Annotated in this window: 46 protein-coding genes and 1 pseudogene; 19 read left to right on the top strand and 28 right to left on the bottom strand. The window is 67.7% G+C overall.

Annotated features, from left to right (window positions below):
* Positions 1 to 1,038 (top strand): CobW family GTP-binding protein, encoded by a 1,038-nt coding sequence (locus IU459_RS05105; protein ID WP_195128292.1) that lies wholly within the window; start codon positions 1 to 3, stop codon positions 1,036 to 1,038.
* Between the two features lie 133 nt (positions 1,039 to 1,171).
* Here the strand turns inward: IU459_RS05105 and IU459_RS05100 are convergent, their stop codons facing one another.
* The 3 genes from IU459_RS05100 to IU459_RS05090 form a co-directional block, all read right to left on the bottom strand.
* Entirely contained in the window at positions 1,172 to 1,606 is a 435-nt protein-coding gene (locus IU459_RS05100) for a molybdenum cofactor biosynthesis protein MoaE (RefSeq protein ID WP_195128291.1), read from the bottom strand.
* Positions 1,593 to 2,651: a bifunctional molybdenum cofactor biosynthesis protein MoaC/MoaB gene (gene moaCB / locus IU459_RS05095; protein WP_195128290.1), complete on the bottom strand. Its 1,059-nt coding sequence runs from the start codon at positions 2,649 to 2,651 to the stop codon at positions 1,593 to 1,595. Before moaCB ends, IU459_RS05100 begins: the two co-directional genes overlap by 14 nt.
* 67 nt (positions 2,652 to 2,718) lie before the next feature.
* Complete coding sequence (locus tag IU459_RS05090) at positions 2,719 to 3,966, bottom strand: molybdopterin molybdotransferase MoeA (protein WP_195128289.1); 1,248 nt, start codon at positions 3,964 to 3,966, stop codon at positions 2,719 to 2,721.
* 488 nt (positions 3,967 to 4,454) lie between these two features.
* Between IU459_RS05090 and moaA the strand changes: the two genes are divergently transcribed.
* The 5 genes from moaA (at position 4,455) to IU459_RS05065 (ending at position 8,302) form a co-directional block, all read left to right on the top strand.
* Complete coding sequence (moaA, locus tag IU459_RS05085; protein WP_195128288.1) at positions 4,455 to 5,513, top strand: GTP 3',8-cyclase MoaA; 1,059 nt, start codon at positions 4,455 to 4,457, stop codon at positions 5,511 to 5,513.
* Positions 5,506 to 5,748: a MoaD/ThiS family protein gene (locus IU459_RS05080; RefSeq protein WP_195128287.1), complete on the top strand. Its 243-nt coding sequence runs from the start codon at positions 5,506 to 5,508 to the stop codon at positions 5,746 to 5,748. Before moaA ends, IU459_RS05080 begins: the two co-directional genes overlap by 8 nt.
* A gap of 127 nt (positions 5,749 to 5,875) precedes the next feature.
* Positions 5,876 to 6,244, top strand: coding sequence for an iron chaperone (locus IU459_RS05075; protein ID WP_195128286.1), 369 nt, complete (start codon positions 5,876 to 5,878; stop codon positions 6,242 to 6,244).
* Positions 6,245 to 6,351: 107 nt separating this feature from the next.
* Entirely contained in the window at positions 6,352 to 7,065 is a 714-nt protein-coding gene (locus tag IU459_RS05070) for a YciI family protein (RefSeq protein WP_195128285.1), read from the top strand.
* A 7-nt stretch (positions 7,066 to 7,072) separates the two neighbouring features.
* Positions 7,073 to 8,302: an RNA polymerase sigma factor gene (locus IU459_RS05065; protein WP_195128548.1), complete on the top strand. Its 1,230-nt coding sequence runs from the start codon at positions 7,073 to 7,075 to the stop codon at positions 8,300 to 8,302.
* A gap of 4 nt (positions 8,303 to 8,306) precedes the next feature.
* Here the strand turns inward: IU459_RS05065 and nadE are convergent, their stop codons facing one another.
* Both nadE and IU459_RS05055 read right to left on the bottom strand, forming a co-directional pair.
* Positions 8,307 to 9,131, bottom strand: a complete 825-nt coding sequence (gene nadE / locus IU459_RS05060) for an ammonia-dependent NAD(+) synthetase (RefSeq protein ID WP_195128284.1) — start codon at positions 9,129 to 9,131, stop codon at positions 8,307 to 8,309.
* Positions 9,132 to 9,153: 22 nt separating this feature from the next.
* Positions 9,154 to 9,759, bottom strand: a complete 606-nt coding sequence (locus IU459_RS05055; protein ID WP_195128547.1) for a TetR/AcrR family transcriptional regulator — start codon at positions 9,757 to 9,759, stop codon at positions 9,154 to 9,156.
* Positions 9,760 to 9,900: 141 nt separating this feature from the next.
* On the opposite strand from IU459_RS05055, the gene IU459_RS05050 reads away from it, so the two are divergent.
* The 4 genes from IU459_RS05050 to nrdE all read left to right on the top strand — a co-directional run bounded on the left by IU459_RS05050 (position 9,901) and on the right by nrdE (position 13,793).
* Positions 9,901 to 10,470, top strand: coding sequence for an NAD(P)H-dependent oxidoreductase (locus IU459_RS05050; protein ID WP_195128283.1), 570 nt, complete (start codon positions 9,901 to 9,903; stop codon positions 10,468 to 10,470).
* A 414-nt stretch (positions 10,471 to 10,884) separates the two neighbouring features.
* Positions 10,885 to 11,118, top strand: a complete 234-nt coding sequence (locus tag IU459_RS05045) for a redoxin NrdH (RefSeq protein ID WP_181718826.1) — start codon at positions 10,885 to 10,887, stop codon at positions 11,116 to 11,118.
* Positions 11,119 to 11,187: 69 nt separating this feature from the next.
* On the top strand, positions 11,188 to 11,649 hold the full coding sequence (gene nrdI / locus IU459_RS05040; protein WP_195128282.1) for a class Ib ribonucleoside-diphosphate reductase assembly flavoprotein NrdI: 462 nt from the start codon (positions 11,188 to 11,190) through the stop codon (positions 11,647 to 11,649).
* A gap of 62 nt (positions 11,650 to 11,711) precedes the next feature.
* Complete coding sequence (nrdE, locus tag IU459_RS05035; protein ID WP_228837444.1) at positions 11,712 to 13,793, top strand: class 1b ribonucleoside-diphosphate reductase subunit alpha; 2,082 nt, start codon at positions 11,712 to 11,714, stop codon at positions 13,791 to 13,793.
* 229 nt (positions 13,794 to 14,022) lie between these two features.
* On the opposite strand, the gene IU459_RS05030 is transcribed toward nrdE, so the two are convergent.
* The gene (locus tag IU459_RS05030) at positions 14,023 to 14,913 is read right to left on the bottom strand and encodes a LysR family transcriptional regulator (RefSeq protein WP_195128280.1); all 891 of its coding nucleotides are present in this window, start codon (positions 14,911 to 14,913) and stop codon (positions 14,023 to 14,025) included.
* Positions 14,914 to 14,973: 60 nt separating this feature from the next.
* Between IU459_RS05030 and IU459_RS05025 the strand changes: the two genes are divergently transcribed.
* Entirely contained in the window at positions 14,974 to 15,876 is a 903-nt protein-coding gene (locus IU459_RS05025; RefSeq protein WP_195128279.1) for an alpha/beta hydrolase, read from the top strand.
* Between the two features lie 42 nt (positions 15,877 to 15,918).
* Entirely contained in the window at positions 15,919 to 16,551 is a 633-nt protein-coding gene (locus IU459_RS05020; protein ID WP_195128278.1) for a DUF1579 family protein, read from the top strand.
* 92 nt (positions 16,552 to 16,643) lie between these two features.
* On the opposite strand, the gene IU459_RS05015 is transcribed toward IU459_RS05020, so the two are convergent.
* Positions 16,644 to 16,847 carry a DUF397 domain-containing protein gene (locus tag IU459_RS05015; RefSeq protein WP_195128546.1) on the bottom strand — a complete coding sequence of 68 codons (204 nt, stop codon included), beginning with the start codon at positions 16,845 to 16,847 and terminating at the stop codon, positions 16,644 to 16,646.
* Complete coding sequence (locus IU459_RS05010) at positions 16,847 to 17,728, bottom strand: helix-turn-helix domain-containing protein (RefSeq protein ID WP_195128277.1); 882 nt, start codon at positions 17,726 to 17,728, stop codon at positions 16,847 to 16,849. The genes IU459_RS05015 and IU459_RS05010 overlap by 1 nt, the downstream gene beginning before the upstream one ends.
* Before the next feature lie 502 nt (positions 17,729 to 18,230).
* On the opposite strand from IU459_RS05010, the gene IU459_RS05005 reads away from it, so the two are divergent.
* On the top strand, positions 18,231 to 18,524 hold the full coding sequence (locus IU459_RS05005) for a hypothetical protein (protein ID WP_195128276.1): 294 nt from the start codon (positions 18,231 to 18,233) through the stop codon (positions 18,522 to 18,524).
* Between the two features lie 139 nt (positions 18,525 to 18,663).
* On the opposite strand, the gene IU459_RS05000 is transcribed toward IU459_RS05005, so the two are convergent.
* Positions 18,664 to 19,500: an SDR family NAD(P)-dependent oxidoreductase gene (locus IU459_RS05000; protein ID WP_195128275.1), complete on the bottom strand. Its 837-nt coding sequence runs from the start codon at positions 19,498 to 19,500 to the stop codon at positions 18,664 to 18,666.
* 158 nt (positions 19,501 to 19,658) lie between these two features.
* Here IU459_RS05000 and IU459_RS04995 point away from each other — a divergent pair, with 158 nt between their 5' ends.
* Complete coding sequence (locus IU459_RS04995) at positions 19,659 to 20,186, top strand: CGNR zinc finger domain-containing protein (protein ID WP_440446461.1); 528 nt, start codon at positions 19,659 to 19,661, stop codon at positions 20,184 to 20,186.
* Positions 20,187 to 20,375: 189 nt separating this feature from the next.
* Here the strand turns inward: IU459_RS04995 and IU459_RS04990 are convergent, their stop codons facing one another.
* The 3 genes from IU459_RS04990 to IU459_RS04980 form a co-directional block, all read right to left on the bottom strand.
* Entirely contained in the window at positions 20,376 to 20,843 is a 468-nt protein-coding gene (locus IU459_RS04990) for a type II toxin-antitoxin system VapC family toxin (protein ID WP_195128274.1), read from the bottom strand.
* On the bottom strand, positions 20,833 to 21,102 hold the full coding sequence (locus tag IU459_RS04985; RefSeq protein ID WP_195128273.1) for a type II toxin-antitoxin system Phd/YefM family antitoxin: 270 nt from the start codon (positions 21,100 to 21,102) through the stop codon (positions 20,833 to 20,835). Before IU459_RS04985 ends, IU459_RS04990 begins: the two co-directional genes overlap by 11 nt.
* A 191-nt stretch (positions 21,103 to 21,293) precedes the next feature.
* Entirely contained in the window at positions 21,294 to 22,292 is a 999-nt protein-coding gene (locus tag IU459_RS04980; protein ID WP_195128272.1) for an LLM class F420-dependent oxidoreductase, read from the bottom strand.
* A gap of 184 nt (positions 22,293 to 22,476) precedes the next feature.
* Here IU459_RS04980 and IU459_RS04975 point away from each other — a divergent pair, with 184 nt between their 5' ends.
* Complete coding sequence (locus IU459_RS04975) at positions 22,477 to 23,010, top strand: hypothetical protein (protein WP_195128271.1); 534 nt, start codon at positions 22,477 to 22,479, stop codon at positions 23,008 to 23,010.
* 400 nt (positions 23,011 to 23,410) lie between these two features.
* On the opposite strand, the gene IU459_RS04970 is transcribed toward IU459_RS04975, so the two are convergent.
* The 5 genes and pseudogenes from IU459_RS04970 to IU459_RS04950 all read right to left on the bottom strand — a co-directional run bounded on the left by IU459_RS04970 (position 23,411) and on the right by IU459_RS04950 (position 28,553).
* Complete coding sequence (locus IU459_RS04970; RefSeq protein ID WP_195128270.1) at positions 23,411 to 24,769, bottom strand: cytochrome P450; 1,359 nt, start codon at positions 24,767 to 24,769, stop codon at positions 23,411 to 23,413.
* A gap of 174 nt (positions 24,770 to 24,943) precedes the next feature.
* Positions 24,944 to 25,555, bottom strand: a pseudogene (locus IU459_RS04965) (TauD/TfdA dioxygenase family protein); the annotation flags it as partial.
* A 175-nt stretch (positions 25,556 to 25,730) separates the two neighbouring features.
* A complete protein-coding gene (locus tag IU459_RS04960) occupies positions 25,731 to 26,621 on the bottom strand; it encodes an ABC transporter permease (protein ID WP_195128269.1) in 891 nt (296 codons plus the stop codon).
* Positions 26,614 to 27,474: an ABC transporter ATP-binding protein gene (locus IU459_RS04955; RefSeq protein WP_195128268.1), complete on the bottom strand. Its 861-nt coding sequence runs from the start codon at positions 27,472 to 27,474 to the stop codon at positions 26,614 to 26,616. Before IU459_RS04955 ends, IU459_RS04960 begins: the two co-directional genes overlap by 8 nt.
* Positions 27,471 to 28,553 carry an ABC transporter substrate-binding protein gene (locus IU459_RS04950; protein WP_195128267.1) on the bottom strand — a complete coding sequence of 361 codons (1,083 nt, stop codon included), beginning with the start codon at positions 28,551 to 28,553 and terminating at the stop codon, positions 27,471 to 27,473. The genes IU459_RS04955 and IU459_RS04950 overlap by 4 nt, the downstream gene beginning before the upstream one ends.
* Before the next feature lie 668 nt (positions 28,554 to 29,221).
* Here IU459_RS04950 and mgtE point away from each other — a divergent pair.
* Positions 29,222 to 30,586, top strand: a complete 1,365-nt coding sequence (gene mgtE, locus IU459_RS04945; RefSeq protein WP_195128266.1) for a magnesium transporter — start codon at positions 29,222 to 29,224, stop codon at positions 30,584 to 30,586.
* Positions 30,587 to 30,793: 207 nt separating this feature from the next.
* Here mgtE and IU459_RS04940 read toward each other — a convergent pair whose 3' ends face one another.
* Positions 30,794 to 31,747, bottom strand: coding sequence for an alpha/beta hydrolase family protein (locus tag IU459_RS04940; protein WP_195128265.1), 954 nt, complete (start codon positions 31,745 to 31,747; stop codon positions 30,794 to 30,796).
* 807 nt (positions 31,748 to 32,554) lie between these two features.
* On the bottom strand, positions 32,555 to 33,517 hold the full coding sequence (gene nrdF / locus IU459_RS04935) for a class 1b ribonucleoside-diphosphate reductase subunit beta (RefSeq protein WP_195128264.1): 963 nt from the start codon (positions 33,515 to 33,517) through the stop codon (positions 32,555 to 32,557).
* Positions 33,518 to 33,854: 337 nt separating this feature from the next.
* On the opposite strand from nrdF, the gene IU459_RS04930 reads away from it, so the two are divergent.
* Positions 33,855 to 34,247: a DUF7144 family membrane protein gene (locus tag IU459_RS04930; RefSeq protein ID WP_195128263.1), complete on the top strand. Its 393-nt coding sequence runs from the start codon at positions 33,855 to 33,857 to the stop codon at positions 34,245 to 34,247.
* 34 nt (positions 34,248 to 34,281) lie between these two features.
* Here the strand turns inward: IU459_RS04930 and IU459_RS04925 are convergent, their stop codons facing one another.
* A complete protein-coding gene (locus tag IU459_RS04925) occupies positions 34,282 to 35,274 on the bottom strand; it encodes an aminoglycoside phosphotransferase family protein (protein WP_195128262.1) in 993 nt (330 codons plus the stop codon).
* A gap of 291 nt (positions 35,275 to 35,565) precedes the next feature.
* Positions 35,566 to 35,778 (bottom strand): hypothetical protein, encoded by a 213-nt coding sequence (locus IU459_RS38320; protein ID WP_228837407.1) that lies wholly within the window; start codon positions 35,776 to 35,778, stop codon positions 35,566 to 35,568.
* 162 nt (positions 35,779 to 35,940) lie between these two features.
* Between IU459_RS38320 and IU459_RS04915 the strand changes: the two genes are divergently transcribed.
* The gene (locus IU459_RS04915; protein WP_195128261.1) at positions 35,941 to 36,984 is read left to right on the top strand and encodes an alpha/beta hydrolase; all 1,044 of its coding nucleotides are present in this window, start codon (positions 35,941 to 35,943) and stop codon (positions 36,982 to 36,984) included.
* A gap of 6 nt (positions 36,985 to 36,990) precedes the next feature.
* Here IU459_RS04915 and IU459_RS04910 read toward each other — a convergent pair whose 3' ends face one another.
* The 7 genes from IU459_RS04910 to IU459_RS04880 all read right to left on the bottom strand — a co-directional run bounded on the left by IU459_RS04910 (position 36,991) and on the right by IU459_RS04880 (position 55,648).
* Positions 36,991 to 37,809, bottom strand: a complete 819-nt coding sequence (locus IU459_RS04910) for an ABC transporter permease (RefSeq protein ID WP_195128260.1) — start codon at positions 37,807 to 37,809, stop codon at positions 36,991 to 36,993.
* Entirely contained in the window at positions 37,809 to 38,627 is an 819-nt protein-coding gene (locus tag IU459_RS04905; RefSeq protein ID WP_195128259.1) for an antibiotic transporter, read from the bottom strand. Before IU459_RS04905 ends, IU459_RS04910 begins: the two co-directional genes overlap by 1 nt.
* Entirely contained in the window at positions 38,624 to 39,610 is a 987-nt protein-coding gene (locus IU459_RS04900) for an ATP-binding cassette domain-containing protein (protein ID WP_195128258.1), read from the bottom strand. Before IU459_RS04900 ends, IU459_RS04905 begins: the two co-directional genes overlap by 4 nt.
* Positions 39,607 to 52,905 carry a non-ribosomal peptide synthetase gene (locus IU459_RS04895; RefSeq protein WP_195128257.1) on the bottom strand — a complete coding sequence of 4,433 codons (13,299 nt, stop codon included), beginning with the start codon at positions 52,903 to 52,905 and terminating at the stop codon, positions 39,607 to 39,609. The genes IU459_RS04900 and IU459_RS04895 overlap by 4 nt, the downstream gene beginning before the upstream one ends.
* 199 nt (positions 52,906 to 53,104) lie before the next feature.
* The gene (locus IU459_RS04890) at positions 53,105 to 53,557 is read right to left on the bottom strand and encodes an AMP-binding protein (protein WP_195128256.1); all 453 of its coding nucleotides are present in this window, start codon (positions 53,555 to 53,557) and stop codon (positions 53,105 to 53,107) included.
* A gap of 141 nt (positions 53,558 to 53,698) precedes the next feature.
* On the bottom strand, positions 53,699 to 54,790 hold the full coding sequence (locus IU459_RS04885) for an ABC transporter substrate-binding protein (protein ID WP_195128255.1): 1,092 nt from the start codon (positions 54,788 to 54,790) through the stop codon (positions 53,699 to 53,701).
* Positions 54,791 to 54,841: 51 nt separating this feature from the next.
* Entirely contained in the window at positions 54,842 to 55,648 is an 807-nt protein-coding gene (locus tag IU459_RS04880; RefSeq protein ID WP_195128254.1) for a VOC family protein, read from the bottom strand.
* 239 nt (positions 55,649 to 55,887) lie between these two features.
* Between IU459_RS04880 and ctaD the strand changes: the two genes are divergently transcribed.
* Entirely contained in the window at positions 55,888 to 57,627 is a 1,740-nt protein-coding gene (gene ctaD / locus IU459_RS04875; RefSeq protein ID WP_083889539.1) for an aa3-type cytochrome oxidase subunit I, read from the top strand.
* Positions 57,628 to 57,671: the final 44 nt, after the last annotated feature.

Here is a 57,671-nt window from a genome sequence, read left to right as displayed (position 1 = left end):
ATGGCTGACCGGATTCCTGTTGTGCTCGTCGCGGGGTTTCTCGGTTCGGGAAAGACCACGCTGCTCAACCACCTGCTGCGGAACAATCGGGGCACCAGGATCGGCGTGGTGGTCAATGACTTCGGCGCGATCAACATCGACTCCATGCTGGTCGCGGGGCAGGTCGACGCCATGGTCTCGCTGGGCAACGGTTGCGTGTGCTGCGCGGTGGACGTCACCGAGTTGGACGCGTTGTTCACCCGCCTCGCGCAGCCGCGCGCCAAGATCGACGTGATCGTGGTGGAGGCCAGCGGACTGGCCGAGCCGCGCAATCTGATCCGGATGGTCGTCGGCAGCGACAACCCGCGCATCCATTACGGCGGCTTGGTCGAAGTGGTCGACGCCGAACAGTTCCCGGAGAGCAGCGCACGCCACCCCGAGCTGCTCACGCACCTACGGCTGGCCGATCTGGTGGTGGTGAACAAGGCCGACCGGGTATCCGCGCAGCAGTTGGCCCGGCTGCGTGCGGACGTCACCGCGCTGGTCGGCCCCGCGCCGGTGTACGCGACGACGCACGGCCGGGTCGATCCAGGGCTGCTGTTCGACGAACCGCTGCGGGAAACGCCTCGCGCGGCCGAACAACTGAGCTTCGACGAACTGCTCACCGAGCACGACCACGACCAGGACCACACCGAGCACCGCCATCTGCACGACGACTACACCAGCGTCTCGTTCACCAGCGGGCGCGAGCTCGACCCGCGCAAACTGATCGGTTTTCTGGAGGACCCGCCGCCGGGCCTCTTCCGGGCGAAGGGCTTCGCCACGTTCGGCGTCGCCGATGAACGCAGGAAGTTCGTCTTGCACATGGTCGGCCGCCACATCGCCTTCGAACCGGGCAGTTGGTCACGGGGCGAATCGCGTGGCGCGCAGCTGGTACTCATCGGCGCTGGATTGCACACCGACGCAGCCCTGGCCCGGCTACGGGAGACCGTGCACGACGCCGAGGTCCCCCTCGACCCACAGAGCATGCTCGGCGTCTGGCGCTACACACCGCACTGAGCGCAGCTCGTCACGTTTCGCCGGGAGGCAAACAGCGGTTCGCCACAGCACCGCGTACGTCATCGATGCGGCCGAGTGCACCGGCACGCGCGATGACGTCGACGCACTCGCAATCGTCGCCGAGATACCTCGGTCACCCGCAGGCATTCACCCATTCGGACAGGCCGTCGGCGAACAATTGCCGTTTCCAGATCGGGACTTCGTGTTTGATCCGATCGACCAGTTCCGCGCACACGGCGAACGCCTCGCCGCGATGCGCCGCCGCCACCGCGACGACGATCGCGCGATCGCCGACGGCGAGCGAGCCGATGCGATGCACGGCGGCGACCGGCAAGCCGTGCAAAGCCGCGACTTCCGCGCAGACGGTGTGCAGGAACCGCTCCGCCTGTGGGTGCGCGGAGTATTCCAGTGCCGAAACGGCCTGTCCGCCATCGTGATCGCGGACCTTCCCGGTGAACACCACGACCCCGCCGTAGTGCGGTCCGGTCACCGCTGACTCCACCTCGTCGGGGTCCAGCGGCTGGTCGCTGATCCGGGCGAGCCGGACCGTGGCCTCAGCCGTTGTCATGACTACCACCTCCGGCTACTTGTGCGAGCAGATGATCCAGCAGCGGTTCCAGCACCGCGATGCCGTCTTTGACGCCGCCGGGCGATCCGGGCAGGTTCACGATCACCGAGCGGCCCGCGAGCCCGGCCACCCCGCGGCTCAGCGCGGCGAGCGGGAATTTCGCGGTGCCGCGCTGCCGGATCGCCTCCGCCACGCCGGGGAGTTCGCGATCCAGCAGCGCGAGGGTGGCTTCGGGGGTCCCGTCGGTGGGGGACGCGCCGGTCCCGCCGGTGCTGATCACCAGCGCGGGCTCGAACCGCAGCGCATCGGCCAGGCCGTACTCGATATCGTCGTCGGCGTAGACCAGCGGACCACGCACGGAGAAGCCGAGATCGGCGAGCCATTCCACGAGGACCGGGCCGGTGGTGTCGACGCGGGTGCCCGCCGCGACGCCCGTGGAGGAGACCAACACCACGGCCGAGCGCTCGACCTCGTCGGGTTCAGGCTCGGTGTCCTCGGAGATTTCCTCCGCGGCGAACTCACCGGCCGAGGCGTTCTCGGGCTGCGGAGTCGTCGTTTCGGGCTGTCCCAAGATGTCCGGACGCTCCCAATGCCCGTGCTTGCCACCCTCTTTGGTGAGCAGCCGCACGTCGGTGAGCGTCGCCGCGGGATCCACCGCCTTCACCATGTCGTGCAGCGTGAGACCGGCGACCGCGACCGCGGTGAGCGCCTCCATCTCGACCCCGGTGGGTCCCTTGGTCTTCGCGGTGGCCTCGATCGTGATGGCGGTTTCGGCGAAGCCGAACTCGACCCGCACCGACGAGAGCGCCAGCTGGTGACACAGCGGGATCAGCTCCGAGGTCTTCTTGGCCCCCGCGATGCCCGCGATGCGTGCGGTGGACAGCACGTCCGCCTTCGGCAGATCATCGGCCCGCACCAGCGCGACCACCTCGGCCGTGGTGCGCAACTCGCCCGCGGCGACGGCGATCCGGGTGGTGTCGCTCTTCGCGCTCACATCGACCATGCGGGCGCGACCTTCGTTGTCGACATGGGACAGCTCACTCATGCCTCCACCTCGCTGACGCTCGGCTCCGGCACGAGCGAGCACTCGGCTGTGTCCATTGTCCGCTCACTCATAGTGACCACACTCGCACAAGCGCGCCTGCGGGCAGCGCGGTGATCTCGGCGGGCACATCGATCAGCACGTCGGCCCCGGCCATGCCCGCCACCAGATGCGAGCCGGCCCCCGACACCACCTCGACCGCCTTCGGGTGCCGGTGCAGCGGGCGCGATTCGTCCGACTGAGCGCGGACCAGCTTGCCGCGCAGGAATTGCCGCTTGCCCTCCGGAGACCGCGGCACGGCGGTGAGCAGCGGAAGCTCGTAACAGTCCACCTCGGGTAAGCCGGCGAGGTGGCGCAAGACCGGGCGGGCGAACACTTCGAACGACACCATCGTGCTGACCGGGTTGCCCGGGAAACTGAGCACCGGCACGCCCTCGACGACGCTGAGTCCTTGCGGCCCTCCCGGCTGCATCGCGACCGAGCCGAACTGGCCACCGAGCGGCTCGAGCACCTCCTTGACCACCTCGAAGTCGCCTTTGGAGACGCCACCGGAGGTGAACACCACATCGGCCGCCTTGGTCGCGGCGGACAGCAGCGCCCGGAATCGCGCCGGATCGTCGGGGCTGTGCGCCACCGAGACGACCTCGACCCCGTTGGCCGCGAGCGCGGCGGCCAACGCGACGCCGTTGGAGTTGTAGATCTGTCCGGGGCGTAGCGCGGCTCCCGCGGCGACCAACTCGTCACCGGTGGTGATCACCGCGCCGCGCACGGCGCCGAACACCGCCACCGTCGCCAGGCCGACCGCGGCCAGGGCAGCGATGTGCCGGGGCGCGAGGGTGGTTCCCGCGCGGACGAGCAGGTCGCCGGTCCGGACGTCGGTGCCCGGTTCGCGCACGAATTCGCCTGCGCTGCGTCCTCGTTCGATGGTCACCGCGTTGTCGGCGGCTTGCGCGTCCTCCACCGGGACCACGCAGTCCGCGCCGGGCGGGAGCGGTGCGCCGGTCATCACCTTCACGGCGGCGCCGTGCGGAAGTGGTGTGCGGCCCGCGGCGCCGGCGGCGACCACACCGGCCAGCGGCAGCGTGACCGGCGCGACCAGCACGGACTCCGCCCGCACCGCGTACCCGTCCATCGCGGAATTGCGGAACACCGGCAGGTCGATCGGCGACCGGACGTCCTCCGCGAGTTGCTTGCCCAGCGCGCGCGACACCGCGACGGATTCGACGGCGCGCGCGGCCAGCGGACGCAATACTCGCTCGATGTTGTCGCGGTAATCGTCGACGGACCTCGCCGAAACGCTCGCGGGCCGGTGTTTCATGCCGTCAGCCTAATCGGCACAGCCGCACGAAGTCCCTCCGCAGCCCGCGCCGGCCGAGCGATGGCAGAGGTAGCCGTGGGAACGGCGGTGTCGGACGGGGTCTGTCTGCAGTTCGCGTCGGGCCGAGCGATGGCAGAGGTAGCCGTGGGAACGGCGGTGTCGGACGGGGTCTGTCTGCAGTTCGCGTCGGGCCGAGCGATGGCAGAGGCAGCCGCGGAACGGTGCAGCCGAACGGGTCGTCTGCAGTTCGCGCCGGGCCGAGCAGAGGTAGACGTAGCCGTGGAAACGGCGGTGTCGGACGGAGTCCGTCTGCAGGTGCATTGGGCCGAGCGCAGGTAGAGGCAGCTGCGGAAACGGCGCAGCCGTCTGTGTCCGCGCCGGGCCGGGCTGAGGCAGAGGGGCCGCCTCACCGTCGGAGCCCCGGCACGGTGAGCATTGATGGACCTTCCGCCCGCTCCCGATTCGGGCTCGCCGGTCATAATGGACGTGTGACTCTGGTCGAGATCGGGATTCCCGCCGTACGTTCCGGGCGTCCCTCGCTCGACGGCCGTCCCGACACTCCATATCTGCTGGATCGTTTCGGACGCGTCGCCCGAGACCTGCGCGTCTCCATCACCGAGAAGTGCTCGCTGCGCTGCACCTACTGCATGCCGGAGGAGGGGCTGCCGGAGATTCCGCGGCACGAACTGCTCACCGTGGACGAGATCGTGCGGCTGGTGCGTCTGGCGGTGCGCGATCTGGGGGTGCGCGAGGTCCGCTTCACCGGCGGCGAGCCGCTGATGCGCCGCGAGCTGGAGCAGATCATCGCGGGCTGCCACGCCGAGGTCCCGCACATCCCGCTGGCCATGACGACCAACGCTGTCGGGCTCGAGCACCGTGCCCGCAGGCTCGCAGCCGCTGGGCTGCACCGGGTGAACGTGTCGCTGGATACGGTCGACCGGGCGGGATTCAAGCAGCTCACCCGGCGCGATCGCCTCGAATCCGTGTTCGCCGGTATCCGCGCCGCGCGGGACGCCGGACTCGCGCCCATCAAGGTCAACGCCGTGCTGATGCGCGAGACCCTCGCCGGCGCGCCGGATCTGCTGCGCTGGTGCCTGGACGAGCGCTGTGAGCTGCGGTTCATCGAGGAGATGCCGCTCGACGCCGACCACGAGTGGGCCCGGGCCAACATGGTCACCGCCGCCGAACTGCTCGACGTGCTCGGCACTCGGTTCCAGCTCACCGAGGCGGGGCGCGCGGATCCGTCGGCCCCGGCGGAGAAGTGGCTGGTCGACGGTGGGCCGGGCACCGTGGGCATCATCGCGACGGTCACCCGCAAGTTCTGCGACACCTGCGACCGCACCCGCCTGACCGCGGACGGCATGCTTCGGTCGTGCCTGTTCAGCGATCAGGAATTCGACCTGCGCCAGGCGATACGTTCCGGCGCCGACGACGAGGAGCTCGCGACGCTCTGGCGCGGCGCGATGTGGAACAAGTGGGCGGGACATGGCATCGACGCCGAGGGCTTCGTCCCGCCGGAGCGGACGATGGGAGCCATCGGTGGTTGAGATCCGCTACTTCGCCGCGATCGCCGACGCGGTCGGCAAGGACAGCGAGACCCTGGAGTTTCCGGCGGGCGCCACGGTAGCCGACCTGCGCGCCACCCTGGCGGCCGCCTACGGCCCCAGCCTGGACAAGATGCTGTCGGTGTGCGCCTACCTGATCGGCGACGAACTCACCCGCGACCCCACAACCGCACTCAGCCCACGCGTCGACGTGCTCCCGCCGTTCGCGGGGGGATAGGCGTACCTCCGCCTTCGCTCCGGCCGTGCGCATTGTGCGTACTCGGCCTTCGCTCCGGCCGTGCGCGTTGTGTGTACCTCGGCCTTCGCTCCCCGCGTACGCCGCGTGGTGCGGTTACAGTCGAGCGGTGGTGCAGAGCAAGGCGAGCGACGTCGATGCCTACCTGGCCGAGGTGCCGGAAGCGCGCCGGGCCGCGCTCTCTCGTCTGCGCGAGCTATGCCGCGCGGAACTGACCGGCTTCACCGAGGTCATGTCCTACGGCATGCCCTGCTACGAGCGCGCCGGGGTCGGGGAGATCGCCTTCGCGAACCAGAAGCAGTACATCTCTTTCTATCTGTTGCGCGCCGACGTGCGCGCGGCCTTCTCCGACCGTCTGGCTGGACATGACATGGGCAAGGGATGCCTGCGCTTCCGCACGCCGGAAAGGGTCGAATTCGAGCTCGTCCGCGATCTGCTCCGCGCCACCGCGGCGGGACAGGGCGGCCTGGTGTGCTGAAGACGCGTGAATATTCGGTCCACGAGGGTGTAGAAAACGGCATGCGCCGTTCGTCGTCCGTATAGAACGGGGTATCCGACCCCGTCTATTCGAGGAAGGATGACGCTATGCACTACCTGGCGACACTGGTGGGACGCGAAGACGTACCCGGCGCCCGGCCCGGCACGCCGGAGTTCGAAGCCGAGGTCGCGAAATACGCGGCGTTCGAAGAGCGCGAGGCGGCGGCGGTCGCGGGCGGCGCGGCGCTGTTCCCGTCCGCCGACGCGCTGCACATCCGGCGCAGCGGAGGGCAGACGCTGGTCACCGATGGCCCGTTCGCCGAGCAGGCCGAGGTCGTCGGCGGATTCTATGTGTTCGAAGCCGCGGATCTGGACGAGGCGATCCGGCTGGCCCGCCAGGTGCCCGCCGCCGAGGACGGGGCAGTGGAAGTACGCCCGATGGTGATGTGGTCGCCGCACGACACTCCGCGCGCGGATTGGTGGCTGGCGTTGCTGTGGGAGGCTCCCGACGCGGTGATCGTGCCGGAGACGCCGGAGTGGGACGCCGCCGTCGCCGAACACCAGCGCTTCGGCGCGAAGTATGAAGCAGAGATCCGCGGTGGTGGAGCGCTGCAACCGCCGTCCTCGGCGACCACGGTACGGGTGCGCGACGGGAAGACGTTGCTCACCGACGGACCGTACGCGGAATTCGCCGAGGTGGTGGACGGGCTGTACTTGTACACCGCGCGGGACCGAGCGCAGGCGGCCGAGATCGCCGCGGCCATCCCGCTGGGCGAGCGCGGGCGCACCGAGGTGCGTCAGATCGTGGACCTGGGCAACTGACGTGCGTATGGGTCCGGCCGCGACGATCGACGCCGTCTACCGCGCCGAGTTCGGCCGGGCCCTCGCGACGGTGGCCAGGATGGTCGGCGATATCGGCTTGGCCGAGGACGCGGTGCAGGAGGCATTCGCCGACGCACTGCGCACCTGGCCCGAGCGTGGACTGCCGTCCAATCCGGGCGGTTGGATCACCACGGCCGCGCGCAATAGAGCGCTGGACCGGTTGCGGCGCGAGTCGGCCAGGGCGGTCAAGGAGCATGACGCGGCTCTGACGCGGGCGCCGAACGAGGAGGCCGAGGTGTCGCCGGTGCCGGACGACCAACTGCGGATGATCTTCACCTGCTGCCACCCGGCGCTGTCGCGGCCCTCGCAGGTGGCCTTGACGCTGCGCCTCGTGTGCGGCCTGAGCACGGCAGAGATAGCGCGTGCCTTTCTGCAACCGGAACAAACAGTGGCGCAACGCCTCACGCGCGCGAAGGCGAAGATCCGTCAGGCGGGCATCCCGCTGCGCGTGCCGCCCCCGCGTCTGCTGCCCGAGCGGATCCCTGGCGTACTGGCGTGCGTGTATCTGGTGTTCACCGAGGGGTACTTCGCGACATCGGGAACTTCCGCGGTGCGAGACGAGCTGTGCGATGAAGCGATTCGGCTCGGCAGGCTGCTGTGCGGGTTGCTGCCGCGCGAACCCGAGGCGCGTGCGCTGCTGGCGCTGATGCTGTTACAGGACAGCCGCCGAAACCAACGGCGGCGCGGCGACGGGGAGTTGGTTCCTTTGGAGGACCAGGATCGGTCGCGGTGGGACCAAGCGGCGATCCGGGCCGGGCTGGAATGCCTGAGGTCGGCCGAGGCGGAAGGCGGCGGCCCGTACCTGGTGCAGGCGCGCATCGCAGCCGCGCACGCGACGGCGCCGTGTTGGGCGCAGACCGATTGGCACTCGATCGTCGCGCAGTACGACGAACTGCTCGTGCTCGCTCCGTCGCCGGCGGTGTCGGTGAGCCGCGCCGTGGCGGTGGGTTTCGCCCGCGGGTTCCACGCGGGGCTGGCCGCCCTCCACGAGGTCGCCGCCGACCCGCGGCTGGCCGGATCGCATCTGGTACCCGCGACCCGTGCTGATCTGCTGCGACGTGACGGACGCTGTACGGAGGCCGCGGAGAGCTATCGCGCGGCGCTGGAGCTGGCAGGCAACGACCAGGTGCGGCGGTTCCTGGCGCGCCGTCTCGCGGAGGTCGAGTCGGCGCGCTAGGTACTCAGCGCCACCAGGTGTCCAGCGGAGTCACCGGAACGGTCCGCTTGTGCCGGGTGTTCAGATAGATGGATTCGATCTTGGCGGCGACTTCCGCGCTGACCTCGTTGCCTTCCAGGTAATCGTCGATCTCGCTGTAGCGCAGGCCGAGCGCCTCTTCGTCGGGCAGGGCGGGCCGGTCGTCCTCCAGGTCGGCGGTGGGGACTTTGGACCAGATGCTGGGGGGCGCACCCAGTTCTTGCAGCAGCGCCGCGCCCTGGCGCTTGCTGAGGCCGGTGAGCGGGGTCAGGTCGACGCCGCCGTCGCCGTACTTGGTGAAGAAGCCGGTGACCGCCTCCGCCGCGTGGTCGGTGCCGACCACCAGCATGTTCTCCTGCCCGGCCAGGGCGTACTGGATCACCATGCGTTCGCGCGCCTTGATGTTGCCGCGCACGAAGTCCCGCAGCTTGTCCACCCCGAGCGCGGTGGCCGCCTCGGCAGCCGCCGCGTTCGCGCTGGGACGGACGTTCACCACGACTTGGCGGTCCGGCTGGACGAATTTCAGCGCGATCCTCGCGTCGGCCTCGTCGGCCTGCACCCCGTAGGGCAGCCGGACGGCGAGAAATGTCGCGTCCGCGCCGTCGGCGCGCAGTTCTTCGGCCGCGAGCTGGCAGAGCCGGCCGGTGAGGGCGCTGTCCTGCCCGCCGCTGATTCCGAGGACGAATCCCTTTGCGGGCGTGGCATTCAGATAATCCTTGAGGAAATCGATCCGCCGCCGCACTTCGGTCTTCGGCTCGATCGTGGGCTGGACGCCCAGTTCGCTGATGATCTGTTCGCGCACGTTCCGCATGGCGCCCGAGTCTACTGGCGATTCATCGGGTGACAACGCGCCGAACCAGGCTCTCCCAGTTGTCGCCGATCTGCTCGCGGGTGTACCCCTGGACGTGCATGTGGTGCATGACCAGCGGCGCGCCCAGCATCGCCAGAAGCGCGTCGGCGACCAGCGGGATCTCACCGGGTGCTCCGGCCTGCCGCAGCAGCATCGCGACGTGGGCGCGCAGCAGACCGTAGGGCGCGCCGGAATAGCGGTCCCCGGCCTCGCCGAGTTCGGCCGCGCGATGCAGTTCGCCCGCGACTTCGATGTCCAGCAACCGGGCGCGTCCGAAGGCGACCAGCCGTTCCACCGGCGGGGCACCGGGGCCCAGCGGCGGCGGGCCGAAGATGAACGCTTCCTGGAACTTTCGATCCGAGTGATCCAGCAGCGCGAGCATCAGCCCCGACCGGCTGCCGAACCGGCGGAACACCGTGCCCTTGCCGACCCCGGCGCGCTTGGCCAGCGCGTCCATCGTGAGGCTGTCGACACCTTGTTCGCGCACCAAGTGCTGTGCGGCGTCCAGCAGGAGCTGGCGGTTGCGCGCCGCGTCGGCACGCTCGACGGGCTGCGACGTGCCGGGCAGCGGTGCGCCGACGTCGAGCAGGTGGCGCCCGCGGGGTGGTGGCGCATCGGGTGTGGGGTAGTTCACAGCGCTCACGCAGGCTCCGCGGGAAGTAATCGGACCGCAGTCCGGTTGGTCTGTGGTGAACGTACGGACACCACATTCAGTACACCAGGAGTTGTCATGAGCAACACTCGCATACTCGCACTTGTCGGTAGCCTCCGTGCCGCCTCGGTCAATCGTCAGCTCGCCGAGGCCGCCGCGCAGACCGCCCCGGAGGGTGTCGAGGTCACCCTCTATGAAGGACTCGCCGACATCCCGTTCTACAACGAGGACATCGACGTTCCCGGTTCCGTGCCCGCCGCCGCCCAGGCGCTGCGTGACGCGGTCGCCGACGCGGATGGCCTGCTGCTGGTGACGCCGGAATACAACGGCACGCTGTCGGCGGTGCTGAAGAACGCGATCGACTGGACGTCGCGTCCGTACGGCTCCGGTGCCATCACGGGCAAGCCCACCGCCGTGGTGAGCGCATCGATCAGCCCGAACGCGGCGCAGTGGGCGCACGGAGACGCGGTCAAGGCGCTCGGCGTGGCCGGCGCGAAGGTCGTCGAGTCCGCGCACCTGCACTTCGGCGTCATCGGAGAGCGGTTCGCCTCCTCGCATCCGCGCGATGACGCCGAGGCATTGACCGGGCTGGCGAGTTCGGTGCGGGAGCTGGTCGAGGCCACGCGGGGCGAACTGGTGTCCGTGTAAGCTCCACTCCCGGTCTCCGCCGAGGGCCGTCGTTACCGCGGTAGCGACGGCCCTCGGCGTTTGTCTAATGATTGCTGCTTGTTAGCTGAAGCTCTCCAGAGTGATCTGCGTCACTCTTTTTGTGGCGGGGTAATCGAGCATCCAGGTACTTCTCCGCGTGGAATTTCATCAATGTGACTCGCTACATGTCGTGTTGGATGAATCTGTCGGCCACTAGGTGTAGTGTCTTCGGTACTGGAAGAGGGCGCGAGACGAGAGACGGCCAACCGTGGCTGACCAGGGCTTCGAGTCCGGATCCAGGAGTTTGCGCAGTATGTCGGATAGTGCCATCGCTAGCGACTGCTTGCAGGTCGCTCGAAACGATCGGCATACGGATCACAAGCTGTGGATCAGGCACAAGGAGAGAGGACATCAATGACCGTCACCGTGTACACCAAGCCCGCTTGCGTCCAGTGCAACGCCACCTACAAGGCCCTCGACAAGGCCGGGGTGGACTACGAGGTCATCGATATCTCGGAGAACGACGACGCGCGTGACTACGTCATGGCGCTCGGGTACTTGCAGGCGCCGGTCGTGGTGGCAGGGGACGATCACTGGTCGGGCTTCCGGCCCGACCGCATCAAGTCGCTCGCGACCGTGGCGGCCTGATCGCGTCCATCGCTTCCGGTTCATCCGAGGGGCCGAGTGCCCGGCACTCCTGAGAAGAGGAAGTCGACCATGTCGGAGACGACGGCGCTGGTCTACTTCTCCAGCGCTTCGGAGAACACACATCGTTTCGTCGAGAAGCTGGGTCTCCCGGCGACTCGCATCCCGCTGCACACCGCCGACTCACTGCGCGTAGACGAGCCGTACGTGCTGATCGTCCCCACCTACGGGGGCGGTCGGCACGTGCTCGGGGGCAACCGTTCCGAGAAGGATTTCGTGCCGCGGCAGGTCGCCAAGTTCCTGAACGATCCGCACAACCGGTCGCTGCTGCGCGGCGTCATCGCGGCGGGCAACACGAACTTCGGCGAGACCTATTGCTATGCGGGCGAGCTGATCTCGCGCAAGTGCGGGGTGCCGTACCTGTATCGCTTCGAACTCATGGGAACCGCTGAGGACGTCGAGCGCGTCCGAGAGGGATTGGGATTGTTTTGGCAACAGCAACGACAGCACCGACCGGAAAAGCAGCTCGTCTAGAGCAAGCGCCGGTCCGCGGCGCGGAAGCGGGCGAGGTCTTGGACTACCACGCCCTCAACGCGATGCTGAACCTGTACGGCCCGGACGGCAAGATCCAGTTCGACAAGGACCGTGAGGCCGCCCACCAATACTTCCTACAGCACGTCAACCAGAACACCGTCTTCTTCCACAATCTGGACGAGAAGCTCGACTACCTGATCGAGGAGAACTACTACGAGGCGGAGGTTCTCGACCAGTACAGCCGCGGGTTCATCAAGAAGCTGTTCAAGCAGGCCTACGCCAAGAAGTTCCGGTTCCCCACCTTCCTCGGCGCGTTCAAGTACTACACCTCGTACACGCTGAAGACCTTCGACGGCAAGAGGTACCTGGAGCGGTTCGAGGACCGAGTCTGCATGGTCGCGCTCACCCTCGCGGCCGGTGACGAGGTACTGGCGAGCAAGCTGGTGGACGAGATCATCGACGGCCGTTTCCAGCCGGCCACGCCGACCTTCCTGAACTCGGGCAAGAAGCAGCGCGGCGAGCCGGTGTCGTGCTTCCTGCTGCGCATCGAGGACAACATGGAGTCCATCGGACGCTCGATCAACTCCGCGCTGCAACTGTCCAAGCGCGGCGGCGGTGTCGCGTTGCTGCTGAGCAACATTCGCGAGCACGGCGCGCCGATCAAGAAGATCGAGAACCAGAGCTCGGGCGTCATCCCGATCATGAAGCTGCTGGAGGACTCGTTCTCCTACGCCAACCAGCTCGGCGCGCGTCAGGGCGCGGGCGCGGTCTACCTGCACGCGCACCACCCCGACATCTATCGGTTCCTGGACACCAAGCGGGAGAACGCGGACGAGAAGATCCGCATCAAGACTCTCTCGCTGGGCGTGGTCATCCCGGACATCACGTTCGAGCTGGCCAAGAAGAACGAGGACATGTACCTGTTCTCGCCGTACGACGTGGAGCGCATCTACGGCAAGCCGTTCGCCGACATCGACGTCACCGAGAAGTACTACGAGATGGTCGACGACAAGCGCATCCGCAAGTCGAAGATCAAGGCGCGCGAGTTCTTCCAGACCATCGCGGAGCTGCAGTTCGAGTCCGGCTACCCGTACATCATGTTCGAGGACACGGTGAACCGGGCCAATCCGATCGCGGGCAAGATCACCCATTCCAACCTGTGCTCGGAGATCCTGCAGGTGTCCACGCCGTCGGAGTTCAACGACGACCTGTCCTACGCGAAGGTGGGCAAGGACATCTCCTGCAATCTCGGCTCGCTGAACATCGCCAAGACGATGGACTCACCCGACTTCGCCCAGACCATCGAGGTGGCCATCCGGGCGCTGACCGCGGTGTCGGACCAGACGCACATCTACTCGGTGCCTTCGATCGAGCAGGGCAACAACCAGTCCCACGCGATCGGTCTCGGACAGATGAACCTGCACGGCTACCTGGCGCGTGAGCGGGTCCACTATGGGTCCGAAGAGGGCATCGACTTCACCAACATCTACTTCTACACCGTCGTCTACCACGCGATCCGGGCGTCGAACAAGATCGCCATCGAGCGCGGCGCCTACTTCGGCGGCTTCCCGGAATCGAAGTACGCCAGCGGCGAGTACTTCGACAAGTACACCGATCAGGTGTGGGAACCGAAGACCGATCGCGTGCGACAGCTGTTCTCCGACGCGGGCGTGCACATCCCGACCCAGGACGACTGGCGCGAGCTGAAGGCCTCGGTCATGGAGCACGGCATCTACAACCAGAACCTGCAGGCCGTGCCGCCGACCGGCTCGATCTCCTACATCAACCACTCCACCAGCTCCATCCACCCGGTGGCGTCGAAGATCGAGATCCGCAAGGAAGGCAAGATCGGGCGCGTCTACTACCCGGCGCCCTACCTGACCAACGACAACCTGGACTACTACGAGGACGCCTACGAGATCGGCTACGAGAAGATCATCGACACCTACGCCGCGGCCACCCAGCACGTGGACCAGGGCCTGTCGCTGACGCTGTTCTTCAAGGACTCCGCCACCACCCGCGACCTCAACCGCGCCCAGATCTACGCCTGGCGCAAGGGCATCAAGACCCTCTACTACATCCGCCTGCGCCAAATGGCTTTGGAGGGAACCGAAGTCGAGGGTTGCGTGTCCTGCATGCTGTGAGGTCGGTCAGCCGATGGGTTGGATGCAGGGCATGAATATGCCCCTGCATCGATCCGTGCAGCGCTGAGCAGACGCCGTGCTGATCCCGCCCTGCTGTTGATCGGTTCGCGGACCGCGGCGCGGGCACGCGCTGCCGGATCCGATCGACCCCAGCTACGCGGCTTCACGGCGGTGAAGTAGCGGATCCGGCAGAGTGGTGGTCGGGTCGCTGGCGGTTTCGGACCAGTCTCTACGGGCCCGTGGCGCTCGCGGCTGCCTCGACGAAGTCGCGAATCGCGGCGCGCTGATCATCTTTTCGCCAGGCGATCGCCATCACCGCTGGCTCGATGCCCGTGACCGGCGTGACGCCGATTCCGGGGCGGCGGTAGATATCCGCGTTTCCCTCGGACAGCAGAACGATGCCGCTGCCCTCCTCGATCACGGCGAAGGTCTCCTCGGCGTTCCATACCGTCGCTCCGATCCGGACGGAACGGCCGCCGCGCTCGGCGACGGCGAGCCAGTGATCGCGCAGGGAACCGGCGCTCTCCGGCATCGCGATGAACGGCTCGTCGAGCAGTTCGGTGAAGTCGACCTTGTCGCGTCCCGCCAGCCAGTGGTCGTGGCAGAACGCGACCCAGCGCGGCTCTCGGACCAGCACACGCGCGTTGAACGAATCCTGTGCGGGGAACGGCAGCCAGACGAAGGCGACGTCGACCTCGCCGGAGCCGAGTCCGGCGGTGGGGTCGTCCCAGTTGACCTGACGCATTCTGGTGCGCCAGCCCGGGCGATTGCGCACGAACCCATCGCGCGCGGCACACAGCAGTCCCCGGCCGACGCTGGTGGACATGCCGACGGTGAGTACGGAGTTCTCCGCCGCGGCGGCCGCACCGACGATGCGTTGCGCTTCGCTCCACTGCTCCAGCAGTGCTCGTGCCTGCGGCAGCAGTGCCTCGCCCGCCGCGGTCAAGCCGATGCCGCGCTTGTCCCGGACGATCAAAGTGACCCGCAGCTGCTGCTCGAGCTGGCGGATCTGTTTACTCAGCGCGGGCTGGGTGATGAACAGACGCTCGGCAGCGCGTGTGAAGTTCAGTTCCTCGGCGAGAACCGTGAAGTATCGCAGATCCCGTAGATGCGCCTCCATAACCATTGGTTATCACATCTGTTATTGGACGGTCCACCGGTCGCTGCCCACAGTGGTGCCATGGTTTCTGAGGTTCAGGTCGAAAAGGTCACTTTCGACAGTGACGGCGTCCTTCTGGTCGGTCGGCTCTACCGCCCGGCCGATGCCGCGGACACACGGCTGCCTGCCGTGGTGGTCACCGGGTCGTGGCTCACCGTGAAGGAGCAGATGCCGCAGGTGTATGCCCGGCGACTCGCCGAACAAGGCTTCGCCGCATTGGATTTCGATTTCACCCACTACGGGGAATCCGGTGGTGAGCCGCGTGACCTCGAATCGCCGTCGCGCAAGAGCCGCGATATCCGTGCCGCGGTGACGTTCCTGGCCGGTCGCCCGGATGTCGACGCACAGCGCATCGGCGCGCTGGGCGTGTGCGCCAGCAGTGGATATACGGCGGTGAACGCTGCGGGCGACGCGCGGGTCCGGTCCTTGGCGATGGTCGCACCCTGGCTGCACGATCCGGATCTGGTCGCACTGATGTACGGCGGGCAGGAAGGCGTATCCCAGCGGCTCGCAGCGGGTTTCGCGGCGCGCGCCCGCTATGACAACACCGGCGAGGTCGACTACGTCGCGGCGGTGAGCACCACCGATCCCTCGGCCGCGATGTCCGGAGACTTCCCGTACTACGTCGATGCCACTCGCGGAGCGGTGCCGCAATGGGCTAACCGGTTCGCGGTGCAGGGCTGGAACGAGTGGCTGACCTACAACGCCATCCCGGTCGCCCGCAACATCACGATTCCCACGCTGTTGGTGCACAGCGAGAACGGCGCGATCCCGGACGGCGCTAGGGCCTTCCACGCTCAGCTGACCGGTCCGAAAGAGCTGATCTGGATCGAGGGCACGCAATTCGACTTCTACGACCGCGAACCGACCGTAAGCCAGGCTGTGGAACACGTCGTGCGACACTTCCGCAGCACCCTCGACTGACATGTTCATTCCGCTCAGACGCTCTTTCCCAGAAGGATTTCCTTGCGTAGCACACAGTCTCGAACGCTGGCCGCTGCTGCTCTGGTCGCGCTCACGGTCCTCGGCATCGGTTGTTCGGACCAGACGCAGCCTCCGCCCCCAGCGGCCGAATCGACCCCCGAGCGGCCCGAACAGCAGGATGCGGGCCACCAGCGGCTGAATGTTCTCGTCGGCGAATGGACCGGCGCGAAGTCGACTTTCGTTGCCGGAGGCACGGCCGACAACCCGGTCCGGCGTGAGATCGTGTCCCGCTGGCACTGGATCGGCAAGGCCGGCAACAACTTCCTGCAGGAGGAGGCCGAGGGAACGCCCGGCGGGGCACCGTACTACCGGCTGGGCCTGCTCGGCTACGCACCGACCGACAACCGCTACGAGTGGACCACCATCGACAGCGTCACGCCCATGACGATGAGCTACAAAGGGGTCCAGAACTCCGGCGGCTCAGCAGATATCACGATGGCGGGTGAGTTCACCGACCCTGGCATCCTCGGACCACAGTTCACCGGCAAGACGATCCCGATGCGCACGGTGATCAAGCTGGACTCGCAGGATCGCGTGGTCATGGAGATCTACTTCTCGCCGCCCGGGGCTCCGGAACAGCTCGCCGATCGCGTGGAACTCACCCGCCGCAGATAGGGCCGTTGCGGACCATCCGCGCGCAACCCGTGGCTCTGCCGGACATGGCTCAGGCCCGATCCGACAACGCGGATCGGGCCTGAGCCGGATGCCTAGGGGCGGTCGAACTCGCCAGCGCAAGCACCGGCGACAAACGCATCCCACTCGCCGGGAGTAAAGACCAGTGCAGGGCCGGTCGGGTTCTTTGAGTCACGGACCCCGACGTGTCCGCCGTCGAGGAAGGCGACTTCCACGCACTCCGAGGTCCCCTGACTGCGGCTGCTCTTAAACCACTCAGCACCAGCAAGGTCGATCATCACTGTTGATACTCCTTCGCTATTTTCCTCAGCAGCGCTCTGCTTTCCACATCGCTCAGCGCAGCACTCTGCAGAGCAGCCCAGAGCGCACGATAGCGGTTCACGTCCCCCGGCTTCTCGAGGTAGATGTTCGCGGTGACCACGCTTTCGATGTAGACAACAGGAGGTTCCACGGGTCGCCCCTTGCTGTCGAGACCGAAACCCAGGATGACGAACGGTCCCGGCAGCAGTCCCATCGGCATGCCCGCCGAGAACGGCAGGATTCGGATCACAACGTTCGGCCAGGTGCTGGCGTCGGCCAGGTGGCGGCATTGGTTGGCCATGATCCGTGGACTGCCCACCATGCGACGCAGTGCGGACTCGTGCAGAACCACGTGAAAGGTGACCGGCTCGGTCTTCCGTTTGATGATGGACTGCCGCTTCATGCGCAGTTGGACATGACGAGCGATGTCGCCCTCTGATTCTTCTGGCACATAGTTGCGCATCATCGTTCGGGCGTATTCCTCGGTCTGAAGCAATCCCGGGATCAGTTCTTGATACGAAATAAGTTGCTGCGCAGCGGCTTCGAGTCCGACGTAGTTGTCGAAGTTGTCTGGCAGCAGATCGTTGTACTCGGCATACCAGCTTTTGACCGAAGCTTGCCTTGCGAGGTGCTTGATCGCGGCCCACTCTTCCGCGGAACGCTCATAGATCTCGCAAAGGTGCTGTATGACGTGCATCCGAACCTTGTGGGCCTTGCCCGTTTCGAGCCGGTGCAGCGTAGTCGTGCCGATCTCCACGAGTCTGGCGGCCTGAGCCAAGGTCAAGCCGATTTCCTCGCGGTACTGCCGGAGCTGTCGCCCCAGCTGACGCCGGGGCAGGGTGCTGTCTTCGTCGGCCATCTGTCGTTACCTCTTGGTAGGCGGAACGGGGGACAGCAGGGAGCGGAATCAGTTTGCCACGGTTCGCGGAAGCGCTGCTGGCGAAATCGGAAATCTCCCACGGGATTCCGCGTCATCATCGTGCCTGGTCAGAGCAGGTGGTGTCGTTGTGCGTGCGCGGCACTCCGGTGTTGCAGGGAGCGTGCCCATACTCGCGTCCGTGTCCTCTCCTCATGGACGTTAAGTGGGCTGACCCGTGGGTGTCGCGCACCTTTAGATATGTCTCGGCCACCCAGAGGGGGACCTATGTCGCCAGAACTACCGCAACGAACCCCGGAGGACCTCGGTGTCCCCGGCCCGTTCCCTCCCTTGCCCGCCGAATTCGTCGCAGCGGTCGCGGTCGAGGTTCGCGCGTGGGCGCTGGGTGAGTCCGCCATTTCTTCCGGGTGCCGGGGTGTCGAGTCCCCCGGCACCGGGAAGCCAGTGTGACACAGAAGGCCCGATGATGATGAAACGAGATCCATTGCGCACAACCGAAACTCGCGAAGGAAAGTCCGCGACCTGGCGACTGGTCGACCGCACTGTGCGGGTTGTCCGCATACGGATAACGACCGATGCGTCCCCGGCCTATCTGTATCCGAGGAAACCGCTACCGTCCGTGCAGCCCGGCACCGTCCTCTTCGACGACAACAAACTGCCCGATCTGGCCCAGGCCCGCGAGTGGTTCCCCGAACACGACGACCTGTGGAACGCACTCCGAGACGACTACTGGTCCGCCGTCCTGAACATGACAAATCTTCCCTCAACCCATAAATAACCCCAGCACCCCACGCAGCCTTCAAGATCAACGGCACATGACGGAGAACCTTTCTCGCGAAATGCCGCAGCCATGTGCCGTTGATCTTGATCCGACCGTGCGTGGCCTGCCCTGGCCTGATCGCGTGTGGCCGACGGGCTCAGGCGTCGACCATTTTCGTGACGGCGGCCCATTCGTCGAGTTCGGCGATGCGCGTGGTGAGCGCAGTGCGCATGTGGTCGGCACCGGCGACACCCAATGCCAGGCGCAGCGGCGGGTTTTCGCTGGCCACGGCTGTGCGGATGCCAGCAGCAACGCGGTCCACACCGGAGAACGCCGACGTGGGTAGTGCCTCGATTGCCTGCTGCACGGCGCGGACCGTCTGGTCGTAGTCGGCTTGCGTCGCGGTAGCTGTGTCGAGATTGCTCAGGAAAGGGGTCGCGGTCAGCCCGGGCTGGATAAGAGTGACCTTGATGCCCAGCGGAGCCACCTCGGCCACAAGCGCGTCGGAGAGCCCTTCGACCGCGTACTTCGTCGCCGCGAGCAGGCCGACACCGGGGGTCGCGGTCTGACCAAAGTAGGACGAGCCCTGCAGAATGTGACCAGACCGCTGCCGCCGCAGCACGGGCAACGTCGCGCGAAGCACGTTCAGCACACCGAAGACATTGGTGTCGAAGATCGCCCGCGCCTGAGCGTCGGCGGCCTCCTCGACCGCGCCGAAGAGCCCGTAGCCCGCGTTGTTCGCCACAACGTCTATACGCCCGAACCGCGCCACCGCCTGCTCGACCGCTTTGCGCACGGCTGCCTCGTCGCGCACGTCTGCGTCGATCGTGAGCAACATGTCGGGGTCGCCCAGCTCACCGAGGACGGCGGCGTGCCGAGCCACCGCCGCCACCGCTTCACCGGCCTCCAAGGCTTGGCGCACGAGCTCGCGCCCGATGCCAGAAGAAGCGCCGGTGACAAACCAGACGGGCGAGGTGTTCACTGCATTAGTCATGTTGCGACCGTAACGTGTTAGCTCACAACATGCAAACCGTGATTCGTTCAGATGTTGTGATCCTTTTCGGTATGGACGCATCGCGGATGTAGTATTCGAGAGTGGACACAGCGAATGAGTCGCCGAAACGGAGCCGCCCAGACGCCGTAGAGATGGTGTTGCAGTTCGTGAACACCCGAGCCGACGGCGCAGGGCACATCGAGGTCTTCGGCACGGCAACGGGCTTCGCCGACTGGGCGGTTGAGCGAGACTTGCTCACCACTGAATCAGTCGTGACCGACTCGGACGCGGCAGCCGCGCGAGAGCTTCGCGATGCGCTGGTAACGGTGTTCCTGGCACATGCGGGCGACCCCGCGGTCGACGATGCCCAGATCGCCGGCGCGGAAAAATATCTGCGGCAGGCCGGTGCCCGCTATCCCCTGACGACAGTCGTCACCATGGAGGCTGCACAGCTCATCGCCGGAGCCACAGGCGTTCCTGGCGCTTTGGGCACCATCCTCGCCGCGGTGACCGAGGCGGCGCACAGCGGCGACTGGAAGCGAATCAAGGCGTGCTGCAACCCTCCGTGCCACTTCGGCTTCGTTGATCGCACACGCAACCGGGCGGCCCGCTACTGCAGTCCCGGATGCGGTTCCCAAGTGTCCATGCGCGCCTATCGGCAGCGCCAGAAGCAGGCTGCTTCCTGAACGGAACCATTGTCGAGCGAACTCGTCACGGGCCGAACGACAACCGCTACGAATGGACCACCGTCGACAGCGTCACGCCCATGACGATAGGCGCAGAACTTCCCGATGTGGCCGTGGCAGGACCGGCCTGATAGTGGTCGACCACGAGCTGCGCCGCCAGATCGGCTGGCAGAAGTTCGGGGTCCACGGTTAGCGGAGGATGCGGTCAGTCGGCACCTCGGGGCGTGTTACAGCGACCACGGTCAGTAGTTCATCCAGTCCTCGGAAATCATCGGGGTTCGTCGTGAACAGTGGCAGCTGTTCGGCGATGGCCACAGCGGCGATCATCAGATCAGCGACTCGGCGGCGCGGTTTGCGTCCGACACTGATGACGCCAGCGCAGACCCTGCCGTAGATTCGCGCGGCTTCCGCGCCGAAGGGGATGGGGTCGAACTCGTTCTCGGCGCGCTGGAGCACATCCAGGCGGCGGGCGCGCTCGACGTACTCGTCATAGGAGTCTTGTTCGTCGTTGCGTCGCACCTCATGCGGTCCGGCCGACAGTTCCGCCAGGGTGATCGCGCTGATCGCCATCGCTTCAGGCAGTTGCTCCGGATCGATCCATCGGCGCAGGATCATGATATTGGTGTCGAGCAGCCCCTGCTCATAGTCAGCGGGCATACGGATCGTCCGCTTCCTGGTCGGCCGTGGCAGCTTGGTCGGCTCGGAAGGCGTCGATCGAAATGTCCGGCGCGCTGCGCGACATCGCCGCGAACTCTGCACGGGAAACGAAGCGTCGGCGTCGGCGTAGTGGAATCAGTTCCCCGATTTGATGTCCGTCTCGGGTGACGGTGAAGGCCTGCCCCTGCTGGACGGCGTCCATGATCTCCTTCGACCGATTCCGAAGGTCACGCTGGGTGATCTCAGGCTGTGCGGGCATGAATCCACCTTACCAGCGACGTGCTATCTAGTGCTACAGCGTGGCACACAGCTCTGATCCAGGTTCGGGGAGTGGGCCCGCATCGCGGTTGGGCCAGGCGAGTGGTCGGCTGGCTGATCGTTTCGTCGCCATGTCGAAGCGGGTGGAGTCTGTCAGGAGGCCACCCGCTTCCACCGGGGTTGATTCGCCGGTTAGTGGCGCGACAGGGCGGGGATCACTTCCCGCTCGAAGAGTTCGATGCCGGAGGTGTCGTAGGCGGCTTCGGGGAAGTTGAGGATGGCGTAGCCGAGCCCGAGGTCGCGGACTCGGGTGAGCTTGTCGATGATCTGCTCGGGAGTGCCGACGGCCGCGGTGCCGCGGTAGAGGTCATTGATGTGGGTCTTGGCTTGGTCGGCGCCGATGAAGGGAGTCAGGCGGGCGGCCAGGGTCGCGAGGCGCTCTTCGACTTCCGCTTCGGTCGCGCCGATCGCGACGTTGAAGTTCGAGGAGCGCACGATCGCGTCGAAGTCGGTGCCGACGTCGGCGCAGTGTGCGCGCAGGATCTCGGATTTGCGGGTGAACTCTTCGGGATTGCCGCTGAAGTTTGTGTACTGGGCGTATTTCGCCGCGATGCGCAGCGTCTTCTTTTCGCCGCCTCCGGCGATCCAGAGGGGAATCCCGTTCTTCTGCAACGGAAGTGGTCGAACGATGGCGCCATCGACCTGGTAGTGCTTGCCGTCCAGGGTGGCCGAGCCCGTGGTCCACGCCTGCCGGAAGATCTGCACGCCTTCGTCGAGGCGGCCCAGCCGCTCGCCTGCCGAGGGGAAGCCGTAGCCGTAGGCGCGCCATTCGTGCTCGTACCAGCCGCCGCCGATGCCCATCTCGACCCGGCCGCCCGAGATCACGTCGACCGTCGCCGCGACTTTCGCCAGGTAGGCCGGATTGCGGTAGCTGATGGCGGTACACATCTGGCCGAGCCGGACGCGCGAGGTGGCCGCCGCGAACGCCGACATCAGCGTCCACGCTTCGTGCGTCGCCTCCTCGGTGGGGATGGGAACGGTGTGGAAGTGGTCGTACACCCACAGCGATTCCCATGCTTCGCTCACGTCGGCGCGCTGGGCCAGGCCACGCATCACCTCCCACTGGTCAGCCGGGTCGATGCCCACCAGATCGAGCCGCCAACCCTGCGGGATGAAGATGCCGAAGCGCACAGAAATCTCCTTCGCGTATATCGAGCCACGGTCAACAACACGGCTCCGGACTTCACTGTTCCCAGTCCGCACCCTGCGAGCAACCGTTCGGCGCACGGCGCGTCCAACTCCCGCGCGCCGCTGAGGACTGTCCCGCGGAATTCGCTGGCGCCGGGAGGCCCGGATCGGTCACGCTGGATGTCGTATGAACAAAGAAAGACAACCTCGACTCGGCGTCGATTTCGGCCGGGTCATCCAGGGAGCCGCCTTGGCGGCCGGTGACGAGGACACCGTATTCCTGTCCGGCGGCCTCGCCGAAGCGCTGCGCACGCCGCCCAGTCCGGGCGCCTTCGAGGTCCTGCCCCGTCTGGTCCGGCGTTTCGGCGGCCGGGCCTGGGTGATCTCCAAATGCGGCCCTCGGGTCGAGCAGCGCACCCGCCAGTGGCTCGACCATCACGACTTCTACAACCGGACCGGGATCCCGCGCGACAACGTGCGCTTCTGCCGTGCACGGGCGGACAAGGCGGTGCACTGCGCCGAACTCGGCATCACGCACATGATCGACGACCGCCTCGACGTGCACCGCGCGCTGCGCGATCTGGTGCCGCACCGCTATCTGTTCGGTGCGCAGACCGATCCGATTCCGGGTTGGGTGCGTCATGTTCCCACCTGGGGCGAGGTTGAACTCGCGGTGGAGGCGACCATCGATCGAGGCGCGCACGGCGACCGTGCGGAGTGAGCGCTTTCCGCGACGAGAACACCAGCTCGGTGCCGACCGGCTGAGTCCCGGCGCCCGGTGCGGTGACACCCATCGACAGGTATTCACACAGGGACGTTCTCCGGACCCGTCGGTGTTCGCATCGACAGATGTGGATGTCCGAGCGGCGGCAGAGCGCGAGACTGGCCAAGCGCCCTGAGGACGCTCGGCCGGTCTCGCTTTCCGCTCCCTACGCGCGTGAACTTCTCCCGGCGATGGACTTCGACGGCGCAACACTGCGGCTCACCCTCACTGTTCCCAGTCCGCTGCCCGTGGGCAACTGTTCGGCGCTCGGCGCGTCCAATACTGCAACGCGGCAGCACTCTTTCGCCGCTGATGGGCTGGTGGCACAGTGAAGGGGCGGCACCACGCCGGCGGGGCGTTATCGCCGTTCGGTCAGCGTCGCAATGACCGGGTACTTGGTATTGAGAGTCAGCGCGGAAGTCGGTGTGAGGTCCGGATTCTCGATGGTGAACTCGAACCGTCTCATGATGGTCGAGAGCGCGAGCTGCATTTCCATCATCGCGAACGCGTTGCCGATGCAGAGGTGCCCACCCGCGCCGAAGGGCAGGTACAGATTCCGGTCACGGGCGGCGACCGCGTCGGCGGTGAAGCGGCCAGGGTCGAAGGTGTCCGGCTGGTCCCAACACTCGGGGTTCCGGTGTGCATGGTAATAACTGAACATCACCGGAGTGCCTGCCGGGATGCGGTAACCCCCGATCTCGTCGTCCTCGGCGGCACGACGTTGTCCCATCCATGCCGGTGGTTTGAGCCGCAATACCTCTTCCAGCACCTGCTTGCTGTAGGGCAGTGCGGGCAGGTCGGTCATGGTGGCGTGCCCGCCGGGCAACGCGGCGTCGACGTCGTCACGCAACTGCTGACGCACCTCCGGATGAAGTTGCAGCAGCAGCATGGCCGACGTCAGCGCCGATGAGCTGGTCTCGTGACCGGCGAAGAGCATGGTGACGACCTCGTCGCGCAGCTCCCCATCGGTGAGGCTCTCGTTGGTATCAGCGTCGGTGGCGTTCATGAGCATGGACAGCAGGCCACCGTTGTCAGCGTCGCGCAACTTGTCGATCACCGTGTAGACGATGGCATCCATCTCGGCGATAGCACGCCAGAAGCGTCGGTGACTCGGCGTCGGAAACTTCAAGGGAATCAGGGGCATTCGCACGAACTTCCCCAATTCGGCATTCACCTTCTGCGTCGCGCGGGAGAAGCCGGTGACCTCCGGGCCATGGGGATCCAGTCCGAACAGCGCCCGCACCACGATCCGCAATGTGAGGTGGCTCATCTGCTCGCCGATGTCGATCGTTCGTCCGGCGTGGGCATGTTCGGCCCATTCGTCGCACATGGAGTCGATCTCCGCCACCATGATCTCGCTGAGCGCGTCGATCCTCTTGCGGTGAAAGGCGGGTTGGACGAGGCGTCGGTTGCGTCGCCACCGGTTGTGGTCGGCGATGGTCGCCAGCCCGCGCCCCACGAACGGTTCGATGATGTCGTACATCTGAGTCTCGCGGGTGAAGTTGGCCATGCGTTCCTGCAAGATGTACTTGATGTGGTGGGGATGGGTGATCCCGACCATGTTCCCGGTGACCAGCTGGAACTGAAAGACGTTGCCGTGCTGGCTCATGGAGTCGGAGAGAAACGTAATCGGGTCGGTAACGAAGCGCTTGGTATTGCGGAGGCGGCCTGCGGCCATCGGGGGTAGCCCGCTCTCGGCGGCAGTAGTGGAGGTCATAAACAGCAAGTAAACCGACCGCCCCGGATATCTGTCGAATTTTGGTGAAAACGATTGAAGGTGAACTCCCGCAACAGGTTTGAGGGAGCGATACCGCGCCGACACGTGGCCATGCCGCCGGGGGCGGACCAGACCGCGCCTACGCGGCGATCAGTGTCCGCCTGCCTGGAGCGTACCCGTCAATGGCTGGACCACTGTTCCCACCTGAGGCGAGGTCGAACTCGGGGTGGAGGCGGACATTTCGGTGTCCGCATCGACAGCTACGAACCGGTGCTCGGCACGCAGTCCCTCTGCGAACCGCTCGAGCGACTCCGGCAGGTTCTCGTAAGCGGCCACGAGGTTCGTCCAGCCGGTGTCTCCGCCGCGCTCCGGCGCGATCTCGGCGCGCAGTATCGAGGCCGCGGGCGGGTTGACCAGCGCGGAAACATCGGTGTGCCAGTGATTGTTGTAGCTGAACTTGCGCACCCCGAACCGCTTTTCGTACAGGCGACTGTCGACCGCGAGGATCTCCGGGTGCTCGGTCGGCGCGTCGTCGTCGTAAGGGTGCGACGGGGTGACCGCGCCGAACCGTCGGGAGAAGGCGATCTGCTGCGCGTGATTGATGGGCTGATCTCGGAAGAACAGCACCTTGTAGCTGTGCAGCGCGTCCCGGATCGCTTCGACCTGCTGGTCGGTCAGCGGCTCGCGCAGATCGACGCCGGAGATGTCGGCGCCGATGTAACCGGCGACCGGGGCGACCTGCACGGTGCCGGCGGTAGTGGTGGGAGTTTCGTGTACGGCGGTCATGGGAGGACTCACTTCGGGATAGAGGATCAGACCGGGTCAACCGGGTGTATCGGGCTGTCCGCGAGGGCGACAAGCGCTGCGGCACACTCGCATCAAGTCGACGAAGAGTCGCTTGGTCAGCGGCGGCATGGCGACCGCATCCCGATCGGGCGGACGTCGAGGCGTTCGGCCATGGTCACGCGCTCGCCGGGACGCGCCACCGGGACAGGCGGCGTTCGAGGGTGACCAGCAGCCCGTTGAACCCCAGACCGAGCAGCGAGATCGCGAGGATTCCCGCGTACATGTTCGGGATCGCGAAGTTCTGCTGGGCGGCGGTGATCAGGTAGCCGAGCCCGGCTCGGGCACCGAACATCTCGGCGGCCAGCAACACCAGGATCGAGCTGGCCGCCGCCATCCGCAGTCCGGTGAAGATGGACGGCAACGCCGCGGGCAGGATCACCTTCTGGAACAACCGCAGCGGCGAGAAACCCAGCGATGCCGCCGATTTGATGAGCAGGGGATCGACGGTACGCACGCCCGTGATCGTGTTCAGCAGGATCGGGAAGAAGCTCGCGTACACGACGATGGCGATCTTCGAGGTTTCGCCGATGCCGAGGATCAGCAGGAAGACCGGAAGCAACGCCAGCGCCGCGGTGTTGCGGAACAGCTCCAGGATCGGGTTGAGGAAGTCCGCCACCGGCTTGTACCAGGCGATCGAAACGCCCACCGGAATGCCGACGGCCAACGCGATCGCATAACCGACCAGCGAACGATTCAGGCTTGCGGAGATGTGGGTCCACATCTCCCCGCTCGCCACCAGGTCGGTGAACGCCTGGGCGACCACCGAGAAGGGCGGCAGGAAGACCTCGTCCACCAGTCCGACGGTGGGGGCGAGCTGCCACACCAGCAGGAACAGCGCGATCACGAACGTCGGTTTGAACAGCCGCCAGGCGAACCGGCCGGCTACGCGGACCGCATTCGTAACCAGCGGGGCCGTGCTTCGCGGCGCGCGCACCGAGACAGGCCGCGAGGGCTCGGCCGCGCTCTGCTGAATCGGGCGCTCGGTGAGCTGGATCGCACTAGACATGGGCCGCCCTCTCGGTGGTGGATTCAGCATGGGCAGGGTGGTCGGTCAGCGACTCGCGTTCCAAGCTCGCCGCCCGCTGGACCTCGCTCTGCAGCAGCGTCCAGATCTCGTGGCGGTAGTCCCGGAAGCGTTCGGACGAGCGGATGTCACCGCCGGCGTCGCGATCGATCTCGACGTCGACGATGGCCTTGATCCAGCCCGGCCGCGAGGTCAACACGGCCACCCGCTGACCGAGGTAGACCGCCTCGTCGATGCCGTGGGTGATGAACAGGACGGTCTTGCCGGTAGCCCGCCAAATGCGTAACAGCTCGTCCTGCAAGGATTCTCGGGTCTGCGCGTCGAGCGCGGCGAACGGCTCGTCCATCAGCAGCACCTCCGGGTCGAACGCGAGGCTGCGCGCGATGGCGACGCGCTGCTTCATGCCGCCGGAAAGCTCATGCGGGTAGCGGTCGCCGAAACCGGAGAGCCCGACGAGCTCGAGGTAGTGCTCGGCCAGTTCCCGGCGCGCTTTGCGGCGCAGACCCTTGGCCTCCAAGCCGAACTCGATATTGGCACGCGCCGTCCGCCACGGCAGTAGCGCGTATTGCTGGAAGACGATGCCGCGGTCCAGGCCCGGCCCGGTGATCGGCTTGCCGTCCAGCAGGATCTCGCCGGAGGTCGGTTTGCTCAGTCCGCCGAGCAGGTCGAGCAGGGTCGACTTCCCCGATCCGCTCGGTCCGACCAGGACCAGGAACTCGCCCTCGCGCAACTCGAGTGAGATGTCCTGGATGGCGGTGAACCGTTCCTGCGAGCCGCGCACCGCGAATTGCTTGTGCACGCCGGTGAGCGACAGTTTCGTCGCGGTCGTGGTCATTTCGCGGCCACCGCCTCGCCGGTCGGTCCGCTCTCCGGCCGGTAGGTGCCGTTCGCGTACGGGTTGAACTTGTTGGTGAAAAGATCCGTGGCCTTCAGCTTGCCGTTCGGCAGTTCGCCGTTGCGCACCAGCCAGTCGATCCAGATCTGGATTTCCTTCTCCGCGACGACCGCGCCCGGCGCGGGAATCCCGGAGCTCAGCCAGTACGGAACCAGATTGGCGTTCTCGTTGCGGCCGCGCTTGTTGATGATCTCGGTGAATTTCGCCTGCACCTGCTCGCGCGGCGTCACCTGGAGCCAGCGGATCGCGCGCGCGGTGCCCTGAACGAAGTCCTTGACCGCCTCGGGATTCTTGGCGATGTAGTCGTCACGGAAGACGTAGGTGCCGTAGGCGGCCGTGCCGAAGATGGCCTTGTCGGTGTACAGCGGGCGAATGCCGCCGCGTGCGAGGGCGGTGTCGCGGAAGACGCCGCCGAGAGCGCCGACGTCGACCTGTCCCTTGCGCACCGCGTCCTCGGTGTTGGCCGGAGGCACGACGGTCAGCTGTACCTGCTTGATCTCCTGCTCGGAAAGGCCCTGCTGATGCAGCCACTCCCTGGTGATGAATTCATGGTGGGCGCCAAGGGTGTTCACGGCGACCTTCTTGCCGATGAGGTCGCGCGCCGACGTGATGCCGGAGTCCTCACGAACGTAGTAGCCGGTAAACGACTGTTCGTCCGCGCCATAGGAACTGAGCACCGAGGTGACCTTCGCCCCGCCCGCGATCAGTTTCACCACTGCGCCGTTGAACGCGCTGCCGAGTTCGACCTGGTTCGTCGCCGCGGCCTGGATATTGGCGGGGCCGCTCGTTGTGTCGCCTTCCCAGTGCAGCGTGATCTTCTCGAAGTAGCCGAGGTCTTGGGCCAGCTCATAGGCGCCGACCTGACCCGTGGCGCCTTGATAGCGCAGCACGTACTTGCCGTCGGCGGTCTTGACGGGAGCGGATTCGCCGCAGCCGGTGAGTACCGACAGGCCGGTGAGCAAGGCGACGGCGGCGGAGAGCGCGCGGGCGACGCGCCGGGGGGACGAGCGATGGGGCATTGTTCGTTCTTTCGAAGGCGAGAAGGCGCCGTGCAGCTGGAGTGCTCGGCATGCGGCGGCCACGCCAACGTTGGGAAACGGCGGCGTGTGGGGCGGCGGCGGACGCGCGGGGATTCGGGTGAGACCGCTACGTCAGCGGCGACAGATTCCGTGCGGAATGCGCATGAAGTCGATCGCGCGACGGCGGATCAGTGCGGTGGCTGTCGACACTTCGAGACTTCCGTGAGCTGTGGTGGGAGCGGGCCCGTGGTCTGCGACGTCCGAGCCTGCTTGGCACACACTGTCCTTGTTCTCAGGCATGGGAGCAACAGTTCGACGCCGGGTGCGTCAAACCTTGCTATCCCGGCGTCGATGAGTCACCGTTTCACGGTGGTGCGCGAAACCGATTCGGTTACAGCGCTCACTATGAGGTGATCATTCTCTCCGGAGCGATGTAAGCTGCACGGGGACGTTTTCGACGTCCATGGGATGTTGATCGGAATGGTGCGGATATCCGAGTCCGCGGCGACGAGAAGGAGGTGGGGTTGCGATGCGCAGCGAACCTCCCAGTCGAAGGCCGCGCGGCGCCGCCCCTTCGCATGCCTGATTGATCTGCGACGGCGGGGGCCGGCGCCCGCGGTGTGAATTTCGCGCTCCTTGTTCACTCACGCATGTGCTGAGGTCCTCCCATGTCGCAGACCGACATCATCGAAGTACGTCCGACGCTGTCCGAGTCCCTGCAGGACATCGTCGAAGCCCACCGTGTGGACGCCGCGCTCGACTGGCTCGGCAACCACCCGCCGCACGTCATCGCCGACCAGCTCGCCCGCATGGACGCGGTGCGTGCCGGGATGGCGTTCCGCCTGCTCGACAAAGATCTGGCGCTGGCCGTCTTCGAAGAGCTAGAGCCGGTGGATCAGCAGCAGATCCTGCAGGGCCTGCGCGATCAGAGTTTCCGCGAGCTGGTCGAGGGCATGGCGCCCGACGACCGGGCCCGCATGCTGCGCGAAGCGCCCGCCAAGGTCGCCAAGAAGGTCCTCGCCGGGCTGAGCCCGCGCGAGCGGCGGATGACCGCGAGCCTGCTCGGCTACCCGGAGGGCTCCGCGGGGCAGTACATGACGCCCGAGGTGGTGGCGCTGCCGCGGGAGCTGACCGTCGCCGAGGCGCTGGGCATGGTACGGGCCAAGGGCGGCAACGCCGAGACGGTGTACACGCTGCCCGTCGTCGACGCGGGCAGGCGCTTGACCGGCATCGTCGAACTGCGGGAACTGGTGCTCAGCGAGCCGGGCAGGATGGTGTCGGAGCTGGTCGTCACCGAGCCCGCCTTCGCGCGCGCGACCGATTCCGCGGAGAAGGCCGCCCGGTTGATGCGCGAGACCAACGACCTCAACCTTCCGGTGGTGGACAGCGAGGACCGGCTGGTCGGACTGCTCACCATCGATGACGCGGTCGAGGTGATCGAGGCCGCCGACAGCGAGGACGTCGCACGTCAGGCGGGTTCCGCTCCGTGGGAAGGCCACTACATGGCCGCGGGGGTGTTCCAGCTGGCCCGCTATCGCGCGCTGTGGCTGCTGCTGTTGCTGCTCGCCGCGACCCTCACGGTGAGCGTGACCGACTTCTTCGAGGGCACCTTGCAGCAGGCCGCGCACCTGGCGCTGTTCATCCCGCTGCTGATCGGCGCGGGCGGCAACGCCGGTGCGCAGGCCGCCACCGCCTGCGTGCGCGCGCTCGCGGTCGGCGAGGTCAGGGTGTCGGACCTGCTCCGGGTGATCTGGCGGGAATGCCGGGTCGGCTTGGTGCTGGGTTCCCTGCTGGCCTCTGTGGGCCTCGGCATCGGCGCGGTGTTCGTCGGCCCACGCATCGCCCTGGTCGTCGGCATCACCCTGGTCCTGATCTGCGGCTGGGCCGCCACCATCGGCGGCACCATGCCCCTGCTGGCGAAGAAGCTGCGCATCGATCCCGCGGTCGTCTCGGCCCCCATGGTCACCACCCTGGTCGACGCCACCGGCCTGATCATCTACTTCACCACGGCCAAACTGGTTCTCGGCATCTGAGCGCAAACCCTCGGCGCGGCAACGTGATTCCGCGTCGAGGGCTGCTCGGGGCGGCAACGCATACGAGGTCGAGCCACCGTCCTCGGCGTCGGCGAACTTCGTCGAGCCGCGGAGCGGCGTTCAGGTCGGGTAGAGCACCTATTGCCGGTATCCGGGATGGGCGTTGGCTATGGGCCGCGATATCCGCGAATCTGCCCGTCTCCCGGCTTACTTGGATTCGACCCGTCCGAGCGGGTCGGGTCCGGCCGTCAGCGCGTCACACGCTACCTGCCACGCGGAATCCCCGGGGTAGAGCTCGGTGCGGAGGTAGGCCCAGGTGAGCCGCCCGACCGCAGCGACTCGTTCCGGGTTCTCGTCCGTGGTCTCGGCGACGTCATAGCCAGAGATCCCACCGAGGCCGTGCTCGGCGTCGAACAGGGTGAGCAGGGATTTGGGGCCCGGGGAGAGGAAATAGGGATCGGCGTGCCAGTCCGCGCCCCGAACCGTCAGGTGGGCAGAGGTGTCCTTGTCACCGGCGACCACGAGGGCGGGCGTCGTCATCTCGGAGAAGTCCATGGTCGAGAAGAAGGAGTAATTCTCGATCACGAACTCGGTGAGGGCATCGCCGCCTCTGCCGGGCGCGGCGAGCAGCACACCCGCCTTGATCCTGGGCTCGGCCAGGTTCACTTCCGTTCCATCGCGCGGATCGGTGAGCCGCGCGCCCAGCAGCATGCTCGCGGTATGCCCGCCCATCGAATGTCCCGCCACGGCAACCTTGCTTCGGTCCAAGCGCCCGAGCAGGTGCGGGACGGCAGCCTCGATCACGTCGAGCTGGTCGAGAACGCGCTTCATATCCTCAGCCCGCGATCGCCAGTGTGGTGGCGCCTGGGTGTCGACGGGATTCCGGCTCAGCGTCTTCGAGTCCAGATGGGTGGGCTGGATCACGACGAAGCCCCGCGCCGCCCAGAAGTTGGCGAGCGGTGCGTAGCCGTTCAGCGAGGAAAGGTTGTTCGAGTAGCCGAGGCCGTGCGAGAGGAGGATGATCGGCAGCTCGCTTCCGCTCACGGGGGCGGAGACTCGCACCTGCAGATCCACGGCGCGGTCGGGCGCCGGCAGCACCACCGGACTGACCGACAGGACGGGCGTACTGGCGGTCTCGGTTGCGTACGTCGATTCACTCATGATCTCGATTTCCTTGTGTGCCGGTCTCAGTCGGGCTGGCGGCGGGTGCGGCGGACAGGAACGACCATTGCGGCCGAAGTCAAGCGGAACGTTGTTCCATAACAATATGGAACCGTGTTCCGGTTTGTCAACGGGAAGCTGCGGCGACCCCCGGACGTCTTGGCCCTGATGGTCACGCCCTGGTCGACGCCGCTGGACTGATCACCTACTTCGCCACGGCCAAAATAGTTCTCGGCATTTGAGGACTGGGACCATGTCTGCGCCAATCGGACTTCCGGTGCTATCCGGAATCGGCCCTATTCCCACGCCCGTTCCGCCTCCGCTCGAGGAGGCCATGTCAGCCACACCGTGGCTCGCCGCTCTGGGCGGTGGGTCGGCACCGGCCAGCAACCCCCGCTGTGGATCGACGGCTTCCTCGCAGCGGCGCGGCCAATCGCAATCCCCACCACGATCGCCACTCCAACCCCTGTGCACCAGATACCCTGGCGTGGCCGCTTTTTCGGACGCATCGTCCGACGGCATCGGGGGCGAGATGGCGGTGGTCCGCGCCTGGGCGCACACATTCGATAGAGCGCCACGCTCGCGTACGGCCTACCGACGAATGTCGCAGGCGTTCCGCGGAGTCGGCCCCACTCGGCCCACTCCGGCCTCGTCATCTACTTCACACGACCCCGAACGCGGGATGCCTACTGATCAACTCGGTTGGCTGGGCCGATCTACCCGCTGCGGGAGGCGATGATCGGTGAACCCGTGAGCTTGCGGGTGTGCATGCGCTCGGCTGGGATTTCCCAGCCGAGCGCTGGTCGATCAGAACTCCCAGTCTTCGTCTTCGGTGTTGACGGCCTTGCCGATGACGTAGCTGGAGCCGGAGCCGGAGAAGAAGTCGTGGTTCTCGTCGGCGTTGGGGGAGAGGGCCGAGAGGATGGCCGGGTTGACTTCGGTTTCGTCCTTGGGGAAAAGGCCCTCGTAGCCGAGGTTCATCAGCGCCTTGTTGGCGTTGTAGCGGAGGAACTTCTTGACGTCCTCGGTGAGGCCGACCTCGTCGTAGAGATCCTGGGTGTATTCGACCTCGTTGTCGTAGAGCTCGAACAGCAGCTCGAAGGTGTAGTTCTTCAGCTCGTCGCGCTCGGCCTGGGAGACCAGCTCCAAGCCCTTCTGGTACTTGTAGCCGATGTAATAACCGTGGACTGCCTCGTCTCGGATGATCAGCCGGATCATGTCGGCGGTGTTGGTGAGCTTGGCCCGGGACGACCAGTGCATCGGCAGGTAGAAACCGGAGTAGAACAGGAAGCTCTCCAGCAGCGTGGAGGCGACCTTGCGCTTGAGCGGATCGTCGCCGTTGTAGTACGACAGCACGATCTCGGCCTTGCGCTGCAGGTTGCGGTTCTCCTCCGACCAGCGGAACGCCTCGTCGATCTCGCGGGTGGAGCACAGCGTGGAGAAGATCGAGCTGTAGCTCTTGGCGTGCACCGATTCCATGAACGCGATGTTGGTCAGCACCGCCTCTTCGTGCGGGGTCAGCGCGTCCGGGATCAGGCTGACCGCGCCGACCGTGCCCTGGATGGTGTCCAGCAGGGTGAGGCCGGTGAAGACCCGCATGGTCAGCTGCTTCTCGTCGGCGGTCAGGGTGTTCCACGACGGGATGTCGTTGGAGACCGGGACCTTCTCCGGCAGCCAGAAGTTGCCGGTCAGCCGGTCCCAGACCTCGGCATCCTTTTCGTCGGGCACCCGATTCCAGTTGATGGCCGACACCCGATCGATCAGTTTCATCCTGTCTCCACGCCTTTCCCAAGCCCGCTGCCGTCACGGAATGCCTACCCTTGGAACACTACTCCTTGTGGGTGACAAGTCCGCGTAGCACAACACCTTGTGTCGCCGCGGCAAGCGTCCGGGTGCGGAAGAACGCCGGGACGCGCCGCACGCGGCTCCCTATTGTGCGGCACGCGGCTGCCGGCGACCACATCGGTCTCACCACCCATGGTCGATCGCTATTCATTTGCTGATCCTCGGCCGGTCGCGTGACCCACCCCGGCTACCTGCGCGGATTCGACCAGGTCAGCGATTACGTTGGGCCGGACAGGTGTCGCGTGTGGAAGGAGTGAGTGCTATGACCAGTCCGATCAGCACCCGTCCGGTGCTCGGCGACATGACGATCTTCGCAGGCGTGCTCATCCTCGTCGCCGGTGTCCTGCACCTGTTGACGGCCATCGCGGCAATCGCGGGGCGCGAGGTGTTCGTGGTGACCGAGGATCAGGTGTTCCTCATCGATGTCACCGCGTGGGGATGGATCCACCTGGTGATCGGAGTGCTGGTGGTGATCGCGGGTATCGGCATCGTGACCGGGAAGACCTGGGGGTATCTCGCGGGCATCGTGCTGGCGGCGATCAGCATCCTGGACAACTTCCTGTTCGTATCGATCTACCCATTCTGGGCACTGGTGCTGATCGCCATCGATGTGCTGGTGATCTGGGCGCTGGCCAGGCAGCTCGCCGCCGTATGAAAAGTCGCCGACACTTGCCGTGACGAAGCCCAGGTCAGCTACCTGACATCCGGATTGCGAAGCGCAGAAAGTCTTCGCTCGATACTCCAGCCAGCGCGGTCGCGACGGCCAGGTGCAGTCGCAGATCGTCCGGTTCGTCGTCCTCGACGGCCCAGACGATTTCCTCCATGGCACGCATGAACGCCCAGCCCCGGGCGCGATCAGCGTCGACATCCAGCGCGGCCGCGGTGCGCTCGACGACCCTCCCGGCATTTTCCGGTTCGGGTGCACTCTGCACCTGGATCATCACCAGGAATCCCGCGTCGAAGGCCGCCTCACCCAGATATGCCTTCGGATCGATGAGCAGCCAAGGCTCCCGTTCGGCCGCAACGATATTGCCGAGGTGGGTGTCCCGATTGACGATCAGCAGCGGCCCGTCGGGCACCGCCAACTTTTCGCACCATTCTGCCGCCCTCTCTAGAAGCGGCATGGGAAGCACCTGCACCACGGCGGGTTGCGGATCGACAAAGAGCCGGTTCCATTCGGCCACCATGTCGGCGGCTGCGGGCAGCGCAGGGTATCCCGTGGGAACGCCGACGGGTTCGCGTTGCAGCCGCCGGTACAACCGGCACGCGAGCTCGACCTTGTCGACGTTCTCAGGCCGGCCCTCGAGACTCGGAAACCCGGGCTGGTACACCAGTTCCGTCCCCGGCCGCGCCCATTCGAGCAGCATCGCCCCGGACTCGGAATCGAATTCGTACAGCCGGACGGCTCCCTCGCCCTGATAGCAGAACAGCCCGGTCGGCTCCCCCACGTTCTCCTCGTCGACGACCGGAACCTTCAACACCGCCATCGACCCGTCGCTCCGTCGAACCGGAGCGACGTAGGAATGCGTGCCGCCGCCGAATCCGTCCCCGATCACGTCCAACCCCCATGCCGCACAGCGTGCATCCACGAGGCCGGGCAACTCGTCGAGCCATCGGGTCCCGCGATCCCCGAAAGCCTGGCCGATATTGTCGGCGACGTCCTGCGGCAGTGAGATCGGCACCTGACCAGCCTGCCCGGCGACAGGCTGGTCACACAAACCGCGCGCGTTCCATCACTCCGGAAAGGACGAGTAGCGGGCAAGCGGCGTCGGCGACCTGCACGCCGCGAAGGTAGATCTGCTCGGTCACGCCGCTGCTGTAGAGCGAGTAGTTGCCGTGTGCTCGTGTACCTCACCGCGTCGTGCGCCCACTGTTGGTCCTTCCGTTTGTCGAGGTCGTCCTCGGTGACGTTAGGAACAGGTGTTACTGGCGGGCTGGGACCGAGCTGGGAGTTCACTGTGAGGGCGAGGGGTTCACTGCCTACTGGCCCTGCGGTAGCCGATGGCCGCGGGAACTGCGAACAGGACGATCGCGCCGAGCGACCCGGCGAGCGTCAGGAGCTTGCGGACACTCGTTCGGGTGAGCTGGACTTCGGCGAGGAATCTCGTCGGCGGCGGCCCAGGCGAACGGCGCCGCGGCGGATCGATTGTCGAGTAATGGGCACGGACTTGTCGTCGCCGCAGCATTTCTCCCACTTTGGTAGGGGTACGAATTCACCTCCCGGTATGAGGACCGTCGTGACGTGGCCGCCTTAGTGTTCGGCCGAAGAGGCAGCAGACCGGTGCCCCACAACGGCGATCTATCTCGGACCCGCGGCGTCCACCGGTGTGAGGATGAGGGAGAACAGCATGCGGAGACGGTGGTCGGCCGGACGTGTCGATATCCGACCGGTCATCGGCGCCGTGGTGGCGGCCGCGCTGACGCTGGCGATATTGCCGGGATGCGCAACACCCGAAGGCGCCGAGCACGGAATTCATTGCGAAGAGCATGTTTTCACCGTGCGCGTTCCAGCGGTGGGTGCGGCCGACCAGCGGATTGCCGGTGAGCTGTGCACATCGAATGGCGTGCAACCGGATATGCCGTGGCAGGTGCTGCTGCACGGCGGCGCCTACGACCGTACCTACTGGGACTGGCCCTACCGGCCCGACACGTATTCATATGTGCGACATGCGGTCCGGGTCGGCTATGCCACACTCAATTTGGACCGCCTCGGCTACGGCCGCAGCAGCCGGCCGGACGGGTCGATGCTCGACTTCGACGCGGGAGCAACCGCTGTGCACGGCGTGATCGAACAGGTGCGGATGGGGCTGCTGGGCGCCGAACCGCGTGCGGTGATTCTCAACGGCCATTCCATGGGCGGGCTTGTGGCCACCAGAGCGGCCCGGTTGGGCGGTGTCGACGCGGTGATCGTCAGCGGAATCCCGCCGCGTCCGGGCGGTGGCGACCGAGACGACAGGCGTTACGGGTTCCATCCCGCCACAGCGGATCCCAAGTTCGCCGACCGTCCGTGGGCGGCCGGGTATCTCACCACCCGGCCCGGCACCCGGGCCGAGGCATTCCTCTATCCGGGTGTCTACGACCCGGCGATCCTGCCAGTCGAAGAGGAACACAAGGACACCTTGGCGAGCGCTGAACTCCAGAGCGTGCGTCCGCGGCCCGGAGAGCGGCCGACCGGTGCGCGTCCGGCTGCGCCGGAGGTTCCGACTGCCTATGTGCTGGGCAGGCACGACACGATCGCCTGTGCTGATAACGACTGCACGACCGATCCGAACAGCGTGGCCGCCGACTACGTGGTGCCCGACAGCGGACACTCGATCAACGTCAGCCATGGTGCGCGGTTGTTCTATCAGTGGACCTTCGACTGGCTCACCGGTCTCGGGCTGGGCCGGTGACGCCGATCATTTTCGGCTGGCCCTGCGGTAGCCGATGGCCGCGGGAACGGCGAAGAGGACGATCGCGCCGAGCGACCAGACGAACGTCAGCGTGAGCGGTCGAGCCAGCGGGCCGTCGTAGGCGAGGGCGCGCATGGAGTCCACGGCCACCGACATCGGTTGGTTGTGCACCACGGGCTGGATCCACTTCGGGAAGGCCTGCAGCGGGACGAACCCGGTGCTGAAGAACATCATCAGCGAGGTGATGATGGTGATGCCTTCCACCAGTGTCGCTTTCGCCGTGAAGACGGCGACCGCGGTGACGATGGTGGCGAAGGCCAAGCCGAAGAGCACCGGGATGATCAGGAAGGCGATCGTCGCCGCGATGCCCTGATGGAAGCGGAATCCGAGCAGGAAGCCGACCAGTACGACCGCGAAGGTGCACCCGACGATGCGGCAGCCCTCCGCGAGGACGCGGGAGGCGAGGCCCGAGGCGCGGTGCACCGGCAGCACCCAGAAGCGGGCGAGCAGCCCCGCGTCGCGCTCCCGGCCGAGCAGGATGCCACCGGCCACCGCGCCGGACAGGGCGGCGACCAGGGTGACCATCGGCACCGACCCGTACAGGGCGCTGTCGCCGGTGAACTTCTCGATCTGTCCGCCGATCACGGTGTTCAGCATGATCAACAGCAGGCACGGGATGATCAGCGTCTCCAGCAGCGTCACCGGGTTGCGCGCCCAGCGCAGCAGCAACCGTTGCGTCTGGATCAGCGTGTGCCGCGCCAGCGCCGACATCGACACTTCCGAGCCGGGATGCAGATCGTCCCTGCGATCGGCCAGCAGCACCATCACGCCCTCCTCGAGCTCAACCGGATCGACAGCGGAACGCAGATGATCAGGATTGCGATCGCCCATGCCAACGGCGGGCCGAGCAGCGACCAGGTCACCTCCCCGGCGTTCGGTCCCTTGTCCCCGGCGAACGCCCGCAAGGCGATGGCCCATTGCGAGACCGGCTGATTGCGCACGAACGGCTGCACCCACGCGGGGAACTGGTGCGCCGGAGCCAGGCCCGTGGACAGCATGCCGAAGATCAACGGCGGCAGTACCAGCGCCTGCGCGGTCGCCTCCGGGTTGCGCGAGACCGTCCCGATCACATCTCCGCCCAGCATCAGCGCGAGCCCGATGAGCAAGGAGAACAGCACGAAGCCGGTGGTGTGCGCGGTACCGAGATAGAAGCGGAATCCGATGACGTGCCCGCAGATCAACGCGGTGATCAGGCCGATGGCGAAGCGGAAGAGATTGCCGGACATGCGCGCCGCCACCGGAACCAGCGGCGGAATCGGCATCGCGCCGAAGCGCCGGTTGAGTCCCGCGACCGAATCGGTGGCGGCGCGGAAGGCCGCCGACACCGCCGTGAACGCGGCCGCCTGCAGCACCACCAGCGGCATCATGAATTGCGCGTAGCTGCTGAACCCCGTGCCGGAGAAGGTCATCACGGTCTTCAGCGGGATGTAGAAGCTGGCCGTGAACGCCGCGGGTGCCAGCACCGATGTGAGCACCTCGCCGCTTTGTACCGACGGCGCGATCAGCCGGGTGGTGAGCACCCACCATTGCTGTGGTCGCAGCGGGGCCGCGCGGGTCTCGGAGAGCCAGGTCGCCGCCGTCACGACACGACCTCCGGCTCCGCGGTCTGCTCGACCGTCGCCAGATGTCCGGTGAGCTGGAGGAAGACATCGTCGAGCGAGGGGCGGCGCAGGGCGATGTCCACCAGGTCGAGGCCCGAGCCGTCGAGCCGGCGCAGCGCCTCGGCGAGCGTCTTCGCGCCGTCCGGCGCCGGTATGGCGATCCGGTCGGATTCGGCGATGAGCGCGGCTCGGTTCTCCTCCGGCACCAGCGAGCCCAGCGCCGCGGCGATGGCGGGCAAGTCCTTCAGATCCAGCGGCACCACCTCGCAGTAGCTGCCTCCGATCCGCGACTTCAGTTCGTCGGCGGTGCCCTGGGCGATCACCACGCCGTGGTCGATGACGATGATCCGGTCGCTGAGCGCGTCCGCCTCCTCGAGGTACTGGGTGGTGAGCAGGGTGGTGATGCCCGCCTTCTTGAAGCCGGTCACCAGGTCCCAGACGCCCTGCCTGCTGCGCGGGTCCAGCCCGGTGGTGGGTTCGTCCAGGAACACCACGTCGGGGCGCACGACGAGGCCGCAGGCGATGTCGATGCGTCTGCGCATGCCGCCGGAGTAGGTGCCGACCCGGCGGCCCGCGGCGCGCTCGAGATCGAATTCGGCGAGCAGCTCGTCGGCTCTGGCGCGGGCGGCTGGCTTGCGCAGGCCCATCAGCCTGCCGAACATCACCAGGTTCTCGTAGCCGCTGAGCATGTCGTCGAGCGCGGCGTACTGGCCGGTCAGCATGATGCTGCGGCGCACCGCCGCCGGGTCGGCGACCACGTCGTACCCGGCGACCACCGCGCGGCCGCGATCCGGCTGGATCAATGTGGAGAGAATGTTCACCGTGGTGGTCTTGCCCGCGCCGTTGGGTCCGAGGATGCCGAGCACCTCGCCCGGCTCGGCCGCGAAGTCGACTCCGCGCAATGCCTTGACCGTGCCGAACGATTTCTCGATTCCCTCGACGACGACTCCCTGATCGAAGTTCATCCTCGGCCTCCAAGATGTGCGTCGAGCACGCGCGCGACGACCGGCAGCACCTGCGGCGCCGTCAGTTCGTCGTGCGTGACCTCGATGTCGTGGTTGGTGATCTCGCCGGTCACGTACGGCCGCCAGCCGTCCGGACCGAAGATGTCGGAGGTGTCGACGGTCGCGCTGAAATACACGATGTCGCCGTCGAACACCGGGCGGCGATAACCGGTTCTGGTCCGGGCGGCGGCGTTGTACGACCCGGCCATCCGCTCCAGGGTGGCGGCGTCGACCAGCGAGACACCGCCGAGCCGCTCCCGGATCAGGTCCGCCGCCTGTTGTGCGGTCGCGTCTTCGGGCACTTCGTGGATGCCGAACACGGAGCCGAACGTGTTGACGAACGAGCCCGCGGTGAGCCGCTCGATGCTGTCGCCGTCGATGTCCGCCGTGTCGGCGTCCAGCAACGCGACCACACCGACTTCGGCGCCTTCGGCTTTCAGCTTCGTCGCCGCCGCGTGCGCGATGAGCCCGCCGAAGGACCAGCCGAGCAGGTGGTAGGGGCCGTCCGGTTGCAGGCGGCGGATCTCGCGCACATAGCGGTCGGCGAACTCCTCGATCGAGCGCGCGGATGGTTCCTTGCCGCTGAGGTCCGGGGCCTGCAGGCCGTAGATCGGACGGCCGGGAGCCAACGCGTCGGCGAATCCCAGGTAGGTCCACGCCATCCCGGACGAGGGATGGATGCAGAACAGTGCGGGTTCGTCGCCGCCGAGCCGGATCGGCAGGACCACGTCGAGTCCGAGACCGCCCGCGGCGGGCGTGGCCGGTGGCGCGGTGGCCGCGGCCTCTTCCTCGGCGGCGGTCCGTGCCGCCGGGGTATGCGCGAAACGGACTGCCGCGCCGAGTGTTTCGATCCACAGATCGGCCAGCTCGGCCACCTCGTCGGAGGTGAGCAGATTCGCGGGGAACCCGAAGCTCGCGCGCATGCGGTCACCGATGACGACGGCGTTCACGTCGATCGCCGATTGCAGGGGCACATCCGGATGTTCGGGGACGTGCACGTCACCCAGGTCGTCGGTCGGCAGCCAGCCCATGCCCTCCAGTCCCGCCGGGATGTCGCCGGTGGAGTACCTGCCGAGGTAGTTGAAGCCGACCCGGCCAGGGAGGCGTTCCGGGAGCTGCCGTGCGGTCTCGGGGTCGAGGTAGCGCAGCAGGCCGAAGCCGATGCCCTTGTCCGGCACCGCGAGCAGCTGATGCTTCACCGCGCGGATGGCCGCACCCAGTGCGGGGCCACCGGCGAGCGCGTCATCGATGTCGATCCCCGCCAGGTCGAGTCGCACCGGGTAGATGCTGGTGAACCAGCCGATGGTGCGGGACAGGTCGGCGCCGGGGACGACTTCTTCCTGGCGGCCATGGCCTTCCAGCCGCAGCAGCGCCGTCGGTTCGGTGTCGCGCCAGCGCACCAGCGCCAAGGCGAGGGTGGCCAGCAGCGTGTCGTTGACGCTGCCCTGGAACAGGCCGGGCAGGGTGGTGAGCAGCGCGGTGGTGACCTCGGCGGAAACCTCGCGCTCGACCATGCGCAGCGTGTCGGTGTTGTCGATCGCCGGGTCCAGCTCCCGGCCGCCGATCAGCGGGTCGGGTCCGGCGAGAACGTCGTGCCAGTACGCCAATTCGGCGTGGCGGCCTTCGGAGCGGGCCTCCTCGACCAGTGCGTGCGCCCAGCGCCGCATCGAGGTTCCGGTCTCCGCGAGCACCGGCGTGTTGCCGGCCGACACTTGGGCCCAGGCGGCCACCAGGTCCGGCACCAGGATGCGCCAGGAGACGCCGTCGATGACGAGGTGGTGCGCCAGCACGATCAGCCGTCCCGCGCCGGTGCGCGCACCCGCTGCGCCCACCGGGTCCAGCCAGATGAACTGCAGCACGGTGCCGTTGGCCGGATCGAGCCGGTGCGCGACGGCGTCCAGTTCGGTCATGGCGAATTCGTGCAGCTCGATCGGCTCGATGGCGTCGAACTCGATGCGGTGCACGAGCGCGTCCACGTCGACCGAGCCGGGCGGGCCGACCACGATGCGCGGACCGTCCTCGCCGTCGGTGCGCAGCCGGGCGCGCAGCATGTCGTGCCGGTCCACCGCGGCGGTGAGCACCGCGACGATCTGGGCGCGGTCGATGCCCACCGGTAGCTCCAGCACGGCGGTCTGGGCGAAGCGGTCGTAGTTCCCGCCGCGCTGGAGCATGTAGTGCACGATCGGTGGCAGCGGCAGCTCGCCTACGCCGCCGCCGGGCAGCTCCTCGAGGGTCACCGCCGTGCCCGCGGCGTCGATGGCCGCGGCCAGCGCCGTCACCGTGCGGTGCTCGAACACCTGCAGGGGGGTGCATGTGATGCCCTGCTGCTTGGCGCGCGACACCAGCTGGATCGCCAGGATGCTGTCGCCGCCGAGCGCGAAGAACGAATCGTCGGCGCCCACCGGCGTCACGCCGAGCAGTTCGCCGAAAATCGCGGCCAGCTGTTCTTCGGTCGGCGTGGACGGCGCGCGGTACTCGGTGCGGTCGGCGGTGAATTCCGGTGCGGGCAGCGCCTTGCGGTCCAGCTTGCCGACCGCGTTGAGCGGGATCTCGTCCAGCACGACGAACGCCGAAGGCACCATGTAGCCGGGCAGGATATCGGCGGCGAACGCGCGCACTTTCGCCACGTCGAGCTCGAACCCGGGTGTGCGGACCAGGTACGCGGCCAGTGCGGTCGCCCCGGTGGGGCCGGGCACGCCGAGCGTCACCGCGAAATCGACGCCTTCGGCGCGGCCGAGCACCGCGTCGATCTCACCGAGCTCGATGCGCTGGCCGCGGACCTTGACCTGGAAGTCGGTGCGGCCCAAGTACTCCAGCTCCAGTCCCGCCTCGGTGCGGATCCAGCGCACCAGATCGCCGGTGCGGTACATCCGTTCGCCCGCCTCCCCGAACGGGTTGGCCATGAAACGAGCGGCGGTCAGGCTCGCTCGGGCGTGGTAGCAGCGGGCCAGCGAGGGGCCGGCGAGGTAGAGTTCGCCCGCCACGCCCACCGGGACCGGGCGCAGCCGGTCGTCGAGGACCAGCACGGCGGCTCCCTGTACGGGCGTGCCGATGGTGACCGGCAAGCCGAGCTCGAGCGGCGCCGAACCGGTTGCCCAGATGGTGGACTCGGTCGGACCGTACAGGTTGACCATGGTTCGCCCGGTGGCCCAGCGTTCGACCAGTTCGGCGCCGACCGCCTCACCGGCCACCGCGAGCACCCGCACGCTGGTCACCTCGTCGGGGTCGAGGGTGGCCAGCGCGGACGGCGTGATCACCATGTGCGTGACCTGCTCGGCGTCGATCAGCTCGGCGAGTGCGCTGCCGCCGAACACGTCCGGCGGCGCGACCACCGACGCGCCGCCGGAGCCGAACGCCATGATCGCTTCGAACACCGACGCGTCGAAGCTCGGCGACGCCACTTGCAGCACCCAGGAGTGCTGATCCAAACCGAGCGCTGTCTGTTGCGCCGCGACGAGATCGGCGAGGCCGCGGTGGGAGACCGAGACACCTTTCGGCGTGCCGGTGGAACCGGAGGTGTAGATCATCCAGGCCGCGTTGTCCGGCCGGATGGGACCGGGCAGATCGCGCTGGTCCAGCGGGCGGCTGCTCGCGGCGCTCCAGCGTTCCACCAGGGCGATGTCGTCGAGCACCAGCCAATTCGTGCTGTCGGGCAGCATCGGCCGGTACTCGGCCAGGGTGAGGCCCAGCGTCGCGCCGGAGTCGGTGAGCATGTGGTCGATGCGATCGACCGGGTGCTTCGGATCGACCGGCAGGAACGCCGCACCGGCTTTCGCGGCGGCCCACATGCCGGTGAGCAGCTCCGCCGAACGGGGAAGGCCCAGTGCCACCACGGTTTCCGGGCCCGCGCCGGATTCGAGCAGGATGCGGGCGAGGCGGTTGGCGTACGCGTCGATCTCCCGGTATGTGGTGGTGTACTCGCCGGCCACGATGGCGGGCCGCTCCGGATACCGCTGCGCGGTGCCGGCCAGCAGCTGCGGAAGCGTGGTCGTTCCAGCGGTTTCGGGACCGCGCACGGGCACCAGCGTCGCGCGTTCGGCGTCGTCGAGGATGTCGATATCGGCGATGCGCACGTCCGGTCGCGCCAGCACGGTCGCGAGCACACGACGCCACCGGGCGGCGAACGCGGCCACCGTCGCCTCGTCGAACAGATCCGTCGCGTAGGTCAGCACGCCGTCGATGCCCTCCGGAACGCTCTCGCTGAATCGCTCGCGCAGATCCAGGGTCAGGTCGAACTGGGAGGCGTCGCGGTCGAAATCCTCGACCTCGAAGCGCAGGCCCGGCAGCTCCAGCACCGGTTCGACGAAGTTCTGCAACGACAGCGACACCTGGAACAGCGGATGGTGGGCGGTCGAGCGGGGCGGGTCCAGCACCTGGACCAGCCGCTCGAACGGAACGTCCGCGTTGGCGAAGGCGTCCAGATCCGTCGAGCGGACGGTGTCCAGGAACGCCGCGAAGCCGGCTCCGGGATCGACCGGCGTGCGAAGCGCCAAGGTGTTGACGAACATGCCGACCAGCTGGTCGAGCGCCTCCTCCCCGCGACCGGCGACCGGGGTGCCGATCAGCACGTCGTCGGTGCCGCCGAGCCGGGCGAGCAGCACCGCGAGCGCGGCGTGCACCACCATGAACGGGCTGACGTGCTGCGCCGCGGCGAAATCGACCAGTTCGGCATGCGTTTCGGCGTCGACGGTGAAGCCGACATCGGCGCTGTGCATGGTCTGCACCGCGGGCCGCGGACGATCGGAGGGCAGCTCCAGGACGTCGGGCGCGCCCGCCAGGGTTTCGTGCCAGAACCGGATCTGGCGTGCCGCGGTCGATTCCGGGTCCGCCTCGTCGCCGAGCACCTCGCGATGCCAGAGCGCGAAGTCGGCGTACTGCACCGGCAGCGGGACGCGGATGGCGTCCCCGCCGCTGGACCGCTCCGCGTACGCGGCGGCCAGATCGGCGGCCAGCGGCGCCATGGACGCGCCGTCCGCGCTGATGTGGTGCACGACCAGCACCACGACGTGCACCGAGGGAGTCGCCGCCATCGCTTCGGCCACCGTGTAACTGGACGAGACCGGGGCGGTCCCGGCAGAGGCGGACGCGACCGGAGCTTCCCCGGTGGAAGGACCCGACGACACCGGCCCGGCACCCGCGGACGGTTCCGCCGGTCCGTGGAGCCGGAACAGGCCGACCCGCAGCGGCGGCTGGGTGGCCACGTCGAATCCGGTGCCGGCCAGCTCGGAGATGCGGGTGCGCAGCGCCGCGCCGTCCTCGGTGTCGACCACCGGCATGGCGGGAACGGCCACGTCGGCGCCGACCACCACTTGGCGCGGACCCTCCGCGTCCGCGGGATAGAGCGTCCGCAGGCTCTCGTGCCGCTCCACCACGTCGACCAGCGCGGCGCGCAGGGCCGTGACATCCAGATCGCCGGTGAGCCGCAGCGCCACCGCGATGTTGTAGGCGGGCGAGGCCGGATCCATCCGGTTGAGCACCCACATGCGCTGCTGCGCGGGCGACAGCGGAACGCGGTCCGGGCGAATCCGCGGTGCGAGTTCGAACCGGCCCTGCGCCGCGCCGGAAGCGGGAACGACCCGGGCGGACAGCTGGGCCACCGTCGGCGCGTCGAACAGGTCGCGCAGCGCGATCCGCGACCCCAGTGCCGCGTTCACCCGCGCGACCACCTTGGTCGCGCTGAGCGAGTTGCCGCCGAGCTCGAAGAACGACTGGTCGACGCCGACCCGCTCGCGGCCGAGCACGTCGCCGAACACCGCGGCCACCGCCTCCTCGACCGGCGTGCGCGGCGCGAGGTAGGGGCGGTGTGTCTCGGAGAAGTCCGGTACCGGAAGGGCTTTGCGATCCAGCTTGCCGACCGGCGTGAGCGGAATCGAGTCGAGCACGACCAGGTACCCGGGCACCATGTACCCCGGCAGCTCCGCCGCCACCTGGGCGCGCAACCGCTCCACGTCCAGGAGCACGTCGTCGGCGGGCAGGACGTATGACACCAGAACGGTGGTCCCGGCCGGGCCGGTGCGCCCGATGGTGACCGCGTACTCGACCTCGTCGTCGCGGGAGAGCACCGCGTCGATCTCGCCCAGCTCGATCCGCAGGCCGCGGATCTTGACCTGGAAGTCGCTGCGGCCCAGATATTCCAGTTCGTAGCCGCCGTCGGGGCCGGTCACCCAGCGCACCATGTCGCCGGTTCGGTACATCCGCCCGCCGGATTCGCCGAACGGATCGGCGACGAAGCGGCTCGCCGTCATCTCGAACCGGTTGAAGTAGCCGCGGGCGAGCGCGGGACCCGCCAGATAGAGCTCACCGGGCACGCCCACCGGCACCGGCCGCAGCCAGGAGTCCAGCACCATGGTGGCGGCGCCGCGGATCGGTCCGCCGATCGTGATGGGTTCCTCGGGGACCAGTTCGCCAGGACCGGTCGCCCAGATGCTGAACTCGGTGGGGCCGTAAAGGTTCACCATGCGCCTGCCGGGCGCCCACCGTTCGATCAGCTCCGGCGTCGCCGCCTCGCCCGCGACCGCGAGCACGCGCAGGTGGTCCAGGTCGGCGGGTTCCATGGTGGCCAGCGCCGACGGCGTGATCACCGCGTGGGTCACCCGCTGGTCGCGCAGCAGCTGTTCGAGTTCCGCGCCGCCGTAGACGTCCGGCGGCGACACCACCAGCCTGCCGCCCGCGCCGTGCGCGGTGAGCAGCTCGAACACCGAGGCGTCGAAGCTGGGCGAGGCCACCTGCAGCGCGCTGGCGGTATGGTCGAGATCGAGGGTCTCACGTTGCGCGGCAACCAGATTCGCGATACCGCGATGGCTGAGCAGCACGGCTTTGGGCTTGCCGGTGGAGCCGGAGGTGTAGATCAGGTAGGCGGTCTGGTCCAGGTCGATGGGTCCGCCGCGCTCGGCGTCGGTGATCGGCGCGTCCGAGACGGTCATCGCCCGGCGGACGGTGTTGAGGTCGTCCAGCAGCAGCCAGTCGATCGAGCCGGGCAAGCTCTCGCCGGTCGCGGTGACCGTCACGCCGATCGGCGCCTTGGAGTCGGTGAGCATGTGCTCGATGCGCTCCACCGGGTAGTTCGGGTCCAGTGGAGCGAACGCGGCGCCGGTCTTGGCCAGCGCCCACACCGCGACCACCGATTCCAGCGACCGGGTCAGCGCCAGCACGACGAACACCTCGCGCCCGACACCCCGGCGCAGCAGCACGCGGGCGAAGCGGTTGGACCACGCGTCGAGTTCGCCGTAGGACATGGTGAGCTCACCCGCGGTGACCGCGACCGCCTCGGGATTGATCCGCGCGCCCGCGGTCAGCAGCTCGGGCAATGTGGCCGACCACGCCGATTCCGTGCCGCGCACCGGCAGCAGCGCGGCGCGCTCGGCGTCGTCGCAGTACTGCAGCTGGGAGACCAGCGCGCGCGGGTTGTCGGCGAGCTGGGTGAGCAACCGGACGAAGCGATCCAGCAGCGGCCGGGCCGATTCGGGTGGAAGCTGGTCGGTCAGGTATTTCAGCGTGATCCGCAGCGTGTCCTGCCCGTCGGCGCCGCGCAGCGGAATCACCATGAGGTTCAACGGATACGGTGTCGCGTCGGTGCCCTCCACGTCCAGCACCCGCATGCCCGCGATGTCCAGCGCCTGCGACAGCGCCTCGCGGTCGATCGGGTAGGACTCGAACACGGTCAGGGTGTCGAACAGTTCAGGCAGGCCGACCGCCTGGTGGATGGCGGCCAAGCCGATGTGCTGATGATCCAGCAGACGCGCCTGCTCGGACTGCACGCGGGCGAGCAGGTCGGCCACCTTCTCCGCCGGATCCAGCCGCACCCGCACCGGCAGCGTGTTGATGAACAGGCCGACCATCTCCTCGACCCCGGCCAGCTCCGGCGGCCTGCCCGAGACGGTGCCGCCGAACACCACGTCGGTACGGCCGGTGAGCATGGCCAGCAGCATCGCCCACGCGGCCTGCACCAGGGTGTTCACCGTGGCGCCCGCCTCCCGGCCTGCGGTCTCCAACCCGGCCACGGTGGCGCGGGACAGATCGACCGACAGCATGCCGGTCTCGGCCGATTCGATTCCGGCCAGGGTCGGCACCGCGCGGGTCGGGGTGTCCACGCCCGCCAGCGAATCAGACCATGCCGCAATTGATTCCGCGTCGTCTCTGGTCTGCAGCCAGGTCAGGAACTCGCGATAGGAGTGCGCGGGCGGCAACGCGGAGGTGTCGCCGTCGGTGACGTAGAGGGTGAGCAGCTCGCGCACCAGCAGCGGCGTCGACCAGCCGTCCAGCACCAGGTGGTGGTTGGTGAGCAGGAAACGGTAGGTGTCGGGGGCGATCCGCAGCAGCGTGCAGCGCAGCAGCGGTGGACGGGTGAGCTCGAACCGGGTGCGCGCGTCCACCGCGATCAGCCGATCGATCTCGCGGGCGCGCTCGCCGTCGTCGGCGATACCGGTGAGATCGGCCTCGTGCCATTCGACCTCGGCGTCGGCCAGGACCAGCTGGCGCGGACCGTCCTCGGTCTCGGCGAACGCGACCCGCAGGTTCTCGTGCCGGGTCACCAAAGCCTGTGCGGCGCGGCGCAATCGGGCCGAATCCACCGTGCCGGACAGGGTGAGCAGCGACTGCACGGTGTATCCGTCGGCGGTGTCGGAGTCGTACAGCGCGTGGAAGAGCAGGCCGTACTGCAACGGCGAGAGCGGCCACACGTCGATGAGGTTCGGGTAGGCGCGCTCCCAGGTATCGATCTGCGCCTGAGTGACCGCGACCAGATCGAAGTCCGAGGGGGTGCGTCCGCCCGCCCCGGCGGATTCAGCGTGCTCGGCGAGGGCGCCGAGGGCCTGGGTCCACAGCGCGGCGAGTTCCGCGAGGTCGGCTTCCTCGAACAGGCGTGCGGCATAGGCCCAGGTCACTTCGAGGCCGGAATCGGTGTGGACGGCGTTGATGTCCACCGCGGCGGCCAACGGGGCGCGGTCGTCCTGGGTCGCGGCGAAGCGGCGCGGCAGCCAGGGCTCCGCGTCGCCGCCGGTGGTCGCGCGGCCGAGGTAGTTGAAGCTGATCTGCGGAGTCGGCGCGTCGGCGAGCGCGGCGGCCGTCTCGGGGACGAGGTAGCGCAGCATGCCGAACCCGATGCCCTTGTCCGGCAGGGCCCGCAGCTGTTCCTTGGTCGCCTTGATGGCGGCGCCCGCCGCGGCGCCACCCGCGAACGCGTCCGCCGCATCGATCCCGGCCAGGTCGACGGCGACAGGGTAGACGCTGGTGAACCAGCCGACCGTGCGCGCGATGTCGGCGCCGGGTAGGACGGATTCGGCGCGGCCGTGACCTTCCAACGTGAACAGCGCCGAGGTCCGGCCGCGCCAGCGGGCCACCGCCAGCGCGAGCGCGGCGAGCAGCACGTCGTCGGCGCCGCAGTGGAATCGGTCGGGTGCGGTGGTGAGCACGGTCCGCGCGATCTCCGGCGGCACCACCGTCGTCAGATGCACCATGGTGGACACCACGTCGAGTTCGGGGTCCATCGGAGCGGAGCCGAGCGCCGGATCGGGCGTGGCCAGGATACGTTGCCACAGCGGCAGTTCCGCGACCCGAGTCGCGGCGTGCTCGCGCTGTCCGTGCGCCCAGCGCCGGAACGAGGTGCCGACCGGCGCGAGCTCGCCGCCCAGTGCGGCGGTGGCCAGATCCGGCAGCAGGATGCGCCAGGAGACGCCGTCGGTGACCAGATGGTGCAGCACCAGCCACAGCAGCGGCGCGGCGTCGGGGCGCTCGACCCACACAAAGCGCGCGAGAACGCCGGACTCCGGATCGAGTTGATCGGCGGCGCGCTGCAACTCGCGTTCGCAGCTCGCCTCGAGATCGGCGTCCGCGGTCACGACCTCGAGCAAGCCATCGGCGTCGACCGAGCCGGGTTCGGCGACCACCCAGCTCCAGCCGTCGCCGGTGTGGCGCAATGTCGAGCGCAGCAGGTCGTGCCGGTCGAATAGTGCTTGCAGCGCGACGACCAGCGGTTCTCGCTCGATTCCGGCAGGCAGCTCGATCAATACGGCCTGGGCGAATCGCCGCCAGGTGTCGCCGTGATCGAGCATCGCGTGCACGATCGGCGTGAGCTCCACCGCACCGACCCCGCCGCCGGGCAGTTCGCGCACCTCCGCGGTCGGCACGTCGGTGGCGACCGCGGCAAGCGCCGCGACGGTCTTGCGCTCGAAGACATCCCGCGCGCTGAACCCGATACCGGCCGCCTTGGCGCGCGACACCAGCTGGATCGAGACGATGCTGTCGCCGCCGAGCGCGAAGAAGCTCTCGTCGACGCCCACCGCGTCCAGGCCGAGCACCTCCGCGAACAGCGCGGCGAGCGCCTGCTCGCGCGGCGTGGACGGCGGCCTGCTGGTGACCGCGCGTGCGCCGAACTCCGGCGCGGGCAGCGCCTTGCGGTCCACCTTGCCCAGCGGCGTCAGCGGGAGGCTGTCCAGCACCATGACCACGGCGGGCACCATGTAGGCCGGGAGTGATTCTCCGGCAGCGGCTTTCAGCGCCTCGGGATGCGCCTCGGCGCCGGGCTTCGGCAGCACGTAGGACACCAGTGCGGTCGCGCCCGACCCGGTTTCGACGCCGAGGGTGAGCGCGAAGTCGACGTCGGGATGCCGCTGCAGGGCGGCGTCGATCTCGCCCAGTTCGATGCGGAAACCGCGCACCTTCACCTGGAAATCGCTGCGGCCCTGGTACTCCAGTTCGATCCGGCCGTCGTGCTCGACCCAGCGCACCAGATCACCGGTGCGGTACATCCGCTCGCCCGTCGCGTAGGGGTTGGCGACGAAGCGGTCGGCGGTTAGCCCGTTGCGCCGGTGGTAGCCGCGCGCGACACCGGGACCGGCGAGGTAGAGCTCACCGGTGGTGCCAGGGGGCAGCGGACGCAGCCACGGGTCGAGCACCACGGCCGACACATCGCGGGCGAGACCGCCGATGGTGACCGGCGCGTCGGGCGCCAGCGGGGCGCTGAGCGTCACGGTGACGGTCGTCTCGGTGGGACCGTAGCCGTTCAGCAAAGTGCGGCCGGACCACTTCATGACGAGCTCGGGCGGGCAGGCGTCGCCGCCGACGATCACGGTGCGCAGATCGGGCAGCGTCGCCGGGTCCAGCGATCCCACGACGGCCGGGGTGACATTGAGGTGGGTGACGCGGTGCGCGCGCAGCACCTGTGCGAGTTCCTCACCCGCGTACGCCGACGGCGGCACCACGGCCAGGGTCGCGCCGGTGGCGAGCGTGACCAGAATTTCCTCGACCGAGATGTCGAAGCTGGGCGACACGGCGTGGGCGACAACGGAATCCGCGTCGATGCCGAATCCCGCGCCGGAACTCGCGACCAGATTCGCCAACCCGCGATGGGGCACGAGCACGCCCTTGGGCAAACCGGTGGAGCCGGAGGTGTAGATGATGTACGCGACCTGGTCCGGGTGTGTCGCCGCGGTTCGCTCGGCCTCGATGAGCGCGGCGGCGTCCTGTTCGGCCAAGCTCCGCTCGGTGCTCTCGTCGTCCAGGATCAGCCAGGACATCCGGTCGGGCAGGGACTTTCGCGCCGCCGCGACCGTGATCCCGGTGATGACCCCGCTGTCGCCGACCATGTGCTCGATCCGGTCGGCGGGGTAGGTCGGGTCGATCGGCACGAACGCGGCACCGGTCTTGGCCACCGCGATCGTCGCCAGCACCGACCGGATCGAACGCGGAATCGAGATCGCGACGGTGCGTTCGGGTCCGGCGCCCGCGGCGATCAGCACCCGGGCCAGGCGATTGGTGTAGTCGTCGACCTCGCGGTAGGTCAGCGCGGTCGCGCCTTCGACCAGCGCCGTCGCCTGCGGATCCCGGGCAGCGCCCGAGGCGAGGATCGCGGGCAGCGTGCGGGGTGCGACACCGGCGGCGCCGCGCGCGGGGGCGTACGCGGCGAGCTCGTCGTCCGACAGCACCGAGATGGTCGTCAGCGGCGCGTCCGGTCCGGCGGCGAGGAAGCGGTGCAGGAATGACAGGAACCGGCGGTGCTGCGCGGCCAGCTCGGTGTCGCTGTAGAGGTGGCCGTTGGCCTGGAAGTCGATATGCGTGCTCTCGCCGCCGACGCCGGGATACAGGTTGACGAACATGTCGTCGATCAACCCGGAGGTCAGCACGTGCAGCCGTCCGGTCACCGGGCCGAGCTGGATCCTGGTGTCGACCATCATCAGGTTCACCGAGGGGCCGAACGACCCGGTCTCGTCCATCGGCCAGCCGAGGTCACGGAAGATGTCCTCTTGGCGGTAGCGCTGCCTGCGCAGCGCTCCGGTCAGCTCGCCCTGGGCGGCCCGGATCACGTCGCCCACGGTCGTGGCCGGCTCCAAGCGCAGCCGCAGCGGGACGACATTGGCGATCATGCCGCCGGAACGCCGCAGCGTCGCCGTGGTGCGCGCGGACACCGGAAGGCTCAGCACCACCTCCGGCGAGCCCGTCATCGCGGACAGGTACGCGCCGAAGGCAGCCACCACGGTGGGCGCGACGCCGGAGGACACCTGCTCGGCGACGGTGTCCAGCATCCGCGCGGTGTCGGCGGGCAGGTCGCCCTCGACCCGGCGTGGATGCCCGTCCACGCCCGCGGTGCGGCCGGCCAGGTTGACCGGGTCGGTCATGCCGTCGAGATGGTCGAGCCAGTACTCCCGGTCGGCGGTGAATCGGTCCGAGCTGCGGTAGGCCAGATCCGCCTCGACGATCTTGCGCAGGTCCTCCGCTTTCGCGGGCGGTGGTTCCCGACCCTCGACGGCGGCGTTGTAGAGCTCCCCGGTGCGCTGCACCACGGTCAACGCGCCCATGCCGTCGAGCACGATGTGGTGGATCCGCGAGTACCAGAACCAGCGCTCGGCTCCGACGCGCAGCATGGCGATGCGCACCAGCCGGTCGCGGGTCAGCTCCAGCGGAGTCTCGTACTCCGCCCGCATCCAGGCGTTGGCGGCGGCGTCCGGGTCGAGTTCGGCGCGGAAGTCGATGATTTCCAGGCTGTCATCGAGGGTGGTGTCGACGAATTGGAACGGATGGCCCTCCACCTCGATCAGGCGCAGGTAGCCGGTGCCGAATTCGCGCCCGGCCTGACGCGCTGAACGCGCGAGCAGGTCGACGTCTATCGGTCCGTTCAGTTCGACGTACTGGGCGATGGATATCGGAGTGTCACCGGCGACATGCTGGGCGAACCAGATGCCGCGCTGCGCCGCCGACAGGGCGAAGGCTCCGTCGGGAAGAACTGTGTCCATTTCTTTCGCCGAAAGGGAAGGCTGTTGCATGACGTGTCCTACGTTCTGACCGCGGTCGGGCTACCCAGGAGTGACCGCCAGTAGCCAACCGCGGTACCGGTAGTACCTGCCGCCGCACAGATCGCGGCAACTCAATTCTGAACCGGTGCGGTCGGCGCTGCGGGGGTATTGCGCACACTGCGCGACCCGAACATGGCTGCTCGGGTCGCGGGGGGAGAGGTGTGCCCGGTCAGGCGCACTCCGGAAGAAGATCCAGGTCGGCCGGGCTGAGCGGGGCATCGGAACCGGTGAGGTAGCGCTGCAGGGTGGAGCGCTCGTCGAGCACCAGCCAGGCGATCCCGTCGGCCGGTGCGGGCCGCTGCGCCTTGGTGGTGACCCCAACCGTGGTGCCGAGGGCGAAGGAGCCGTCGCCGGTGGCCGGAATCGTGCTCGCCCCGATCTTGGTCGCGGCCCGCTCGGCCACGATGGACTCGATCGGGTGGTCGATCGCCAGCGCGACCCGGGTGCCCGGGCAGGCGCCGAGTTCCAGCAGCAGGCGGGCCATTCGGTTGGACCAGCGGTCCAGTTCCGCGTAGGTGAGGTCGCAATCGGCGGTGGACACCACGACCGCGTCCGGATCGACCTCGGCGGCCTGGGCCAGCGGCAGGACGGACAGGTTGTCGGAAGCGGTCAGCATGTGCATGTCGTGTCCTCGAGTGTCGATTGGGAGGTGTTTCGCGTACTTCCCAATCTCGTCCTCGAGCGGGGTTTCCGACAGCAACCCCAGCGTTGGTCCGCGCTCTCCCAGGGTGGGCAAAACCTCACCCAGGGTGGGGTGTGGAATTCAGTCGTTCACGTAGCCATTGAGGGTGGCGCGCAGATCGGTGAGCATCGCGCGGGCGGCGGTGAGGCCGTCGCCGTGCCAGACCGTGTCCTCGACGGCGAACACCCGGCGATCGGTGGCGGCGGCGAGTTCCTTCCATTCGTCGCTGCGCATGACGGCTTCGCCGTGCTTCTTCCCCTCGGCGCCGGCGAGGATCACGTAGATCACGTCACCCTCCACCTTGGTGGCGAACTCCTCCGCGCTCACCTCGAACGAGGCGCCCCGCTGGGCAGTGGGACGCTGCACGCCGACGTCGCCGAGTACTTGGCCCGCGAAGCTGTCGCCGCCCTGCACCTGGTTGGCATCGGCGGTGAATCGGAGGACCGACGCCTGGGTTTGCCCCGCCGCCAAGGCGGTAGCGGTGTCCTTTGCCTCGGTGCGATAGTTCCGCAGTGCGGTCTCCGCGGCCTCGCGACGCCCCAAACCCGCTGCGAACGCGGCGAATTCGGCTTGCCAGCCGGCGTTCGCGCCGACCAGCACGGTCGGGGCGATGGCCTGCAGCGCGGCGAAACGGGGGGCGCCGGTGGGGATCTCGCCGAGGATCAGGTCGGGCCGCAGATCGGCGATCCGCGCCGGATCCGGGGCGGCGGCGGTTCCGACACCGGGGATCTTCAGCACGCCGGTGCCGAGATAGGCGGGCTGCGGACTCGGCCCGTCGATGGTCACCGTGCCCACTACCCGCTCCCAGAGACCGAGCGCGCAGACCGCGTCCAGCGCGGAGGTGGTGAGCACGACGATGCGCTGCGGGTCGGCGGGCACCTCGGAGACGCCCGCGGCATGCGTGACACTGCGGGTGGCCCCGCTCGCCGGGTCCGGCGCACTCGGCAGCGCGCACGCCCGGGTGGTGTCGCGCTCCAGGCCCACCACCCCCGCGCCCGCGATATTCGTGGTGGTGCGCACGATGGAGACGTCGTCGTCGCTCTTCCCGCCACACCCCGCCGCGAGAACGGTCGCGCACAGCGCGGCGACGGCTACCACCCGGCGGCCCGCCGAAGCGGCGTGTGCGGAAGAGGCTGTGCGGTTTCGGAGGCGAACGACGGCGCTCAGCGGCATGCCGGTGAGGGTACCGTGTTCGATTTGCAGCGCCTGCGGCGCTCGGACCCGTCAGGCTTTTTCGCCGCCGATGCTGAATCGGGCGCCCGTGGCGTCGGTCACCGAGGCCATTCGGCCGTACGGGGTGTCCTCGGCGGGTGACAGCACCGAGCCGCCCAGTTCGACGACCTTCTCGACGGTCTTGTCCACGTTGTCGGCGCCGAAGTAGACCGTCCAGCCCGCGGGTGCGCCTTCGGGCAGGAAGGCCGAGGCGTCCATGACGCCGCCGAGCATCGGGCTCTGCGCGTGGATCGTGGTGTAGCGGAACTCCGGGACATCGGAGATGGTGAAGACGTCCGACCAGCCGAAGACGTCCCGGTAGAACGCCAGCGATGCGTCGTAGGCGCGGGTGTGCAATTCGAACCAGGACGGCGCGCCCGCGTGCTCGCGCCACTGCCCACCGGAGACCAGGCCCATCGTCTCGAACCCGGGGAACGTCCCGGCCTGCCAGATGCCGACGCCCGCTCCGCCGACGTCGCCGAGCACGGCCATCGTGCCCAGCTCGCCGACCCGCATCACGGGCACGACCAGCGACGCTCCCGCGGCGACGGCCGCGTCCGCGGTGGCTTGCGCGTCGGGGCTGGCGAGGTACACCGTCCACTGCTCGGGGCCGTCGGTGTCGCCCGGCATCCTGCCCATCGCGCCCGCTACCGCGCGGCCGTCCTTGCGGAAGGTGATGTAACCGCCGAACTCCGCCCCCGCCTGTTCGGCGGTCCAGCCGAACAGGTCGCGGTAGAACGCGATACTGCGCTCGGGATCGGAGGTGTAGAGATCGACCCAGCAGGGGTCGCCGGGCTTGGTGTCGCTGGGTTTGGTCATCGCTGGTCTCCTGGCTGCGGTGAAGGTCTGTCACCGGTAGAGACGGCAGCGGCCCGTAGTTCTCATCGGTACGCGGGCGCACCGTGGAAATACGACAGAGAGTAGGACCCGTTCGGCCCGCGCGATAGGCACCGTTTACGATTCGATGAGCGCAAGCGAACTGTCGTCTGTCCCGCATCGGGATCGATGCGATCAGCGGAGCCTGCGGAGCGACCTAAAGGCACCTTTCAGGAGGATCAGTGACTGCCGTAGAGCCCCAGCCAGTCCCTCAGTTGGAAGCGACTCGGCCTTATCCGGCACGGACCGGGCCAAAGGGCTCGTTCATCTACAAGATGGTCACCACCACGGACCCCAAGGTCCTCGGTGTCATGTACCTGACCACGTCGATGGCCTTCTTCCTCATCGGTGGCCTGATGGCCCTGCTGATGCGCGGTGAGCTGGCGCGTCCCGGCCTGCAGTTCCTCTCGCCCGAGCAGTTCAACCAGCTGTTCACCATGCACGGCACGATCATGCTGCTGTTCTACGCGACCGCGATCGTGTTCGGCTTCGCCAACATCATCCTGCCGCTGCAGATCGGCGCGCCCGACGTCGCCTTCCCGCGACTGAACGCCTTCAGCTACTGGCTGTACGCGTTCGGCGCCAGCATGGCGACCGCGGGCTTCATCACCCCGGGTGGCGCCGCGGACTTCGGCTGGACGGCGTACGTGCCGCTGACCGACATCCTGCACTCGCCCGGCGTCGGCACCGACCTGTGGATCCTGGGTCTGGCGGTCTCCGGCCTGGGCACCATCCTCGGTGGCGTCAACATGCTGACCACCGTCGTCTGCCTGCGCGCGCCCGGCATGACCATGTTCCGGATGCCGATCTTCACCTGGAACATCGCCGTCACCAGCGTCCTCGTGCTGCTCGCCTTCCCGCTGCTCACTGCCGCGCTGTTCGGCCTGGCCTACGACCGCCACCTGGGCGGCCACATCTACGACCCGGCCACCGGCGGCATCCTGCTCTACCAGCACCTGTTCTGGTTCTTCGGCCACCCCGAGGTGTACATCATCGCGCTGCCGTTCTTCGGCATCGTCTCGGAGATCTTCCCGGTATTCAGCCGCAAGCCGATCTTCGGCTACACCACCCTGGTCTACGCCACCCTGGGCATCGCGGCCCTGTCCATCGCGGTGTGGGCGCACCACATGTACGCCACCGGCGCGGTGCTGCTGCCGTACTTCTCGTTCATGACCTTCCTCATCGCGGTGCCGACCGGCGTGAAGTTCTTCAACTGGATCGGCACCATGTGGCGCGGTCAGCTGACCTTCGAGTCGCCGATGCTGTTCTCCATCGGCTTCATCGTCACCTTCCTCTTCGGTGGTCTGTCCGGTGTCATCCTGGCCAGCCCGCCGCTGGACTTCCACGTCACCGACTCCTACTTCGTCGTGGCGCACTTCCACTACGTGCTCTTCGGCACCATCGTGTTCGCCACCTACGCGGGCATCTATTTCTGGTTCCCCAAGATGACCGGACGCATGCTCGACGAGCGCCTGGCCAAGTGGCACTTCTGGACCACCTTCATCGGCTTCCACACCACCTTCCTGGTGCAGCACTGGCTCGGCGCCGAGGGCATGCCGCGCCGCTACGCCGACTACCTCCCCAGCGACGGCTTCACCACGCTGAACACGATCTCCACGATCGGCGCCTTCGTGCTCGGCGCCTCGATGCTGCCGTTCCTGTGGAACGTCTTCAAGAGCTACCGCTACGGCGAAGTCGTCACCGTGGACGATCCGTGGGGTTACGGCAACTCGCTGGAGTGGGCCACCACCTGCCCGCCGCCGCGGCACAACTTCTACGAACTGCCGCGCATCCGCTCCGAGCGGCCCGCCTTCGAGCTGCACTACCCGCACATGGTCGAGCGCATGCGCGCCGAGGCGCACGTCGGCTGGGGCTCGGGCAAGCACGCCGTCGAGGTCCACGAAACGGTCGGCGCGAAGTAGAAGTTATAGCCGGAGTTCGTCCGGCCGCGCCGTAGGATTCACTG

The organism is Nocardia amamiensis, assembly GCF_015477605.1.
Classification (GTDB): domain Bacteria; phylum Actinomycetota; class Actinomycetes; order Mycobacteriales; family Mycobacteriaceae; genus Nocardia; species Nocardia amamiensis_A.
Note: the sequence above shows the minus strand (reverse complement) of the source record. Positions and strands in the feature narration are given on the sequence as shown.

Excerpts from the sequence above, each read along its gene's own strand:
- IU459_RS05050 (WP_195128283.1), top strand. The coding sequence starts at position 9,901 with ATGAGCAACACTCGCATACTCGCACTTGTCGGTAGCCTCCGTGCCGCC.
- IU459_RS05010 (WP_195128277.1), bottom strand. The coding sequence starts at position 17,728 with ATGGCCGACGAAGACAGCACCCTGCCCCGGCGTCAGCTGGGGCGACAG.
- IU459_RS05105 (WP_195128292.1), top strand. The coding sequence starts at position 1 with ATGGCTGACCGGATTCCTGTTGTGCTCGTCGCGGGGTTTCTCGGTTCG.
- mgtE (WP_195128266.1), top strand. The coding sequence starts at position 29,222 with ATGTCGCAGACCGACATCATCGAAGTACGTCCGACGCTGTCCGAGTCC.
- IU459_RS04970 (WP_195128270.1), bottom strand. The coding sequence starts at position 24,769 with ATGACCTCCACTACTGCCGCCGAGAGCGGGCTACCCCCGATGGCCGCA.
- nrdI (WP_195128282.1), top strand. The coding sequence starts at position 11,188 with ATGTCGGAGACGACGGCGCTGGTCTACTTCTCCAGCGCTTCGGAGAAC.
- IU459_RS04885 (WP_195128255.1), bottom strand. The coding sequence starts at position 54,790 with ATGCCGCTGAGCGCCGTCGTTCGCCTCCGAAACCGCACAGCCTCTTCC.
- IU459_RS05100 (WP_195128291.1), bottom strand. The coding sequence starts at position 1,606 with ATGACAACGGCTGAGGCCACGGTCCGGCTCGCCCGGATCAGCGACCAG.
- IU459_RS04900 (WP_195128258.1), bottom strand. The coding sequence starts at position 39,610 with ATGAACTTCGATCAGGGAGTCGTCGTCGAGGGAATCGAGAAATCGTTC.
- IU459_RS05025 (WP_195128279.1), top strand. The coding sequence starts at position 14,974 with ATGGTTTCTGAGGTTCAGGTCGAAAAGGTCACTTTCGACAGTGACGGC.
- IU459_RS04880 (WP_195128254.1), bottom strand. The coding sequence starts at position 55,648 with ATGACCAAACCCAGCGACACCAAGCCCGGCGACCCCTGCTGGGTCGAT.
- IU459_RS38320 (WP_228837407.1), bottom strand. The coding sequence starts at position 35,778 with ATGCTGCGGCGACGACAAGTCCGTGCCCATTACTCGACAATCGATCCG.
- IU459_RS05070 (WP_195128285.1), top strand. The coding sequence starts at position 6,352 with ATGCACTACCTGGCGACACTGGTGGGACGCGAAGACGTACCCGGCGCC.
- IU459_RS04895 (WP_195128257.1), bottom strand. The coding sequence starts at position 52,905 with ATGCAACAGCCTTCCCTTTCGGCGAAAGAAATGGACACAGTTCTTCCC.
- IU459_RS04960 (WP_195128269.1), bottom strand. The coding sequence starts at position 26,621 with ATGTCTAGTGCGATCCAGCTCACCGAGCGCCCGATTCAGCAGAGCGCG.
- nrdF (WP_195128264.1), bottom strand. The coding sequence starts at position 33,517 with ATGAAACTGATCGATCGGGTGTCGGCCATCAACTGGAATCGGGTGCCC.
- IU459_RS04975 (WP_195128271.1), top strand. The coding sequence starts at position 22,477 with ATGAACAAAGAAAGACAACCTCGACTCGGCGTCGATTTCGGCCGGGTC.
- moaCB (WP_195128290.1), bottom strand. The coding sequence starts at position 2,651 with ATGAGTGAGCTGTCCCATGTCGACAACGAAGGTCGCGCCCGCATGGTC.
- nrdE (WP_228837444.1), top strand. The coding sequence starts at position 11,712 with ATGCTGAACCTGTACGGCCCGGACGGCAAGATCCAGTTCGACAAGGAC.
- IU459_RS05090 (WP_195128289.1), bottom strand. The coding sequence starts at position 3,966 with ATGAAACACCGGCCCGCGAGCGTTTCGGCGAGGTCCGTCGACGATTAC.
- IU459_RS04985 (WP_195128273.1), bottom strand. The coding sequence starts at position 21,102 with ATGCCCGCACAGCCTGAGATCACCCAGCGTGACCTTCGGAATCGGTCG.
- IU459_RS04940 (WP_195128265.1), bottom strand. The coding sequence starts at position 31,747 with ATGAGTGAATCGACGTACGCAACCGAGACCGCCAGTACGCCCGTCCTG.
- IU459_RS04955 (WP_195128268.1), bottom strand. The coding sequence starts at position 27,474 with ATGACCACGACCGCGACGAAACTGTCGCTCACCGGCGTGCACAAGCAA.
- IU459_RS04930 (WP_195128263.1), top strand. The coding sequence starts at position 33,855 with ATGACCAGTCCGATCAGCACCCGTCCGGTGCTCGGCGACATGACGATC.
- IU459_RS05045 (WP_181718826.1), top strand. The coding sequence starts at position 10,885 with ATGACCGTCACCGTGTACACCAAGCCCGCTTGCGTCCAGTGCAACGCC.
- IU459_RS04990 (WP_195128274.1), bottom strand. The coding sequence starts at position 20,843 with ATGCCCGCTGACTATGAGCAGGGGCTGCTCGACACCAATATCATGATC.
- IU459_RS05015 (WP_195128546.1), bottom strand. The coding sequence starts at position 16,847 with ATGATCGACCTTGCTGGTGCTGAGTGGTTTAAGAGCAGCCGCAGTCAG.
- IU459_RS04890 (WP_195128256.1), bottom strand. The coding sequence starts at position 53,557 with ATGCACATGCTGACCGCTTCCGACAACCTGTCCGTCCTGCCGCTGGCC.
- nadE (WP_195128284.1), bottom strand. The coding sequence starts at position 9,131 with ATGCGGAACGTGCGCGAACAGATCATCAGCGAACTGGGCGTCCAGCCC.
- IU459_RS04950 (WP_195128267.1), bottom strand. The coding sequence starts at position 28,553 with ATGCCCCATCGCTCGTCCCCCCGGCGCGTCGCCCGCGCGCTCTCCGCC.
- IU459_RS04910 (WP_195128260.1), bottom strand. The coding sequence starts at position 37,809 with ATGGTGCTGCTGGCCGATCGCAGGGACGATCTGCATCCCGGCTCGGAA.
- IU459_RS05030 (WP_195128280.1), bottom strand. The coding sequence starts at position 14,913 with ATGGAGGCGCATCTACGGGATCTGCGATACTTCACGGTTCTCGCCGAG.
- IU459_RS05000 (WP_195128275.1), bottom strand. The coding sequence starts at position 19,500 with ATGACTAATGCAGTGAACACCTCGCCCGTCTGGTTTGTCACCGGCGCT.
- IU459_RS04915 (WP_195128261.1), top strand. The coding sequence starts at position 35,941 with ATGCGGAGACGGTGGTCGGCCGGACGTGTCGATATCCGACCGGTCATC.
- IU459_RS05065 (WP_195128548.1), top strand. The coding sequence starts at position 7,073 with ATGGGTCCGGCCGCGACGATCGACGCCGTCTACCGCGCCGAGTTCGGC.